Here is a 57,479-nt window from a genome sequence, read left to right on the forward strand (position 1 = left end):
TGAGATGCTGCTGGCGGCGCAGGCCTTGACCATGACGGAAGATTTGCTGCCGGGTTTTGTGCTGGGCCAGGGTACGCAGGCGGCGTATCAGGAAATCCGCCGGCAGATTCCGGCTTGCCTGGAAGGCGATCGCTGGTTCCATAACGATATCGCGGTGGCGCAATCGTTTGTGGTGAGCGGTTCGGTACGCGATGCGGTGGTCAAGCAGATCGGCGAATTTGTCTGATTGAAACATCTGTAAGTAAAAAAGGAGTCACGTTGCCGTGGCTCCTTTTTTTATGCGCTGGTGCGCAAGTGTTTCATAAACTCAGTCGGACCATAATTTGCCGGCAGTAGCCCAGTCTTCGCGTTTGACTTCCTGGATGATGATATCCACCGATTCCGGTCCGCATTCCAATGTCTTGCAAGTGACCTCGGTGATGGCTTTGACGAAAGCACGCTTTTGCTCGATGCTGCGGCCTTCAAACAGCTGTACGTTAAAAGTCGGCATGAAAATCCTTTCTTTCGGTTAAGGGGGAGATCAGTGTCGGTAGCTGGGATCGATGGCATCGAGTTTGCGCAGCAGGGCAGGCCATTCCAGCACACCTTCGGGACTGCCGTCGCCCAATAGCTGGTCGCGGGTTTTGCGGCAGATTTCCTGAGATGGCAAGGTCAGCCGGCCGCCGCCGGAACTCAGCTTGAGCTGTATTTCGCAAGCCTTGTCCAGGGTGTCCATCAGCACATAGGCTTCAGCGATGGTGCGGCCGCATATCAGGCTGCCGTGATTGCGCAACAGCATGGCGGGCAGTTTCCCGAGTTTTTCGACCATGCGGTTTTGCTCGCTGGCGCTGAGCGCCAGTCCCTCATAGTCGTGATAGGCAATCTGTTCGTAAAAACGCAGCGCGTGCTGCGAAATCGGCAGCAAGCCGTCGGCCTGAATGCCGATCGCCACCGCATGGGTATTGTGCAAATGCATGACGCAAACCGCATCTGCTCTTGCCGCATGGACCGCGCCATGGATGGCAAAACCGCTGACGTTCACTTGATAAGGAGAATTGCCGACGATACGTCCCTGGCCATCGATCTTGACCAGGTTGGATGCACAGACTTCATCGAAACGATAGCCAAACGGGTTCAGCAGAAAATGCCCGGGCTCGTCGGGTACCGAGGCGGAGATGTGGGTGTATATCAGGTCATCCCAGTGTTTCAGGGCACACAGGCGATAGCAGGCCGCCAGATCCTGGCGGATCTGCCATTCGGCCTCGCTGATTGCGGCCGGGCGGCCGCTAGAGGATAAGCTCATGATGTCGGCATAAAAGCCGCGGTTGCAAATATCAGATGATACAGGAGCGTCTTGACGATGCGCCCCTGTATTGCAGCGTTGCCTCGCAGCATTTGCTGCTGCTTAGAAGTGATATTCGGCGCGGATCATCGGCGTCTTGGCCAGGGAGCCTGGGACATTGTGCGGATTGCCGAACTTGTTTCTCCAGTACTGATATTCCAGGCCGACTTTGAAAGTATTTTTACCCATGCCCAGCTGCGTGCCTAGGTCGTACATGACCTGTCCGTCGAAATTGACTTCCGGCGAGGTGGGGCCGCCGAATTCGTTCTTGCCCTTGGCGCCGATCCAGTTCACATAGCCCTCGAATGAAAAAGCGGAAGAGCCGAGCGGGATGCCCCAGTTCATGTTCAACATCGGATGCGTATCGTAGCGGTAGCGGCTGGTGACGCCTATCGGCTGGTTGCTTTCAAACAGCGCAAACAGACTGATGTTGAGGAAGCCGGGTACATCCATCATCAGCGTCGGACCCACCACCAGCATGCGTTTTTTCGACGCATAGCTATTGTCGTTCTTGGTGTTCCAGTCGAAACCGCCAGTGAAGCCGATGCCTTTGACCGGGCCGAATTTAAAGTCCTTTCCCGAGATCTTGCCAATGTCGAGCGTGTGGCGATAGACGACATACGCTTCTTGCGCATTGTCGTCCTTGTGGTCCGACATCAGCAGGTCGACGTTCAAGTAGTTGCTGCCGTACTTGTAACCGCTGGCATGCGTGAAATTGATGATGTTTTTAGTGAGGTCCTGATCGTTGTACGGCTCGGCGAACTTGGTGCCATAGCGGTAGCCGATGGAGTTGTCGCTCCAGTCGGCGGCTTTTGCCGGCTGCATGACAATCAGGGCGGACAGTGCGAGCAGGCTGCCAGACATGCCTGCGACTAGCGCTTTGTTACGGATGCGGTTGGCTGTTGCGGCCGCGGATAATTTGCCGGATGTCTGGCGGGTTTGCTGCATGGTGTCGTCTCCGTTTTATGAGTAATTCCATCTTTTTCAAATGATGGATGGTGAATCCGTGGAACCGCCACGACGGTAAAAAAATCGTTTATGCCTGGAATGGATGCGTGGCGCGCCAGTGATCGGCGATATCGATGCGACGGGTTATCCACACTTGGCCGTGGCTCTGCACATAATCCAGGAAGCGCGCCAGGGCCGCGGCGCGTCCAGGACGGCCGACCAGACGGCAATGCAGGCCGATCGACAACATTTTCGGCTGGTTCAGGCCATGCGGATCGCCTTCGCGATACAGCACATCGAAAGCGTCTTTCAGGTAATCGAAGAACTGGGTGCCTGAATTGAAACCTTGCATAGCGGCGAAGCGCATGTCGTTGGTGTCCAGGGTGTAAGGCACGATCAGCTGTGGTTTGATCAGCGTTTCGCCGTTGTTTTCGCCATTCTTGCCGTTGACCTTGACCTGCTCCCAGAACGGAAGGTCATCGCCGTAATGATCGGCGTCGTAGCTGAAGCCGCCATGTTCCAGCACCAGCCTGCGCGTATTGGGCGAATCGCGGCCGGTATACCAGCCGAGTGGGGCGCTGCCGGTCAGCTGTTTGATGACGGCGACGGCTTCGGCGATATGGGCCCGTTCGGTGGCTTCGTCGATATTCTGGTAGCTGATCCAGCGCAAGCCGTGGCAGGCAATTTCATGTCCAAGTTCTTGAAACGCAGCGGTTGCTTCCGGGTTGCGCTGTAGCGCTCGCGCAACACCGAACACGGTCAGAGGCAGGCGGCGCTCTTCAAACATGCGCAGCAAACGCCAGACGCCGGCACGCGAACCGTATTCGTACAGCGATTCCATGCTCATGTGCCGCGCCGGGAAACTTTGCGCGCCGATGATCTCCGACAGGAAGGTCTCCGAGCCGGCGTCGCCGTCCAGCACGCAGTTTTCGCTGCCTTCTTCATAATTGAGGACGAACTGCAAGGCAATCCGAGCCCGGTTCGGCCATTGCGGGTGCGGCGGAGTGCGGCCGTAGCCGGTCATGTCGCGCGGATAGTTGGGATCGGTATTGTGTGTCATTGCTTGGCCTGGAGAGTTGATTTGGTTTTTTGGATTATGTGCGCTGCAGCCATGATTAATATATGCCGGATAGTATATTGAGCTAGACCCAGCGGTATATCATTTGATCGATACTGGTTTTCAACTAATCGATATAGGGAAATGTCATGGGAAAGTTAAGCACACACGTTCTGGATATCACCCAGGGTAAGCCGGGTGTTGATGTCAAAATAGCACTGTACGCGGTCAGCGCCAGTGGCCGCAAGCTGTTAAAGAACGCAACGACCAATCAGGATGGCCGGGTTGACGCGCCTTTGCTGCAGGGCGAAGAAATGCAGGTTGGACAATATGAGCTGGTGTTTTCGGCCGGCGACTATTTCGCTGCGCAAGGAATCGATCTGCCGAGCCCGCGCTTTGTTGATGATGTCACGCTGGCTTTTGGCATTGCCCATGCCGATCAAAATTATCACGTACCGCTGGTTGTTTCGCCCTGGTCGTACTCGACCTATCGCGGTAGTTAAGCAAATTCCTGGCCTGCCGACGGCTCGCCAGATTACTAGCCTCGACGATAGCGAATCGGCAAACTCCCCTTTTGCCGGCTATCGTCAAATAACCACATCCGCAAGATCGATACGCCTTCCCATCCGCTTTGTGCTAAACTAGCTCTCAACATTTTTTGATTAGTTGCAGGTTCGGCTCCAGTAGTGATTCAGCAGTTGCGGCGCCGGCCAGATCAAAATTGAAGGAACGAGCGGTGTGTTACCCGTCTTGTTCAAGTCTTATTGTCCCCGCCCTCATTAATCCTCCTCTAACGGGCGCTGGACAGCAGTATCAACAGCTTTTCCTTTGACCAGGCCCTGCCTGCCGTTGAACATAAGCTCTGCGAAATTTTTAATAAAATTTAAATAAACTACGTCGTACATGAATATTATTGAGGCCAAGAAAGTCCTCGAAACTGCATTGCTCTGTGCTCACGAGCCGCTGTCGCTTAACGACTTGAAAAAGCTGTATGCGGTGGCTGGCGAAGACGACGGCGAAATCAATGCGGATACGATCAAGTCTATGCTGGAGGAGTTGCGTAGCGACTGGGCTGACAAGGGCATTGAGGTAGTCGCTCTGTCGACCGGATGGCGGTTCCAAAGCCGTCCCGAGATGAAAATTTATCTGGAACGCCTGAATCCGGAAAAGCCGCCGAAATACTCGCGTGCGACGATGGAAACCCTGGCAATTATTGCCTATCGTCAACCTGTGACGCGTGGCGATATCGAGGAAATTCGTGGTGTAACAGTTAATTCGCAAACTGTAAAAATGCTCGAAGAGCGCGGCTGGATCGAGGCCATCGGGCATCGTGACGTGCCAGGACGCCCGGCATTGTTTGCCACCACCAAGCAGTTTCTGGATGATCTCGGCCTGACATCGCTGGATCAATTGCCACCGCTGCAGCAAGTTGCAAGAAATGACATGCAGGAAGGCAATTTGCTTGAATTGCAGGCATTGGAAGCCGATCTGGAGGCAAGTATCGAGGCCAGGGCAGTACTGGATGCTGCTGCGGCGCAGGAAGCAAACCTAGTGATCGCCGAGCAGGAATCAGAACTCGCCGGTCAGGATGAGCAAGATCGGCAAGATCACATAGCAGCCGATGCGAAGCAGATAGCAGACGCGGGGCCAGTTGCAGAAGATGTGCTTGATCATGCATCAGAACAAACAGAACAATCAGAAATCACGAAGGAAAATGCGATGGAAGCGGATGAGGAAGTAGTTGCTCACTCGCAAGTAGCATCAATTGCATCGAATGAAACCCACACCAACGACCACGCGCCCGAATCGGATGATGAAGCTACGCCAGGTCGGCATAACCAACACCTGAATAATGAACCCACCTAGTTCCAATGATGCACCGGTCGTCGACGTGACAGCCGCCACTGAACCGAAGCCGGCTAAAAAGCCAAGAGCGCGCAAGGCTGCGACGGTCGCGGCTGATGCCCCGGCTGCGGTAGAGACCTCTTCTGCAGATGTCGCAGAACCGGTCAAACGCGCGCCGCGCAAGAAAGTAGCTGTGACAGCCGACGAGAGTAGTGCTGCATCGGAAGTAGCGCATGTTGCCGTCGCCGCAGTAGAAGCTGTTGCGCCCGCCAAGCCTAAAGCTGCGCCGCGCAAGAAGGCGGCGGCTGTAGCGGTTGAGCCGGCTGTCAGTGTTGAGGTGGTTACCCAGGCAGCACCTGCTGCCGTGGATGTGGCGCCATTCGTGAGTGTGGTGAATACAGCGAATGCTGAAACCGCGCCGCGCGAGCGGCCGGCCAAGCGTGGCGTACGTGGTCCGCGCGCATTGCGTAGCAACCGCGCCGCCCAGCGTGCACAAGAGTCAGCGGCCGCTGCGGATTCCGTGGTCGAGACCGGTAATGTGGCTGTCGTCGAAGGTCAGCCGGCTGTGTCGCAAAATGCCGATACTCCTGCGGGCGAGCCGCGCCAGCCGCGTGGCGACCGTAACAACGGCCGTGGCGGCGAGCGTAATGGCGACCGTAGCGGGGATCGCAATTCACGCGATCGCCAGCAAAAGGGCAAGAAGCCGCAAGGGCAGAATGGCAAGCCAGGGCAACCCGGCCAGCGCAATGGCAAACCGGGAGCCCGTGGCGGCGACGCCGATGAAGTTTTCTCTTTCGTCACCTCCGAGTCCTTCGATACGCTGGTGACCACCGAGGACGCGAACGACCGTCGCCAGGCTGCGCAAAAGAATGTCCGGCGTGATCTGACCGCCGAAGATGATGCGCCTAAACTGCACAAGGTATTGGCAGAGGTCGGCCTGGGTTCACGGCGCGATATGGAAGAGCTGATTATCGCCGGCCGGGTTTCGGTCAACAGCGAGCCAGCACATATCGGCCAGCGCATCTTGCCAACCGATCAAATCCGCATCAACGGCAAGTTGTTGCAACGCAAAGTGAGCAAGAAGCCGCCACGGGTGCTGGTGTATCACAAGCCGGCTGGCGAAATCGTCAGCCACAACGACCCGGATGGCCGTCCATCGGTATTCGACCGTTTGCCTAATATGAAGGCCGCCAAATGGCTGGCCGTAGGACGCCTGGATTTCAACACCGAAGGTTTGCTGTTGTTTACAACCTCGGGTGACCTGGCAAACCGCCTGATGCATCCACGCTACGGTATCGACCGCGAATACGCGGTGCGTACCTTGGGTGAGCTGGAGCAGGGCATGCGCCAGAAATTGCTGGCCGGTGTCGAGCTGGAAGACGGAGTGGCCCAATTCACGAAAATTGCCGACGGCGGCGGCGAAGGCATCAACAAATGGTATCGCGTGGTGATCGGCGAAGGCCGTAACCGCGAAGTGCGCCGCATGTTTGAAGCTATTGGCCTGACCGTATCGCGTCTTATTCGTACCCGTTACGGCGCCATGACGCTGCCACGCGGTCTCAAGCGTGGCCGTTGGGAAGAGCTGGATGAAAATGCAGTACGTGACATGATGACTGCGCACGGCCTCGACAAACCAGCAGCCGGCCAGAATGCAGGTGGCGGCAAGGGCCGTCCCGATTTCAATAAAGACCGCGAGCCTAACGGCAATCGCGCCGACAGCGCGCCGCAAGGCCCGGGTGTTTACCGTGATCAAGGCTTTGGTGGTCAGCCGCGTGGTCGTGGCCCGGGCGGCGGCCAAGGTCGTCCGCAAGGTGGTGGCCAAGGCCGTCCCCAGGGTGGTGGTGGCGGTCAGCAGCGTAGCCGGCAGCCGGATCCTTTGCAAACTGCGTTGGGCTTTCCTGATGCTGGGCAGCAACGACGTAATGGCGGCGGTAATGGTTTTGCGCGTCCTGCACGTCCCAACAAGGCGGCTGGCGGACAAACAGGTGGCGGGCATTACGGCGCACAAGGCGGGCCGCGCCGTCGTCCACGCGGCTAAATAGATGTTAACCATGGCGCCATCGAGCGTCGTGGATTGCGGCTTGGCAGCAAAAGCCGCGAATAGATGTGGATGCATCGCCTGGAGAGTGTTGCAATATTGATCAATTCGCCGTCGCGAGACGACGAATTGTCAGGAAATGCAAATTTCCCGCATTGCGGTACATAGCCTAATCGTTTATAATTTACAAGTTAACAGAAGTCATTGACAGAATTAATTGAGAAATTAATTCGCAGCCGATCTCGTGAAACTGCTTGAAATGACAAACGATAAGAAGATGGGCAGATGCCCATTTTTTTTTTGCTTTTCGTTTTCAACCGGTTTTAAATTGCAGGAACATTGCGAGATGTGCGGATCTTTATTGGGGAGTTGCTTTGCAGTTGCTGGAGCTAATTGAAACAACCGTGGTTGGCATGGGCTACGAGCTGGTCGAATTCGAAAAGGCCGCGCGTGGTTTGTTGCGCGTATACATCGACTTCACACCTGAAAATGCCGGGCAAGGCCAGATCACGGTAGAAGATTGCGAAAAAGTGACGCATCAACTTCTGCACGTATTGACGGTGGAAAATGTCGTGTACGAGCGTCTGGAAGTGTCGTCGCCAGGCTTGGACCGGCCGCTGAAGAAACTGGCTGACTATGTGCGTTTTGCCGGCAAGGAGGCAATTGTCAAATTGCGTATCCCTATGCCTGGCGCCGCGCATCGCAAGACATTCCAGGGCGTGCTGGGCGAGCCGGACGGTGACAATCTGAAAATTGAATTTGAAACAAACGATGGGTCGGCGGTGTTGGATTTTACGCTCGCTGACGTAGACAAGGCACACTTGGTGCCGCAAGTGGATTTTAGGAGTCGCAAAGCATGAGTCGCGAAATTTTATTGTTGGTCGATGCGCTCGCGCATGAAAAAAACGTCGATCGAGATGTGGTGTTCGGTGCGCTCGAACACGCACTTGCACAGGCAACCAAGAAACGCTACGAGGGTGATGTCGACATCCGCGTCACGATCGATCGTGAAACCGGCGAGTTCGAATCCTTCCGTCGCTGGCACGTAGTGCCGGATGAGGCCGGCCTGCAATTGCCGGACCAGGAAATCCTGTTGTTCGAAGCCAAGGAACAGATTGACGACGTCGAAGTCGACGACCACATTGAAGAGCCGATCGAATCGGTTGATTTCGGTCGCCGCTTTGCCCAAGACACCAAACAAGTCGTGCTGCAACGTATCCGTGACGCTGAACGCGAACAGATCCTGGCGGACTTCCTGGAACGCGGCGATTCGCTGGTTACCGGCACCATCAAGCGGATGGAACGTGGTGATGCGATCGTTGAATCGGGCAAGATTGAAGCCCGTTTGCCGCGCGACCAGACGATCCCTAAGGAAAACCTGCGTATCGGCGACCGCGTCCGTGCATTCATCCTGCGTATCGACCGCAATGCACGCGGCCCGCAAGTGATTCTGTCGCGTACCGCGCCGGAATTCATCATGAAGCTGTTCGAACTTGAAGTGCCGGAAATCGAGCAAGGCTCGCTGGAAATCAAGTCGGCAGCGCGTGACCCTGGCGTGCGCGCCAAGATCGCTGTATTCACTGCCGACAAGCGCATCGATCCTATCGGCACCTGCGTTGGCATGCGTGGTTCACGCGTGCAAGCCGTGACCGGCGAACTGGGCGGCGAACGTGTCGATATCGTGTTGTGGTCGGAAGATCCAGCGCAATTCGTCATCGGCGCCCTGGCTCCTGCCAACGTTTCTTCGATCATGGTTGACGAAGAAAAACACGCAATGGACGTCGTGGTGGACGAAGAAAATCTGGCTATCGCAATTGGTCGCGGCGGTCAGAATGTGCGTCTGGCGGCAGAACTGACCGGCTGGCAGATCAACATCATGACAGCGGAAGAGTCAGCGGATAAATCGGCGGTGGAAACTGCTGCGATCCGTGCCCTGTTCATGGAAAAACTGGATGTCGACCAGGAAGTCGCCGACATTCTGGTGGAAGAAGGTTTTGCCAGCCTGGAAGAAATCGCCTACGTGCCGATTACCGAAATGCTGGAAATCGATTCGTTTGACGAAGATACCGTCAACGAACTGCGTAACCGGGCTCGTGACGCGCTGGTGACAGAAGCGATTGCTTCGGAAGAAGGACTGGAAGGCATGGAAGATGCCCTGGTCAATTTCGACGGCATGGACCGGATTACCGCCGGCAAGCTGGGTTTGGCGGGAGTCAAGACATTGACTGCATTCACCGGACTGGCTTATGACGAATTTGGCGCGATCCTGGCTCTGCCAGCCGACCGTGCCCGTCATTTGATTGAAGAAGAGTTTAAAGATGTGACCGACGATGAGATGAAACTCATCGATGCCAAGTACGATGATCATGCCAAAGCCCTGCAGGCCAAGGCATGGAATATAGCGGAAGCCAAGTGATCCAGTGATCCGAGAGGTTCCGATATCGTCTGCCGCGCCACATAGAAAAAGAGGACTGAATGGCGAGTAACAATGTAGCCCAATTTGCCACCGAGCTGAAAATGCCAGCGGATCTCCTGCTGACACAACTGCAATCGGCTGGCGTCCAGAAAAATTCGACTGACGACGCCTTGTCGAAAGAAGACAAGGATCGTCTGCTGGAACACCTGCGCCGTTCGCACGGTGCGGTTCCTGACAGCGAAAAGAAGAAAATCACGCTGACTCGCAAGGAAACTACCGAGATCAAGCAGGCTGACGCCACCGGCAAGTCGCGCACGATCCAGGTTGAGGTGCGCAAGAAACGTACTTTCGTCAAACGCGACGAGCCTGTTGCCGAAACACCGGCAGCGGCGGTTGCGCCTGTCGCACCGGTCATCGACGAAGCCGAACAGGCGCGTCGGGTTGAAGAAGCTCGTCGTCAAGCCGAATTGATCGCTCGCCAGGAAGCCGAATTGATCGAGAAGCAAGAGCGCCTGGCCAAGTTGGAAGCTGAGAAAGAAGCGCAAGCCAAGGCTGCGCAAAAAGCTGAAAGCGACGCCAAGAAAGCTGAACTCGAAGCTAAAAAAGCCGCTGCTGACGCGACGGCGCGGGTTGCTTCTGATTCCGCTGCTGATTCTGCTGCGGGTGCGCCTAAGAAGCAGGAAGATCCTGCCGCTGAAGAAAAGAAGCGTCTGGCGAACGAAGAAGCAAAGCAAAAAGTTGCGCAAGCTGCCAAGGAAGCCGCTGAGAAATCTGCAGCTACTGAACGTGCACGCAAGGCCGTGCAAGATGAAGTTGCGCAGATCAAGGCGATGATGAACGCGCCGCGCAGGGTCATCAAGGCGCCTGAGCCGGTAGCGCCGGTAGCAGCGCCGGCCAAGACGGCCGAAGGTACTTTGCACAAGCCAGCGGATAAAAAACCGGGCGAGAAGAAAGACGACAAAAAAGTGGTGGTCGACAAGAAATCGATCAAGTCTGCTAACGTCTCTTCCACCTGGCAAGACGATGCGGCCAAGAAGCGCGGCCTCGGCATCAAGACCCGCGGTAATACCGGCGGCGGTCGCGATGGCTGGCGTGGCGGTCCGAAGGGCCGTCGCAGTTCGCACAATGACGATCACGAAAGTAATTTCCAGGTGCCGACAGAAGCGGTGATCAAGGACATTTATGTTCCTGAAACCATTACTGTTGCCGAGCTGGCGCACAAGATGTCGGTCAAGGCTTCGGAAGTCATCAAGCATTTGATGAAACTGGGCCAGATGGTCACCATCAACCAGGTGCTGGATCAGGAAACTTCGATGATTCTGGTCGAAGAAATGGGTCACACCGCGCACGCTGCCAAACTGGACGATCCGGAAGCATTGCTGGTCGACGGTGAAGAACATACCGACGCCGAATTGCTGCCGCGGGCACCGGTGGTCACTGTCATGGGTCACGTTGACCATGGTAAGACCTCGCTGCTGGATTACATCCGTCGCGCCAAGGTTGCATCCGGCGAAGCTGGCGGCATTACCCAGCACATTGGTGCATATCACGTGGAAACCCCGCGTGGCATGATCACCTTCCTCGACACCCCGGGCCATGAAGCGTTTACCGCGATGCGCGCCCGTGGCGCCAAGGCGACCGATATCGTGATTCTGGTGGTAGCTGCCGACGATGGCGTGATGCCGCAAACCAAGGAAGCGATTGCCCATGCGAAAGCAGCCGGCGTACCGCTGGTGGTGGCTATCAACAAGATCGATAAGCCGGGCGGTAACCTGGATCGCGTCAAGCAAGAATTGATCGCTGAGCAAGTTGTGCCGGAAGAGTACGGTGGCGAATCGCCATTCGTGCCGGTATCGGCCAAGACTGGCGAAGGCATTGACAACTTGCTGGAACAAGTATTGCTGCAAGCAGAAGTGCTGGAGTTGAAGGCTGCAGTTGCCGCACCGGCCCGTGGCCTGGTAGTGGAAGCAAGGCTCGATAAGGGGCGTGGTCCGGTTGCAACGATTCTGGTGCAATCAGGTACCTTGAAACGCGGCGACGTGGTGCTGGCCGGTTCGGCTTATGGCCGTGTGCGTGCGATGCTGGATGAAAACGGCAAGGCGATCAGCGAAGCGGGTCCATCGATCCCGGTCGAAATCCAGGGTCTGACAGAAGTGCCGGTTGCCGGTGAAGAAGTCATGGTCATGGCAGATGAGCGCAAGGCGCGTGAAATCGGTCAGTTCCGTCAAGGTAAATACCGTGACGTCAAGCTGGCCAAGCAGCAAGCCGCGAAGCTGGAAAACATGTTCGACCAGATGGCCGAAGGCGAGGTCAAGAACCTGCCGATGATCATCAAGACCGATGTCCAGGGTTCGCAAGAAGCTTTGGTGCAATCGTTGCAGAAGCTGTCGACCAGCGAAGTCCGGGTACAAGTGGTGCACGCCGGCGTCGGCGGCATCAGCGAGTCGGACGTCAATCTGGCGGTAGCCTCGAAGGCCGTGATTATCGGCTTCAACGCCCGCGCCGATGCATCGGCACGCAAGCTGGCCGAAGCCAATGGCGTCGATATCCGTTACTACAACATCATTTATGATGCGGTCGATGAGATCAAGGCAGCGATGTCCGGCATGTTGTCACCAGAGAAGCGCGAGCAGAACCTGGGTCTGGTCGAGATTCGTCAGGTGCTGCTGGTCAGCAAAGTCGGCGCGATTGCCGGTTGCTACGTGCTCGAAGGCTTGGTCAAGCGTGGTGCTTCGGTCCGCCTGCTGCGCGACAACGTGGTCTTGTGGACTGGCGAGCTGGATTCGCTGAAACGCTTCAAGGACGACGTCAAGGAAGTCCGTTCCGGCTTTGAATGCGGTCTGACCCTGAAGAACTTTAACGATATCAAAGAAGGCGATCACCTCGAAATCTTTGAAGTCGAAGAAGTCGCACGGACTCTGTAATAACGCAGGCACGCGCACGGCAAGAATGTGCGCAGGCAGGAAAATCGGGCCTAACAGCCCGATTTTCATTTGGTAATATCATGTAGTGCTGGTTAGAACTCATTTCATAAATATCCGTGAGATGCGTTCTTGCCAGAAGAGGCGCTGGCAAGGCGTGCGACGCGTCCAATAGCGAGCTATTGGCAAGGAGCGCAACGCGGCCAGCGCCTCTTCTGGCAAGAACCCTTCGGGAACGGCTGCAGGCGTCGCATGCCGTTGTTGCGACTCCTTGCCGTAGCACCGCTACGTCGCGTCGTCGCGCCTAGGCCTACAACGCCTGCCGCGCGTTCGCACTTACGGATATTTATGAAATGAGTTCTAATTGTCGGTAGTTCATTTGTGAAAGATAGAGCGTGGAAACGCGCTGAATAAAAGTATGGCTAAACATAGTAAATCCATCCCTGGCCGTGGTTTGCGGGTTGCAGACCAGATTCAGAAGGACTTGTCGGAGATCATCGTATTCGAGCTGAAAGACCCGCGGGTCGGCATGATTACGATTACCGAAGTACAGGTGACGCCGGATTACGCCCATGCCAAGGTGTTTTTCACGATGCTGAACGACGACCTGGAAGCGATTGCGAATACCGTCAAAGGCTTGACCCAGGCTGCCGGTTTCTTGCGCAACCAGTTAGGCCGCCGTTTGTCTATCCACACCTTGCCGGCCTTGCATTTTATTCATGACAATTCGACTGCCCGTGGCGTCGAGATGTCGCGCCTGATCGATCTGGCGAATGCTACCCGGTCCAAGGACGATGGCCAGGATTAAACGATTGCTTAGTTGAGTTTACTAACAGTCATTGTCATAAATTTGATGCGGCTTGCTGGCGACGGCAGGCCGTTTCCGCTTTTCCCGCTTTTTCCATTTTTGTATCCGCTACCATGGCATCACGCCCACCCAAAAGAATCCGTATTCCGCTCAATGGCGTTTTGCTGTTGGATAAACCTGTCGGCTTTTCCAGCAATGATGCATTGATCAAGGCCAAGGGCCTGCTGAATGCGCAGAAGGCAGGTCACACCGGCACCCTCGATCCGTTTGCCACCGGTGTGCTGCCGCTGTGCTTCGGCGAGGCGACCAAGTTTGCCCAGGATTTGCTGGATGCCGACAAGACTTATGAGACCTTGATCCATCTGGGGGTGAGTACTACCACCGGCGATACCGAAGGCGAGGTGCTGGAGCGCAAGGATGTCGACATCAGCCGTGAGCAAATCGATGCAGCGCTGGCAAAGTTCCGCGGCCCGATCCAGCAGGTTCCGCCCATGTATTCCGCGCTCAAGCGCGACGGCAAGCCGCTGTACGAATATGCCCGCGCCGGCATCACCCTGGAACGCGAAGCGCGCGATGTGACTATCCACACATTGGAATTCCTGGATTACCAGGCGCCGTTTTTGCGCTTGCGGGTAGCTTGCAGCAAAGGCACCTACATTCGGGTGTTGGGCGAAGACATCGGCGCTGCGCTAGGTTGCGGCGCGCATTTGCAGGAGCTGCGAAGGATCCAGGTCGGTCATCTGACCTTGGCCGGCTGCGTCACGCTGGAGCAGTTGACGGCGACCGAGGAGGGCGGGCGGGCAGCTTTGCTGGCGCCTGTGGACAGCTTGCTATCCTCTTTCCCGGAAGTGTTGTTGTCTGAACCACTGGCAATACGTTTTTTGCAAGGCCAGCGTCTGACGCTGGCGAAAGAAGAGGTGGTACTGCCGGAACATTCCGGACGGGTGCGCGTCTATAGGCTAGGGCCGGAGCAGGGTGCAAGCGGTACGCCGTCTGGCCGCCAACTGCTGGGCACTGCACAATTGCATGAATACGGAGTGCTGGCGCCGGAACGCCTGATTGCCACAGCGCAACCCGCATAAAATCCGATTTAAAGCAAATTTGCAGACTGACTGAGACAGCAACTCTTTGAAAATACAAGGCTTTTCATAAAGTAGTGCAGCGCATCATGCTATAATGCGCGGCCTCCCAAATTCCGCTACATCTGCCGTACTTCTGTGCAGTGCCTTAGCGAGCATTTTTGGCCGCATTTGTAGCAATAAACATTCAGCAATAAATATTCAGTAATAAATATTCAGCAATAAATATCCTGCGCATTTATGTCTGCGCACTTACTAAGTTCTCCAATCTCCAAACTGACCATGTCAAACACACCTCGCGCCATCCGCAACATTGCCATCATTGCCCACGTTGACCACGGCAAGACCACTCTGGTTGACCAATTACTGCGTCAGTCCGGCACTTTCCGTGACAACCAGCACGTCGATGCACGCGTGATGGATTCGAACGATATTGAAAAAGAACGCGGCATCACGATTCTGTCGAAGAACTGCGCAGTCGAATACAAGGGCACGCACATCAACATCGTTGATACCCCAGGCCATGCCGACTTCGGTGGTGAAGTTGAGCGTGTATTGTCGATGGTTGATAGTGTTTTGCTGCTGGTCGATGCACAAGAAGGCCCGATGCCGCAAACGCGTTTCGTGACGCGTAAAGCATTGGCGCTGGGCTTGAAGCCTATCGTTGTCGTCAACAAGATCGACCGCGAAAATGCAGATCCGCAAAAGGCTGTGAACGCGACTTTCGAATTGTTCGACAAACTCGGCGCAACCGATGAGCAACTGGATTTCCCGATCATCTATGCATCGGGCTTCAAAGGTTACGCAGGTCTGGAAGACACCGTCCGCGACGGCAACATGGAACCATTGTTTGACGCCATCCTGAAGCACGTTCCAGCGCGTGAAGATGACCCTAACGGCCCGCTGCAACTGCAGATCACTTCGCTGGAATACTCTTCCTACGTTGGCAAGATCGGCGTTGGCCGTATCCTGCGCGGTAAAGTCAAAGCCTTGCAAGACGTGGTCTGGATGAATGGCCCGGACGACAAGCCAACCAAGGCCCGCATCAACCAGGTGCTGACTTTCCGCGGTCTGGACCGCGTGCTGGCAGACGAAGCGCTGGCTGGCGACATCGTGCTGATCAACGGCATCGAAGAAATCAGCATCGGTTCCACCATCTGCGCACCTGACTCCCCAGAAGGCTTGCCAATGTTGAAGGTCGACGAGCCGACCCTGACCATGAATTTCATGGTCAACAACTCGCCGCTGGCTGGCCGCGAAGGCAAATTTGTCACCACCCGTCAGATCAAGGACCGTCTGGACCGCGAACTGAAAGCCAACATGGCCTTGCGCGTGGTACAGGCTGAAGGCGATGATTCGACCTACGAAGTGTCGGGTCGCGGTGAATTGCACCTGACCATCCTGATCGAAAACATGCGCCGCGAAGGCTACGAGCTGGCCGTTTCGCGTCCGCGCGTGGTGTTCAAGATGGTCGATGGCGTGCGCCACGAGCCGTACGAAAACCTGACTGTCGACGTTGAGGAAGTCAACCAGGGCGGCGTCATGGAAGAACTGGGCCGTCGCCGCGGCGATCTGCAAAACATGGAACCGGATGGCAAGGGACGTGTACGTCTCGAGTACCGCATTCCAGCACGCGGCCTGATCGGCTTCCAGGGCGAATTCATGACCCTGACCCGCGGCACCGGCTTGATGAGCCACGTGTTTGACGAATACGCACCGGTCGACGCCTCCAAGGGCGAACTCGGTGGCCGTCGCAACGGCGTGCTGATCTCGCAAGACGACGGCGCCGCCGTTGCCTACGCTATCTGGAAACTGCAAGATCGCGGCCGCATGTTCGTCAGTCACAATGACCCGGTCTACGAAGGCATGATCATCGGTATTCACTCGCGTGACAACGACCTGGTGGTTAACCCGATCAAGGGCAAGCAACTGACCAACGTCCGTTCCTCGGGTACTGATGAAGCGGTGCGCCTGGTGCCGCCAATCGAAATGTCGCTGGAATATGCGGTCGAATTCATCGACGACGACGAACTGGTTGAAGTTACGCCGAAGAGCATCCGTCTGCGTAAGCGTTACCTGAAGGAACACGAGCGTAAAAAGGCATCGCGCGACGCGTAAGTTGCCTGGTGAACCGGAGCGTTTGCTGCGGACACTAAAAACCCGTCGATTTGTGAGGTACGCAAACTCACAGATCGACGGGTTTTTTACTTTTCGGGTTTGGCACGGGTTGCAGCAACAGAATGCCCCTACACGATGCAGCGCTCAGGCGAGCATCAGACGGCCGACCACGTAGGCCAGTTGCACATGATTTCGCACCCCGAATTTTTTCCGAAGCTGGAGAATGTGGTAGTCGATGTTTTGCGGCGATGTATCCAGACGATGGGCTATCTCGCGCCGACTCACGCCATTGATGACCAATTTCAGTGTCTGGCGCTGGAGCTCCGACAAGTCGATCTGGAAGTCCGTTCTTAAATTCTGTTGTGCGTGGCGGGTGAGTAGCTCATGGATCTTTAGCCCTACCGCATAAGTCTGCCCGACAACGCTGTCGACAATCCATTCCTTGGTGGGTTTCGCCGAATAGAAGCTGATGAAGGCGCGTTCCACGGTGTTGGGATTGGGGATGCCAAAGGCAATCCCGCTGCGCACGCCCGCATGCTCAGCCTCGGCCAGAAATTGTCCGGACCGCTTTGCCAGTCTATCTATGCTACCTAAATTGTTCAGGGACGATAAATCCCATACAAACGGCAATTCGTGCCGGAACGCGAAATGCACGCGTGGGTCGACCTCGTAATAACGCTGTTCGACGTAGCGTTTTGCCCAAGGAGGCAAGACGAAATGACCGAAGAAATCGACGATTTGAATGGTGTCGCCCAAACGAGAATAGCGCCCGTATCCGAATCCGTCCAAGCCAATCGCATTCATTGCCGCATGAGCAGTCTGCTCTATCTCGTCGGCGTTCCGTTTTGAATTGATCCCAATGATCGAGGCGACAGGACGGGCATGGGACGCCTTTTCCGGGAACGCACTTTCAAAATCTTTTTCGATTAAATCTCCTTCATCGGGCGGCGCTGGGCTGCCCGGCTGGCTGGCAAGGTGTAAGTACATGACGAGGCCTTTTCAGATCGAATGCGGAAACTGTGCACGAGAATTATCTGCACGATGTTGCTGTTCTGTTCATGCGAGGAAGACTTGACGATGACGTATCGATACTTTTTTCTGCATAAGCTTGAATGCAGGGACCAATGTCATCAGCATAGTTGTCTTTTTTTGCGTATGAGATCAGTTTCTCGTAGCCGTGCGACTTCTATCGGCGAGCCATGAACGAATTGACTACAGTTTTCCGGGCCTGGCCGAAATGGGTTCAGTTCCGTGCCAAATGGTGTTGATGTCATCTTGGATGGCCGAAAGCGGGTATCGATTACGGATATCCGTTGGACGGAACGGGAGCGGGCCGCGCCGCGCTTGCCAAATCAGAGATCTCTCAGGAGATTTCTGATTTTTTTTGCAATTAAGACCGGTTTCTCGTAGCGGACTACATCTATCGGCCAGTCATGAACAACTGCCTACGGTTTTCCGGCCCTGGCCGAAATGCGTTCGGTTTTATTCTAGATGGCGAGGCGTCTTTATTTTATTGACGCAAACAGATCCAGCGACATATTGAGAACTCAGGACGCGGTGGCTATTTAGACGGTTGTGCGTGCCTTCTGCTTTTAGTACATGACAGCATTACAAAAAAATCATGACGCAAAAAACGCTCAGAATTCTTAGCGGATTTAATCAGGGGGCAGAGGTCAGCCTGGAGCTAGGCGTGCCCTTCATTTTGGGCTGCCAGTCCGATTGTTCTCTGGTGCTTGTAGACGAGGGCGTTGAAGCCCAGCATTGCCAGTTGCTACTGACGGTCGCAGGTCTGATTTGTACAGCGCTCAATGGTTCGCTCACGATTCAGGACAAACAGCTGACGCCAAGTGAAACAGTAAAAATCGCCTATATGCAGTCGGTACGTTGCGGCAGCATTGATTTTATCGTGGGTGATAAAGGCACTGACTGGGCCAGTTTGCAAACTGATAATGCTGTAGCAGCGTTGATGGCAAAAAATAAGTCGGAGCGTTCTTGGCGATCAGGTGTTTCTGAATTGCTATCCATGCCACGCTGGAAGCGCAATGTCGTTCTGGGAGGTGGGGCAATCGGCTTTTTAGCCGTGATGGGGATTGCCTATGCGGCAATGCTGCCTTCATCTGCGTATATGTCGCAATCCTATCTCACCGAAGCCCGGCTCTGGCTGAAGTCGATTGCGCCGGCAGGCAGTGAGCTACGCATCGATCGTACCCAAGGTGGTGAGCTCGCCTTGAGCGGATACGTGGGAAGCAATTATCAAAATGAGTTGCTGACCATGGCAGTGCATAACTCAAGCTACCACCCAAAAATCGAAGTGCATTCCGTCGAGCAGATGGTGTCTTCATTGTCACGCCTGGCGAACCTTGAAAATTTGCCTTGCATTGTCAATTACCGGGGAGCAGGGCGCCTCGGTTGCAATAACGAAATAGACGAGCAAGCGCAGGCCGTACGCTTGCAAGTGCTGGCGCGGCAGGTTGTGGGCGTGAAGGCGCTGGAGGCGCGTGTGCGTCCGGAACAAGTGAGTGACGTCGCGGCGCCTCAAACTTCTCCTGTACCAGAGACGTCGCGCACGGCGCCTCCCGCATCTGCCGGGATTGGAACCATAGCAAACTTCCCTCGCAAGCTCTCGATTCTTATGAGCAAGCGCGGCCGTTACGTCATTGATTCGAGCGGCTTGAAATTTTCAGAGGGTGACGTGGTCGACGGCTTTGCGCTGGTTGCGATCGAAATCGATCAGGTCGAGCTGGAGCGCAATGGGCAACGGTTTCTGGTCCGGGTCGGAAACAACTAGATGATGAAGATCAACGACAGTACGCAAGAGTCAATGATGACCCCGCTGGCGCAAAGCCTGATGCAGGATCATCAAGGCATCCTTAAAGATCGCTATTGCCATGTTTTTGAGGCATTGCAAAATCAAGCAAGCGCAAATCTGCGGCAGCCGATGTCTGGTGAAGAGTGCGCGCTCAATCAATCCGCGCTTGAAATAGCGGAAATAGCGGCGCAAGTGATAACCCGTTTTTGGGACAGGTGCCACGTCAAATAGATTTTTATGCAGCAGTCATCCGACTGTTGTTTTTTATGAGTGATCCCGTCATGGGACTTTTTCTTTGTGGAGTTAACTATGTCAGTTTCAGGCGTAAATACCAGCGGTCTGACTAACCAGTCAAATGCATTGCAAAGTGCTATTACGGATTTGAATAGCAACACGGACCCAACAAAAATTCCTGCACTCGCAGCCAATGTATCGGTGATTTCTGCCGCACTGGAATCGCTCAAGAAAGCGCAAGACGATTCAAGTAAAGCGCAGGCAGGCCGAGCTTAATTTTCATCGAAAGCATGAGCATGGACGGATATCCCATGACACAAAGCATAGAAGTCTTGACCCTTTCAGCTATGCAGCATTTAGCGGAGGTGGGGTTTCTTGCCAGTGAAATGGGATTGTCCGACCAAGCGGTCGCGATTTTTTCGGGTCTGGCAAAAATCAGGCCCGAACAGCCTCATTCCGGAATTAATCTGGCGCTGGTCTATGCCCGTTATGACAAAGCGGAGGAAGCGATCGAATTGCTGCAGCTTCTGCAAAAAAAATTTCCAGATAATCAGATGGTCATGTCGGTACTGGGAGTCTGTCTGGTGCAGCAGGAAAAGCCGGGAGCCTTGGCTTTACTGGATCAGGTACTGAGTCGCCAAACCGATACAGATGCAATGAATGTCGCCCGTTCTTGTTATGACCTGGCCAAACAGCAACAAGCTGGCAGGGAACATAAGACTCCCACCGAGGGCCTGCAGTTTTTTCGGCATTACAACCATCAAGTCTGATGGCGTGCTGTTGCCTGGCACGTTGAATCAAAATGCGAGGATGAAAATGAGTGGAGCACAAATATACAATCAGGTCGATTTCAGCGCATTAAACAAAGCGACCGAGCAGCATGAGGCAAGTTGGGTTAATCAACCAGTCTCTGCCGGTACCATTGAGCGTTTCCAGGTTTTGTTGAATGGCCGCCCCGATCAAGCCGGTGCGGCGTCTGCCCAGGCCAACGCCACCAATAGTCCAGCAGCTGTCGACCATGGGAAAACCGGTTTGGACGATGTCTTTCATCGTGAAGAATTGATGCAGGCGGTTGCTGCCATGAGTAATTTGAAGCCGCATGAAATACCGGCTGCGGCAGCCAGGGTAACCATGATTTCCCTGGACATGCAGATGAAAGTCGACGCCGTCAGGCAGGGTTCGAAAAGCAGTGAAGATTCCGTGCAGAGCATGCTGCGCGCATGAAATATCCGTTTTCTTCATTTGATGTCAAAAGGTGGTTGCTGCTTACCGGTCTGCTTGCATCGTTGGTCTTTTTGTCTGGCTGCAAGGAGGCGGTTTATAACCAGCTGAGCGAACGCGAGGCCAATAATATTCTGCTAACCCTGCTCAAAGGCGGCGTTGAGGCAGACAAACGCGCGGATGGTGAAAAGGGATACAGCATTTGGGTCAGCGAGAGCAAGATGGCGCTCGCTATCGAGTTGCTTAAGATGAATGCGGAGCCGGAGGAACCTTATCGCAGCATGGGCGATCTGTTCGCGCGCAATCAGTTGATCGCGACTCCCGCCGAGGAACGGATACGTTTTATCTATGGCATCGAACAGGGACTCGCCGCGACCTTGTCCAAGATTGACGGCGTGCTGGTCGCGCGTGTGCATATCGTCATGCCAGACAATGATCCCTTAGCCAATCAGGTCAAGCCAACCTCAGCATCTGTTTTTCTGAAACATCGCGCCGATATGAACATGCAGGTGATTCTGCCTGCCGTCAAAGATATGGTGGTGCACAGTGTCGAAGGCTTGACGGTCGATCGTGTCGCGGTGACTTTGTTTCCCGCGACGGCAACCTCGACCACGCCTGCCGATGTTCCCATTACCCGCTTCTTTGGCGCATTGGTGGCTGCTTCCAGCGTCTCCACCTTGTGGCTGCTGCTGGGTTTGCCTTGGTTGCTGGCTGGCCTGCTGGCGCTCGCATTGTTTTATGCGACCCGCTTGCGCGAGCTGCTCTGGCGCTATATCAAGCCGGCGTCATCCAGTATGGATTCGAATGAGCCTGGCGAACGGCCGGTGGCAAGCGCGAAGACCAGATTCCGCTGAATAAGAGAACAAGATGGAGCTTAACGAGGCCAGGCATTTGGACTATGCGGAGCAACAGATGCGCCTGGCTGAAACAGGATACGAATTGCCGATCGTAGATGATCGATTCTTTGATTTGATTCTTAAATTCAATCTCTTCCCCGCGTTATATGTTCATCCTGAGCAGATCAGCGCACTCGATGCATTGCAAGATGACGTATTGCAAGATGACGGCCTGTTGAGCGCAAGCGGAAATGACTGGAATCCATACTGGTTGCGCTGCCTTTCAGACGCTTTATTGCGATCGAGCCGGCTGGAGCAGCACTACGATTTTGATTTTTCAGTGCGGGAAAAAAGACTGATGCTGCTCGACGCATCGGCTCTCATCCCGCTAGGGCAGCATGTCGCAGCAATTCTAGTACAGCCCTATTTGCGCAAGGTCGTACTGGGTGAGCGCGTGAGAGAAATCGAACAAGTCATGGGTGCGGCATGCCGTGAATTCGGCTTGCGTTGGGTAGCCAGGCAAGACGCCGCGCTAGCGCAGGTAGCGGCAGCTTTGCAAGGCTTGGGCGATGCGGGGATCGAAGCGCTTGGCACTGAAGAGGATTGGCGTCAGTTTGTGTTTAGATTGATTCTGTCGACATTGTCGGAAAGCGACATCGCGGTGCGCGGCAGATTGAAGCTCAAATTCCCGCCCGCATTGCAGCACGTAAAGTCATTCCGGCTGCAGGAAGGCAAGAGAAATTTACTGGTTACATTGTTCTTTGATGTGCTGAAAAATACCTTTCCCGCCTGGCACGATCAGGTTGCCATTGAATTACCAGGAGAGCCTCATGCAAGGACTGACTCTGATTGATAAGCGCGCGCTTGCCATCAGTGAAGGCAAAGTAGTCAAGGCGCAAGCGTACTCTGCCTCGATTGAGGCCGCTGCTGTGCTCGCAGAAGCGTGCGCCTACGCAAAGCAACGGCGCGCCAGCGCCGATGCTGAAATTGCGCAGGAGTGCGAGGCGGGCTACCAGGCAGGATTCGCCAAAGCCAGCCAAGACTTTGCGGCACGCATGACAGACAGCGTCATGCGGCTGGAATCGACCTACATAGGGTTGGAAGCACGCCTGGTCAATACGGTAATGAACGCCTTGAAGACAGTGCTGGGTTCGCTTGACGAAAGCCTGTTAATCGAAAAACTGGTGCGACAAGTAATTCATGCTGCAGGCCAGGAAAAAAAAATGTGCTTGAGGGTGGCGGCAGATCAGTTTGAAGAGGTCAATGAAATTCTACAAAAAATTCTTGGCGATTATCCATACGTAGAATTCATCGATGTCGCGAAAGATCCTCATATGCGATTCGGAGATTGTGTCCTCGAAACAGAATATGGCGCGGTGGATGGCGGTCTGGAACATCAGCTGAACGCCATTCGCCACAGCCTGATCAGTGTGTTTGCCGGCAGACGGGCAGAATCCAGTGGATCGCGAATTGCTCAGCCACTGCCCGTGGAGCCGTTGCGGGAGGGCAGCTGATGTTGAATCAAGAGGAATATTTTGCCGAGGTATTGGACACTGCATCGCATAGATTGCAACCCCTGGAAATCAAGGGAAGAGTGACTCAGGCCGTGGGCACCTTGATCAAGGCAGCTGGAATTTCCGCGCGGATTGGCGATGTCTGCCAGCTCTATAACCCTGGCAGCGATTGGCAGCTGTCGGCAGAAGTAGTCGGTGTTACACGGGATGGCCTGTTGTTGATGCCCTACGGTGAATTGACGGGACTATCGGTTCAGACGCATGTCCAGAATCTGGGGCACGTGCCGTCTATCCGTGTCGGCCCCGAATTGCTGGGACAAACCTTGGATGGCTTTGGGGCGCCGCTAAAAAAAGAGTTGATCACGACAGATATGGTGAGCTACCCGATACTCGCCGCTGCACCTAGTCCATTCGAACGCAGGCCGGTTAGCGAGGTTTTCCAAACCGGGGTGCGCGCCATTGATGCCTTGCTGACCTGCGGCAGAGGACAGCGCATCGGCATATTTTCGCCGGCTGGTTCGGGTAAGAGCACTTTATTGTCCATGATCGCGGAAGGCGCCGATAGCGATGTCAATGTCGTGGCGCTGGTAGGCGAGCGGGGTAGGGAAGTCAGCGAATTCATTCAGCATTTTACAAACACCGACAAGATCCGGAAAACCATATTTGTGGTGACAACCTCTGACCGTTCTGCCGCGGAACGTGCCAAGGCGCCATGTGTTGCGATGGCGATTGCAGAGTATTTTCGCGATCAGGGATGTGCAGTTCTGCTCTTGATGGATTCCGTGACGCGCTATGCGCGCGCATTGCGCGAGATCGGCCTTGCCGCCGGCGAGCCCCCCACCCGAAGGGGATTTCCGCCTTCCGCATTGACCGCCCTGCCAAAATTATTCGAACGCGCCGGACAAAATGAGCGGGGCTCGATCACCTCGTTTTTTACGGTCTTGCTGGAAGATGATATTGCCGGCGATCCGATTGGCGAAGAGATGCGCGCCACCCTGGACGGTCACATCATTCTTTCGCCGCTGCTTGCCAACGCCAACGCATTCCCTGCCATCGATATCCCATTGAGCCGCAGCCGCGTGATGCGTCAGGTGGTATCGGATACGCATTATGAAAATGCTGGAATGCTGCGTGAATTGATGCGGAAATATGAATCTGTCGAAATGCTGCTGCAAATGGGGGAAATCCAGCAGGGCAACGATAAATTCGCCGATAAAGCAATTCGCACTCACGAGTCGATGCGCCATTTTTTGCGGCAAAAGGTCGGGGAAATAGGCGAGTTCGGTGACAGCATCGAGCAGCTTTCCCGGCTGGTTGGAGATTGATATGCAGACAGAATGCATGGCATCCCGATTGCTCAATTTAATTCGCGTATATCGCTTGCGCATGGACAGAATCGAGATACTCAGGTCGGCAGGAATCAACGACAGGAACAACGTCGATAAGCTGCTGCTGCTGTTGCGCGAAGATATGAAACTGGTGTCCGATCAACGGCAGGAATGGCAATCTCAATGGCAAAAATGGTTGCAAGAAGGCGGCACTCTCGGCAACGGCCGCAACTATAACGCGCATCATATGCAACTGCAGGAAATCGAGAATCTGCTCAAGCAACACCAGGCAGGAATGGAAGCCCGGCGCGCCGACATACAGCTGCGGATCGCGGCATTAAACCGCGACCTGATGCGTTACCAGGAAAAGATTCGTTTTGTAGAAGAGCAACAGGCCGAGTTGCAAAACCAGGATGCAAAAATAATACGCCGCCATGACTCAGACCAGAATGAGGAAACGAGTTTGAGAAAGTGGCTTTCTGAACAGCTTACACCTGCAGAAATGGGATTTTGAAGATGCCAGCCAATCCAGCCACGCCAACCGCCATACCCATGCGCAGCGACGCGCCAGATATCCATTCTGCATCTCCACATGTGCCGCACATGCTGCCGCCTGGCAAACCAAGCGCCGCTGCGATTGAACTGTGGAAAGCTGCCGGACAGAGGCAGGGACAGGAGGACCCTGGTTTAGCCAATCAGGCAGCGCCCGACGCTATGCCGCAGGGTGACACGACACCTGGTACGAGCACAACAATAACCGGTTTGCCGGGCTTGGATTACCGTGCACTGGCGACGGCAACGAAGGATTTGACGATCCAGCAGTTCAGGGAAAGCTATCGGGATAGTTATCATCAAAGCCTGCCAACACGGCATGAACAACATGCTGCAAAACAAACTTCAATCGATGTGCTTGCCCCTGAATCGCCTATGGGGATGGGGGCGCCGGCGCCAGCCCTGCATGAGGAAGTTTTGAAAGGCTTGCCCGATGGTTTGGCGGCGGGCCAGGCGCCATTGCCGATGCTAAATCCATCCATGGCGCCGGCTGTGTCTTCTGCAAACAGCTCGGCCTCCACCGTCAATGAAGCCGAGTTGCATACCCTTTTAGAGAATTTCTGCCAGTCGCTGTATATGGGAAACCAATCCGGTTCGAACAGCTTCGGCAGCGTGGTGCTGGACGTGGGCGCAATCCTGCCGGGCGCGATGATTGAAATGTCACGGCAAGGGGCCTCGTTGCAGGTTCGCCTGTATGCATCAGATAAAGAAACATTGCTGGTGATGCAGCGGGAACGCGAAAAGCTCAATGCAAGTCTCGCAGCGTCAACTAATCTGGTGGTCAGGGTGGACGCGATTGCGCGTGGTTGACACTCTCATTTTTGAAATGGCAGAGCAAGAATATGCTTGTTGAACAGTGTCTCCCGGTGTTGTCCGATGTCTGGCTGGAAGAAAGCAATCGGTGGCTCTTATGGCGTTCGGATTTTCGCTTCCAGCTTGCCAGCAACCAGCTTGAGTTGAAATGGATTGAACCGCAATCTGAAGCGTCTCAAGTGCGAATTCTTTTCAAGCTGCGCGAGCATCGATGGGCAATCAGCCTCAATCGGCTTGGCGCATTGGATGCACGTCTGAATGGCGCGCCGTTTGACGGAATGCCGGAAGCATTACGCACGCTCACTTTGCAGAAAATATTGTCAGGTTTGCTGGCAAAATTTCCATCAAGCGTGACTAACGATCTGGATTCCGCCGAAGTGGCGTGGCATGCCCCGCACGGCATTGAGGGATGGCAGTCATTCCCATTCGAACTGACGAATACGACACAGGGCAGCAAGTCGACGGGTGCATTTGCAGTTTGCTCGCCGCAGACACTGGCTTGGTTCAGGCAGCAGCTGCCTGGCGCCCGGAAAGAACCATCTGTCCTCATCGGCCAATTGCAGGTACGCGCGAGGCTTCAAGTCGGTATCACCAGATTGCATGCCGGGCAGATCGCCGAACTCTCATTGGGCGACTTGATATGGATGGATGCGGCTAGCTTGGGCAAGCATGGTCTGCGGGTCGGCTTTGACATCGGTACAAAAGGCGGCAACACTTTTTTTTACGCAAATTGGAAGCAAAAATTATTGACCGTGATTTCCCCGCCCATGGATTCAACGCCAGGATTTCAGGATCTTGCCGCTAATTTTTCGGAGAATGCGCACATGCACATAGATATGAATCAACTTGAACTACCCGTTTCATTTGATCTCGGCGAATTGTCGTTACCGGTGTCTGAGATTGCGCATATCGTGCCGGACTACGTCTTCCAGCTGCCGGACGAAGCCGCCGATGCGCTTGTGAATGTCCGGGTTCACGGCAAGTTGATCGCCCAAGGCAATCTGGTTCTGGTGGGAAGGAGACTCGCGGTTCGGCTGACAAAGATTCGCCAGCCGGACAATCTCCCCGATGCAGATGGCGTTGCCTTGGACTGATAAAAAAATAAAGAAAAAAATGCTGAATCAAGATCCTCTCGTTCTCATTATCAGCCTTGCCTTACTTAGCCTCGCTCCTTTTATCGCGGTCATGGTGACTTCATTTGCCAAGCTGGTCGTGGTATTCAGTCTGGCCAGGAACGCAATAGGCTTGCAGCAAGTACCTCCGAACCTGGTTGTCAATGGCCTCGCGCTCATATTGTCGTTCTATATCATGGCGCCGGTTGTCAATCAGATGTCGGATGTTTCACAAGCACAGATAAGCAACGGCAGCTTGCGCATAAGCGGGCTGATTGAAATCATGAATCAAGGGCGTGAGCCGCTGAGAGCTTTCCTCGAAAAACATGCAGAACAGCGGGAGCGGGAATTTTTTGTGCGTTCAGCGCAAAAGATATGGCCGCCGGAGCAGGCTGCCAAGCTAAAAAATAATGACTTGCTGGTGCTGGTGCCGGCTTTTACCGTCACTGAACTGACAGCGGCTTTCAAAATCGGGTTTTTGATTTATCTCGCGTTTGTGATTATCGATCTGGTTGTGGCAAACATCCTGTTAGCGCTCGGCATGATGATGTTTTCTCCCACCGTGGTCTCGGTGCCGCTCAAATTACTGCTGTTTGTCATGCTGGATGGCTGGGCCAAGCTGATTCATAACCTGATTCTTACTTACCAGTAGGTTGTAGCGTAATCATGAATATTGCGACACTCGCGACAGATGTAAAGCAGGCGCTGATGCTTGTACTCTTGCTCTCAATGCCGGTGGTCCTGGCGGTTGGAGTGACAGGCTTGTTGCTGGCGTTCCTGCAGGCCGTCACTCAAATGCAAGATCAAACCATGGCGTTTGGCATCAAGCTGGTAGTCGCCGTGGTTGTGATTGCCTTGATGTCGGGTTGGCTGGGGGGCGAATTGTTCACCTTTGCAGATGGGCTGTTTGCCTCCATTGCATTGGTGAGGTAAGCGGAGCAGCCATGGCAGACCAATACCAGAATCTTGAATCCTCGCTGATAGGTCTTGGCCTGCTGATGGTACGCATGTTATTGGCATTTTCATTCATGCCGTTTTTTTCTGCGAAAGTAGTGCCGCTCACGGTGCGGCTGAGCTTCGTGGCGGGCCTGAGCTTATTCCTGTTTCCGCTATTGCAATCTCAACTGCCTCTATTCGAGGCGGATTGGCACATTCTTTTTCCATGCTTGCTCAAAGAGGCCGGTTTAGGCATGGTGCTCGGCGTGTTCGCCAGTCTTTCATTCTGGGCCTTCCATACGGCGGGAGTGATCATCGAATATCAGGCCGGTTTGACCATGAGCGTCGCTATCGACCCCTTGTCCGGAGAAGAAGATTCATTGATCGGCGGACTCTTCATGCAGCTGCTGACGGTTTTCTTTTTTATTTCCGGCGGTATGAGGCAGCTGGTGGACATGCTTTTTGAAAGCTATGTTATCTGGCCAATCAACAAGATGCTGCCCATCGTCGGCAATCTTAAATTGATCACCATGCTGATGGCGGCAATCATGCAAATGATAGTGCTGGTCGTCAAAATTGCCGCGCCCTTTGTCATCCTCATGTTGTTGGTTGAGCTGGCGCTGGGTTTGTTGTCTCGCTTTGCTCCGCAATTGAACGTGTTCTTCTTGTCGCTGCCTATCAAGGTAGGGATCCTTGCCGTGTTACTTCTTATTTATAGTTCTCTGTTGTCGGACGGAATGCAGTTATTACCCAATTTCCATGAGTTGAACAAAACCTTGGAAGGGGTGCTTCGATGAGTGATTCGAGCAGCAGTCAAAGCAAGACAGAACAGCCTACTCCCAAGAAGCTGCGCGATTTGCGTCTTAAGGGCGATATCCCGGTGAGTCAGGATCTGGTTTCAGCGTTGTCGATGCTGGTCGTCAGCGTGACACTGGCGATGGCTGGAAAATCGTTTATTCAAAACATGATGGGGCTTATCAATCAGGCGCTGAATATGGACTGGCGCGCGATGAGAGATCCGGATGCGGTCCTCCACGCCACCAAAATCATGTTTGTCGAAGGCATTGCTTTCAGTTTGCCATTGATTGCCCTCCTGATATTTACCTCGATAGCGATCGGCCTGCTGCAGAGCCGCGGCTTGCTGGTAATGACACGCGTCATGCCGGATTTGAAACGGCTCAATCCTATTGCCGGATTGCAGCGCATCTTTTCTCTGCGCACGATTTTCGAGTTGTTCAAGCTGTTATCCAAAGCAATCTTGCTAGGCCTGATTGTATTTTTGTTGACGCGTCAAATACTAGGCATCCTGTTTGACGCCCGTTTCCTGCCGATCGCCGGCGTTCTTTTGCTGGCCGGAAGAGTCATCGGCCAATTGTTCTGGATGGCGCTTGCGGCGTTCATTTTGTTTGCTATTGCGGATTTCAGTTTCCAGCGCTGGGATTTCACCCGTAAAAATCGCATGACAAAAGACGAGGTCAAGCGTGAATATAAAGAGATGGAGGGCGATCCCCATCTGCGTGCCAAGCGCAGGCAACTCCAGCAGGAATTAAGCATGCAGACCATGCTCGACAACGTCCGCAAAGCCAATGTCGTGGTGGTCAATCCAACCCACATTGCCGTCGCGCTGTACTACCGCCAGGACGAAACAGCGATCCCGGTTGTTCTGGCCAAGGGTGAAGGGTTCATAGCGGAAGAAATACGGCGGATAGCACAAGAGGAAGGCATTCCGATATTACGGGATATTCAGTTGGCAAGGCAGTTGCAGGCGCAGGTTCCGGTAAATCACTATATTCCTGATGACTTGATTGAGCCGGTTGCGGCGGTGCTGCGCTGGGTCCGGGACATCAAGTCCGAAGTATGAGCGTTTAAATTAATGAGCGTTTAAATTAATGAGCGTTTAAATTAATGAACGTTTAATTCAAGTTGAGGCAGACATGGCATTTTTAAAGTCAGCATTGAATAGTTTGGGCAGCCCTCGATCAGTTGCGTCGAGCACGCGGCTGTCCCGCTTGGGGCGCCATTATGACCTGATGCTGGTGGCGCTGATCGTAGCGGTCATCGCGTTGCTGGTATTGCCCTTGCCGCCGTATGTGCTCGATACATTGATTGCATTCAATCTTACCGTCTCCGTCACATTGCTGATTGTTTCTCTATACATTGCTTCCCCGCTCGGCCTGTCGACTTTTCCTTCACTGTTGCTGTTTACCACGCTGTTCCGGCTGTCGCTGAATATTGCATCGACCCGTCAGATACTGTTGCATGCTTACGCGGGCGACATCATCTCCACCTTTGGCAAATTGGTGGTTGGCGGCGACGTCATTATTGGCATGGTGGTATTTGCCATCATTGCAATTGTCCAGTTTATCGTCATTGCCAAAGGTTCCGAACGGGTTGCCGAAGTGGCTGCCCGTTTCAGCCTTGACGCCATGCCGGGCAAGCAAATGAGCATCGATGCCGATCTGCGCGCGGGCATCATCCACAAAGATGATGCGCGTCAGCGGCGGCGCACGCTGGAGAGCGAAAGTCAGTTATATGGCGCTATGGATGGCGCCATGAAGTTTGTCAAAGGAGATGCCATTGCCGGCATCATCATTGCGCTGGTGAATATCCTCGCGGGCATCATGGTGGGCATGTTACGCAAGGACATGAGCCTGGATACCGCCTTGCAAACCTATTCCGTTCTGGCAGTCGGCGACGCCCTGGTTTCGCAAATTCCTTCGCTCTTCGTTTCAATCGCAGCCGGCATCGTCATCACCCGTGTGGCACGTTCCGATAGCATCGAAGCGATTCCCCTCGGAAATGAGATCGCACAGCAAATCAAGGCGCATCCGAAAGCGCTGGTGGTGACCGGCATTGTGGTGTTTGCCATGCTGCTAGTGCCTGGTTTTCCGAAATGGCAGTTTCTTGCACTAGGCCTGACGGTAGCGCTGACCGGCTGGAACCTGGGAGCGGGCCGGCGCGGCAGGGCGCGCAACCCGTCAGAGGTGTTGATGCCGTCAATGTCGCGAGAAGGAAGTGATCGGGTTCCGGTTTTTATCGATGATGCCGATCACTTGATGACGATACCGATCGTGATGGAGGTATATCCGCAGATTGCACAGGATGTGAATCCACGCCAGCTGGATTCCGGATTGGAAAATGTACGGCGGCATGTCGCGCATGACCTGGGAATTCCTTTTCCCGGGATGGTGATTCGCCCCGCTGCTCGCCTTGGCACGGGACAATTTGTCTTGCATATCAACGAAATCCCGATGCTGCAGGGTTATCTCATGCCGGGACATGTGCTTTGTCTTGAGGAAGAAACGAATTTAAAAGCCGCGGCCATTCCCTATGTGACGGCGGAAGGCATGTTTGGCGGCAGCGGTCTGTGGGTGTCATTCAATCAGCAAGGCAGATTGACAGAAAATAAATTCCGGCTCTTGCATGCGGAGCAAATTCTGGCGCAGTATGTTCTGCGCGTGGTTAGCCGCCATGCGCATGAATTCATGGGAATTCAAGAAACCCAGTTACTGCTAAAACGTCTTGAAGATTCCTATCCGGATCTGGAAAAGGAATTGAAACAGCAAGTGCCCTTATCCCGCTTGGCGGATGTGTTGCGCCGATTGGTGCAAGAGCAGATACCGATACGCGACCTGCGTCTCATCGCTCAGGTGCTGATTGAAACTGCCGCACGTGAAAAGGATAATGTCATGCTGACCGAATACGTGCGTAACGCCATGGTTCGTTCAATCAGTTATCGCAACACTTTGCGCAATGGCAGGCTGGCTGCGATTGTCGTCGCGCCTGGTTTCGAAGATCAGATCAAGCAGTATCTGAAACAAAGCGGCAGCGGCAGCGTTTTACTATTGCCGGAAACCCTGCGCCTGTCTATCCACTCTCAGATACTGCAAATCACGAACGCCAGGCAAGCAGATGATTTTCATAAGCCTGTGTTATTGGTCAATGCAATTGAAATACGTGCTCATCTGCGCTCGATACTGGTGGTCGATTTTCCCGATTTGACAGTACTGGCCTCACCGCAGGTAGAAGGTTCGGTCAGGGTCGACATCCAGGGGCAGATTCAGTAATCGCGTTAATTCATTTTTCTGAAAAGGAGGGCGATCGGGCATTTATGCGTCGCCTGACAGCTCCGCTTTCTGCTTCAAACAATCGCCAGCCGGCCGATCGTATAGGCTAGTTGCGCGCGGTTCGCTGCACCATATTTTTTCCGCAGGTAACGCAGGTGATAATCGACATTGTGAGAAGTGGTTTTCAGGTTTCGCGCAATTTCTTTATCACTTAATCCGTTTGCCAGACATTCGAGTATTTGCTTCTGGATATCCGAGACGGCGTCCAGGCCAGGGTGGTGCATCAATTTCTCAACGCAGCCGGAGATGAACTCGTGGACCGACAGGCCAAGAATCAGCGCTTGCCCGATAACACTCGTGGTAATCCAGTTCTTGGACGGATTGGCAGAGTTGAATCCTACGACAACTTGCCGATGGGTTGCCGGATTAATGAAGCCAAAGGCGATGCCGCTGCACATCCCCGCATGCGCCATGTCTTCCAGGAATCCACGCGCTCGCGCATCGTGCGCCGGAACCAGGCGGGCCTTCGAAAAATACTGTAGATCCCAGACGAAAGGAAAGGGCGAGTTGAGACATGCGCTTACTCTTGGATCCAGATCGCAATAATGTTTGCGTGCATATTGATGCGCCCATTCGCCGGGGACATAAGTCTTGAGAAAGTAGTGTTCGCGATTGCCGTCGCTGGTGTTTTGCACGGCCTCGTATTGCAGGTAATTGAATCCAAGGACCGACAGCATACTTCTGATATTGGCCATTCGCGCTTCTGGCGTCGATGCTGCTATAAGCTCACTGGCGATACGCGAAGGGACATGATCTTCTTTCTTTCGCATGTCAAAGACCAATTGCTGCTCTTCAAAAAAACTTATTGTGTGACGTTGTCCGTCGCTTCTGGCCTGGCGCCAGTTGTGCGGTGCAAACTCATCTTCGAAAGGGACGAGAATTTCAGCGGCATTTATCATTTTGGTCTTTGTCTACGTTGACTGCCAGACGTAATTAATTTTCCTTCACCAAGCGAATTTTCATTGCGCATGAAAGTATGTTGACGTTCTCAGATCATCGCAAACGACGGCTGGTGAATTCGTGTGGAATTTCAATGTTAAATATTGCCATCAGGCATGGTTTGAGCCTGCCAAATCACTTTAGTTCGTTTGTTTGCGCAATTAGTGTCGACGCTGCGATCATGTCGGTTTGGCATCGACGCTGATGGAGCTCACGCCCGGTAAGGCCGGCTCCAGCCGTGTGGTTGTTCGCCACTGGTCAAATAGGCGCAGATCGATAGTGTCGCATTCAAGATAAGTTATTGCCTTTGGGCAACATGATTATCATAGCACGGGCCTCATTTTCGGGTTCGACGAATCGTTCGGTAGCCGCCAGCTTTATCTCCTGACAATTTTTGCCGGCCGATGATCTCAACCGGGATTCGGCTCAAACCGGCTCAAAGGGAATCGACTCAAATATCGGCCCGCGAATGTTTGTCACACATCAATGCGCGCGATCCTGCTACAGCCGGGATTTCATACGGAGGTAATAAACAATTGGTGTAATGGGATCTGAATCTTCTATGGCGATTTGCTGATGCTGGCGCGGACGCTGGGAGTATCGGAAAGGTCCCAGACACCTCTTTGCAGAATCTGCCGTTACTCACTTCCCCACTTCCCGAGATTGCGTCTATCCGATGTCACTCTACATATATCCAAAATCGCTCGCAAGTTCAGATAATTTCGCCGCTCTTGACACGTCACTGGATACGCCGCCACCGGCCCCGCCTTTGCCAGACCCGGCACAAGACACGGCAATCTTGCATATTGTCGGGCAGGGCGAAACCCTCAATGAGTTGGCGGCGCGCTATCGCGTGCCGGTGCAGGACATCATCGACGCCAATCCCGCACTGACAGATAGCGGCCAAATCAATCCAGGTGACACGCTCACGATTCCGTTGCAGCAGGGGGGGCAGGCGCTGCCTGCGCTGTATGCCGTGCAGAGCGGCGAGAGCTTGCATCAAATCGCCGCGACTCACGGCGCCGGCGTTGGAGAAATCGCGCTAGCCAACAACATGCTTAACCAAGACCTTATCTATCCGGGCGAGAAAATCTGGATTCCGGGCATGGGCGGCAAGGGCCTGCCTGGCGCTAGCAGCGCGAACAACGATGCTGACACGGCGATCACCTTTACTCCCGATACGCAAAAGGTGAACCACGCGCTGCAGCAGGTGGACGCCACACAGCGGGTATTGACAGCACTTAAGGACGATGCGGCCAAAGGCAGCGCCGCCGCACACGCCGAGCTGCGCGACGGCTTCGCGCAAAAAAATGCGGACGATGCGCTGAGCAATCTCAAAGATGCTGTCAACGGCGCGATCGGTGCGAAGGTCGGCGTCAAGACCGACGATGCAACGCTTAACAAGGCCGGACAAGAGCTGGCGGCGCCCTACATGCGGGATCCTGCTGCCTACAAGGCGGTTAACGACGCCATCGCCCAGGTACGCATCGAGCGCCAGGTGCAGGCTATCCTCAGCGGCGCCCAGGCGCAGAGCGATCCGCTGCAAATGCTGCGCACGCTCAACGCCGGCTACACCAATGCGCCGCAGAATGTAAAGGACGCGCTGCTGGCCGACCCGCATGCGCAGCAAATGCTGGGCGTTGTCGCCGCGTGGGCCAACCAGCCGCTGACGCAGAAGCCTGAGAACGGGACCATGCCGCAGGCACAGACTGCAGCGGCGATCAGGCGGCTCGACCAGGCGACGCAAGGCTTGGATAAAATATTGGCCGGCGCGGTGGTTGACCGCGCGCTACCCGCTTACGAAGCTTTCTACAAGGATCCGCAGCACGACGGCACTTCGCTACTCGGCAACCAGGGCATGACCGTCTTAATGAACTTGTCCGGGCGCATCGCAGGCTGTACGCAAGGCGACGATGCGATAGCGCGTTTTGCCGCTACCGATGCCTGGAACAGCGACGCCGTGCAAAACGCTATTGGCGCCGGCGCAGACCCGGCTTACGCAATCGCGTTGGCGAGCAGCATCAAGGCGGCGGGGCAAGAGCCGGATATCGTGGTCAAGGTTATCAATGACGGCATCGCATTGCGGGACCGGAAAAATATCGCTGGCGGCGGCGATCCGCAGCCGACCCTCGATGTAGTCAAGCGCATGCAGGCGGCGGGGCTGGATGGCAATGGCGTCATGAAAGTCGTGACAGACGGCATGCAGCAATTCAAGGGCATTGTCACGGCTGACGTTACGAAACTGGCGCAGCACGATGCCGAGATATCCTGGCTGGTGCAGAACCTCGGCCCCGGCATGACGCCGCAACAGCTCAATCAGGCTGTCGCCGACTACCGCGCCAAGAAAGGACCCGCCTGGCAAGCTGACGAAGACAAGCTGCGTCTGCAGATCGTCGTCGACGGCAACCGGCTGACGGCGCAAATGATCGCAGTCAACCAAACGCCGCAGACATCGCCGTCGCGGGCATTGATCGATCCGGCGCTGCAGACGATAGTCAACGATCCGTCCGCAGGCTTGGCGATTTCCACCGCGATCCAGGCCGATCCGAATTTGACGGATGCGTCGCACGCCAAGGATATGGCGGACTTGTTCGCCTTGTCGAAGATCGGCGACATCGGGCGCAAGTACTCCAGCGAGATCGCCTCTGCCTACTTGCGCCGCAATGTACTCAGCCAACTGCAAGGAATCGACTTGCACGATCCTGCGAGTGTCGAACAAGCCAAGCGGGCCATCAACAGCTTGCATGGCGAGCCTTTTGCACGGTTGTTGGGCGTGACGCAGAGCGACCTCAACAAAGCCATCAAAGCGGTGCAGGGAGCTGCCGACAATATCGCTGCGGCCAACACGCCGGACGGCGCGGACGCGGCGCTGCAAAACCTTAACAAGACGCTCAGCACCGACGCCACGCTATCCAAGACTTTCAATAAAGTCACGCTGCCGGGCCAGTTGCTGCGGGGCGTGGCCGTGGTCTTCGCCGGCGCCAGTCTGATCAACTCGGACAACAAATTCAACGCCGACCCGTCGGACCCGCAGAACGGCCTCAAGCTGCTGGTCGACTCGTCGGGCTTCGCTCAAAAGAATGTCGAGGTGCTGGTCGGTTTGGGGCGCATCAACAAGAACTCGCTAATGGGGCAATTCGGCGGTGAATGGAAGATGGCCGGCCGTGCGTCTGCGGGTGATCTGATTGGCGGCGTGTCGACAGTGCTCGACGGTGTCAGCGCGGTACGCTCGACATTCGGCATCGGCACTCAGCAAGACGACGCCAATGCGGCGCTTTCAGCGACCACCGCAGTTGGCGGTGCGTTGACGGTGGCGCCGGCGTTTGGCGCCGCCGCATGGCTCGGACCGGTCGGCCTGGGCGTGACTGCAGTCGGCGTGGTCGGCAAGGCAATCTATGAAGCGGAAAAAGATGCGCACAAGTATGAAGCTGCATCCAAGCGTTTTTTGAAGTCGGCCGGCTATGATGAGGTTGCCGCAGAGGCGTTGAGCAAACAAGGAGGTTTGATCTCGGACGCCCCGGGAGCTAGTCAGATACCATTCCTGGTGAAATATGGACAGCTCAAGAATATGACGTCTGACCAGCTCCAGAAGTGGGTCAACAGTCTGTCCGCCGATCAGATCAACGCCGTCTCCAATCGTCTGCAGCAAACGGCTAGCGATAGCGACGGAAATCCGGGGAACTTCACCGATGGCCCTCGGCAAACCGTATTTATCGCCGGCGGCGACGGCTATGCGGTGCAAGTGACGCGAGCCGATACGCTGAGCGTATTCGAGGAATATCTGAAGTACGATCATGTACCGCTTGGGTAATCAGGGCATGTATCTGAAATGGCCATCCAAAAAATGTGACTGACAGGTGTGACTAAAAGCGTGGCTAAAAACGTGACTGAAAAGCGAAAAAGCGAGTAATGAACATTTGTCCGCATTGCAAATCCGAATCCTGTCTGCCCTTGTGGCGCAAGCTCTGTCTTGGCCCGGCAGGTACTGCATGCTGCCAAATCTGTGGCTGCAAGGTGGGTGTCGATGTTGCCCGCGCCTGCCTGGCGATGTTGCCGACCTTGTTGCTGGTGATCGTAGCCGGCTTCGGCCTGGTGCGCGATCCGATTGCATTAGCGATCTCGCTGCTGTTGTGTCTGGCTTGCATGTTGGCGCTGTATGCGCTCTGGGTGCCGCTGCGGCCAGAAGAGTTGAGCAACCCGAACATCGTGGCAAGCGGCCGGGCGCGTATAAGCGCCTCTAAACAAGCGGCCAGGCAGGTCAAGGAAAGTAGAGATAAATAAGGCGGGGACAACCCGAATAAACACTTAAGCGCTGCTTTTTTCCGGGCGTCGCCCGCGTCACCTATCGATAGCGATATCGGCATATCAAACTTCCTGAGCGGCCGCGACCTGTTCTTGGCGTCATGCCAGCTTTGCATTGTCATCATAAAACTACGGATTTTTGAAATGGCGGGCAAGTAATTCGAACCTACAATGGATCGATTGGCAGGCCGAAAGTCAAGAGCCAAGGAGTGCCTGCATAAGCTTCAATCCAAGAAAATGCTATAAAAATATCAAGGAGATTGTTTATGGGTTTGTATATCGATGGCGATTCTTCGGCGAGATACCGGCCGGCGATAGTTCCTGCCGCTGCGCCAGCCACTGCGCCGTCACAGCCGGCAACCGCACCCGCTAATTCACCTGCTAGCGTAACCATCGGCCAAAACGGCGATAACAATCTGTTTGCGGTTTTCGTCAACCATCTTGATCAATTGCTGTCACCGGATGAGCGGAGCAAGCTCACCTATGACGAGCAGTTTCTGCTGGTATTCAAACGGCTGAGCGAGTACAACAAGAATCAGAATTTCGACATGAGGCTGGTGGATAGCCGTCTGCCCGGCCCGCCCAATCCGAATGCGCCTGCACGTGATCCCAACCAGCTGGAGCAAGGCGAGGTAATCAATCTGGCCCCCGCGGCTGACGCCGCCAGCGTGCCCGGGTCGGCGGTGACGGCAGCGTCCGGCCCGGTGGTCCCGCCGCTTACTCCGGCACAGAGCGCAGACGTCAATGCGGTCGCGCCGCCAGTACCTCCGACCTTGCCTACGCTGGCCGATATCAACTCGCACAAAATCGACGGCCAAACGCTGCCCGAAGCCGCCATGACCGCATTGGTCGCGCAATACAGCAACGCCGACCACAATTCAGATCAGTATAAATGGGCGATGGCTGTCAGGGCGCAATCAATGGCGCAAACCGGTGTGCCGGTGGATCAGAAGGCTTACAAAACTGACGCCATGCCGGCCTTTACTGTTACCAACGGGATTATTGACTTGCCAAAAGTTCAAGCAAGTCTACTCGCTTACAGCAAAAATACGGCGTTTACAGATCAGATGGGTAAGGACTATCAAGCCATCACCGATGGCTTGACCGTGAAATATTTTCCGACGCCGATCAGCACCACGCAAAAGCCCTTGTTATGGGCCGCTGTGAACGGTGATCCGGTTCCTAAGGCGCCAGCTATCATTCCGACCCCGGCGCAGACAGGCCCGGTGCCTACGCCGTCAGGCAGTTCACCTGCTGCTCCTGCGCCAACAGCGAGTCCAACTGTCCCTCCCGTGACATTGACCCCTGTCTCGCCAGACACGCAAAACCGCGGCAATATTGATCTGAAATCTTTGACCATTAGCGGGCTCATCAATGGCATGATCAATCCGCAAGCACTGGCCGCTGCGCCGCAAAAATATTTATCGGGCGGGCTGTTCAACCCAGGTTTGTTACAAGGTGTGCCCGCAGCAAAAGCGATAATTGACCACCCCGATCTGGCCAACGTTAGTCTCGATGTGGTGGCCAATATCCAGACCACGGCGAACGCTCACGCCATGGCAATTTCGCTCAGCGTTAAGCCTTACGGCGTGAATGCGCAATTAGCGTATCTGGCGAAGACGCATCCAGAATTGACTCCGCAACAGCGCTCCGATGCTGTCAACCAGGCGTTCGAGTTGATGGGCATATCGAACCGGCAAGCCATTGAATATGCCAAAGCAGTAGCGCCTTATCTGACAGCGCCGGCCAGCCCTGCAGTGTCCAACGGATTGCCAACGGCAGCTCCTGGCCCGGCGCCTGTTGTGCCTGGGACATTACCTCAGGGCGTCGCCCTCAGTGCCGATGCGCCAGCTTCGGCGAAGGCCGCTTGGGATGCTTTGCACAAAGTTGCAGAGATGCGCGCCGCGCTGGACGATACCAGTGGTGCCCAGCCGGCCGACCTGGCGCTCACCAAAAACCTGGACCGGGCATCGCTGGAGACTGCCATCAATCAGGGCGCCAGTACGCAATTTAACTCCACCAATGTTGCGCAGGGCTGGTCCGACTACATTACTTCGCCTGCGTATACAAAATGGCTTATGACGCTGCCAGATGATCAGCAAAAACAGCAGATAAATGACGCTTTGGCGACCATACGCACATTCAATCCTAAGATTGCCGATACGGCAGCCGAAAAGCTGGGACTGAACCTGTATCACGAAACTTATGACGTCAAGCTTGGCACCATTGATCCCAAAGCAGGCGCCACGGCCGCTTATTTGGTATTGAATATAGAGCGCTGGAGCGCACGCAGTGCCGGCTTCTTCGCCGGGACGTCGGACAGCGACATGAAGCAATTTGCCAAATACATGTTCACGATGATGCAACGCATTCAAGCCAGAGGCGGTGATCCCTCCACCTATACCGAATTTTTAGACGAGGCTCGAAAAGATGGATCTGCACCCACTGCACTACTGCCTCTGGCTGAGAAATTAAACAAGGCTGGCGCGTGGGGCAGTATTTCCGGCGCCATCGATTTGGTGGCCGGGGACAAGCGCTGGGGTGATTCGACGTTCCAGGCAGCGTTGAACAACGGCACCAACCCACTGGATTTATCCGACAATTCCAAGGCAGCATGGGATAAACGGGATGCCATCGTCACCGGCTTGAACTATATCGACATTGCAGGTTCCTATGCGGAGCATTACGTTCGTCTCGGTATGGTCTTTAATTCACCGGAAACGAAAAACAAGATAGCGCTGTACGAAACTGTCGGAAATATATTACCGGAACTTAAGCAAAACCTGCGCCCCGATGTGAAAACGTTGACCGCAGCCTTGGATAAGGTGGATCCGACAGACAAGGATGCGGTTAAGGCCGCGCTTGACAATGTACTTAGCAAAAATGGTCAATTGCAGAAATATTTTCCAGGCATTAAATATGACACGAAATCCTTTGCTGAGCGCTATAGCAAGGCGGCGCAGTCGCTGAGCGCCGATGAGCGGGTAGCGGTCCAGACCAAATACACGGCCAGGCTGGGATTTTTGCTCGATAGCCCGGCTACCGGTGCTGCCGGGGGGGCCGAAACCCCGCTTACCCAGGAAATCAGCAAACAGGCGAAAGCGCTGACCGGCGTTAATTTATCGGATAAAGCCGCCGTCAAGGCTGCCTTGATCGATAATGGCAAATACACGGTGAATGACGCTGATTTACTGGCCGACCGGATTGCAAGCACCGTGACCAAGGGCGGTGCACGTACGACGACGACCTTGGAAACCTATGGCCGCTTGACGATCAATACCTATTCAAGCGCAGCGGTCTATTCAGATCCGGCGATCGAGAAGGCGGCAGTGCAAGCCAGCAAAGCTGGCGGCAATGTGGCGCTGACGGGAGCGATCGATGTCTCCACTGAAAAAATAGCGTCGGGATTAACCAGAGGATTAGGCTACACGGGCTTGGTGCTCAAGGCCGGCGTAGCAGGATTGGATATATTGTCCGGACCGCTTTCGATCTATTCGGGTGCCAGGGATATATATAGAGGTTTCAACGAGAAAGATGCGTATGGCAATTCCTTGGGGAACAATTATGGCGTAGTTGGCTTTGGCGCGGTAGAAACCGTAGGAGGAGCGTTCTGGGGTGCTGCAGGTTTTGTGGAAGCCGCCACCTTTGTCGATATGGCTTCAGGTCCGTTCTTTCTGGTCGCACTGGGGTTGACCGTAGTAGGCGCCGTGGGCGTGTTTGTTTCGGAGAAGATTTTTGAACCCAGTAAATCCGATCAGAATAAGCAAGCAATGGAAGAATTTTTCAAACCTTACAATGAAATCGGATTGACCAGCCAGGATTGGAAAAACAATGCCGATAACTGGGTAATGTCGGAGCAGAAAGGCTACGCTATTATGGCTCCGGGGCTGGTCCCGGCAAAGAGTCTTTCTGGGGTAGCATGAAGACGCCATCGCTAACGCTAACGATACGCCCGGCACTTGCAGCTTTAGATGCGCATGGCGCAAACCGGCGCGTGCAATCCGGCAGTCAGCGATCCGCCATCGACAATACCGATAATCACGCATATTTTTTTGAAATACACCGGCACGGTAGTAGCTAGAGTAATCAGCTGACCAGGTATGCGGATGGCAGAGCGCGCATCCTGGTCGAGCAAATCCCGGCGCACGGAAAATGCTTCAAGCGCCAACCAGGCCCTGGCCGCAAACACGAATTTCCATTCTTGCCAGCGTATCCATGTCCTCTGCATCACTGAAGCCGAACATGCCCTTGCTTTCTGCCGGGCTGAAAAAGCGGGCGCGCGGTGCGTGCAGTGGACGAGCAACGGCTGGCATACTACAACCGGGGGGCAGGAAATGGGCTTCGGCACAGCCGAGGCAAGCAACCGTGCTTTTTGAGAGTTCTTAAAAAGAGCCGCCCAAGAATATTAAATTGACATATTCCTCAGCATTTTAGATGCCTCTCTGTTTGCAACAAGTCGCGTGCCATCTCGCATCTGCAATTGCAGCTGAGATTGCTCATCCGCCTTCATCGATTCGACAAAATCGAGATTGACCAGCGTCGAGCGGTGAATCCTGATGAATTTGCAAGGATCGAGCCGCGCGCTCAGTTCCGAGAGCCCGATGCGGACCAGGAAGGTTTTTTTTCTGGCGGCGATGACCGTGTATTTTTCCTCCGATTTCAGGTATTCAATCTCATCCATTGCCAGCGGGAAAATATGCCCGCGGTCGCGTACCAGGATGCGCTTGAGCACCGACGTGTCGGGTTCCAGCGCCTGTTTCAGCGTGAGTTGCAAGGCCTCTGCGGATGGTGTCGACACTTCCTGCAAGCGATTAGCCGCTGCATCAAAGCGCTCTCGTGAAAACGGTTTAAGCAGATAATCGACTGCGTTTAACTCGAATGCCGTAACCGCAAACTGATCATAGGCAGTGGTAAAGATGAATTCAGGCAAATGAGCCAGACGCTTCACTACTTCCAGGCCGTTCATCTCCGGCATTTGTATGTCCATGAAAACCGCGTCGGGCATCATAAGATCGATATTTTTCAAGGCGGACGCGCCATCGGCAGCTTCACCTATCAAGCGTAACTGTGGATGGTCGTGAATCCAGTCACGCAAGGTTTCCCGGGCGAGTGGCTCGTCTTCCGCAATAAAGACCGTTTTTATTTTCATGATTTTTATGTTTTTTTGTTAGCGACAATTGCGTCAGCAACCGTCAACTGTCATGCGAGTTCAAGCGGGATTGACAGGTGTACAGCGAAGCCGGCGCCGGGCTCGGTTCGAATATCTACATTGCTGCGCTGGCCGTATTCCAGCTTCAAGCGTCTCTCGACCGTCTTTACGCCGAATCCACTCGACTCTTGTATCGCCTGCACTTCACATCCCGGGCCGTCGTCGCTGACTGTGATGTCAATGCCGTCGGTTGCCGCGTTGGTGCGAGCGCTGATGACAAGTTTGCCCGGATGACTGCGGGGATTGAAGGCGTGTTTGATGCTGTTCTCCACCAGCGGTTGCACGGTGAGCGCCGGTACACAATGGTATATGGCGGTTTCATCAATATGCCATTCAACTTGCAAGCGCGTCCCGAGTCGAAGCGATTCGAGATCCAGGTAGTCGCGTACAAACTGGAGCTCCTGATCCAGCGTAACCATCGAATCTCCGCTTTTTTCAGTGTCGAGAATGTAGCGCAGCATGTCGGAAAATTTGAGCAATGCCGCCTCCGCAGCGCTCGAGTCTTTACGAGTGAGCGCAATGATGGAATGCAGTGTATTGAAAAGGAAATGCGGATTCAATTTATTGCGAAGCGCGGTCAGTTCGGATTTTGCAAGCAAGGTTTCAGCTTGGGAAATCGTCAGTGACTGCAAGCGCATCGCTTCGACTGCGCGTAGCGTGTGGAAAATGCCGGTAACTACCGCATACATCATGAGATAAAACAGAGATTGCCAAATGAACCATTCTTCTACACATGATTGGGCTGCACGTCGGCTGACGAAATAACAAATGCAGGCGTATGTCAGGGTCAGACAAAACACGGAGAAAAGTATTGCCGATGCAAAGTGGACGCCGACTAATGCGGCCGGACTGCGGCCAACGCGCTCAAGATATCCGGTTAAGGGCCATAGCAGAGAAAGAAGGAGGATTGCCGGGCCTAGAACACACGCGGCATTAAACAGGCCTTGCCCGAGGTTGAATTGCCCGTGAAACAGGGCGTCGCCTTGGGTGCCAATCGAATAAAACAAAAAAACCGGTATCCACGCGGCGAGGTACAACGGCCAGATGCGACGACTCATGACCTTTCCTTGTTAAATTGTCCTGTGCCAGATTGTCGCTCAGAAAGCAAGCGTTGCGTGGTGTCTTGGCATGAACTGAGGGAACGGGTAGCTGAAATGATGGCATTGCGTTCTGCTAGTCGTCTGGCCCATTCCGTCCATGCATTTGTCTATCAGGATAGACAAGCTCATGTCAGATAGAATACGGTCATCCTGATACCCCCATGATGGACTGGCCAGTCAAAGGCATATGAGCCATTTAAATATTGGGTCACTTTGGTTGCTGATGCAAATTTGATGCATAAGAATTGGCGGCGACTGTCGCGAGCGGGGTTATTTCCCCTCATGATTGCATTGCAAAATAACTTATGACATGAATTTTGATTTAACACATTAGATGCTCATCGCATCTACGCAGAAATCGATAAACGCGTGGACTTTCGCCGGTTGATGAAGCCTCGACGGATACATTAGAAAAAGTGGGAAGCGTTCTCCTGACCACTCCGGAAATAAGTCGATCAGTTGGCCGGTGCGCATCAACTCCTCTGTACCTAGCGCCATCACTTGAGCAATGCCTGCACCAGCCAAACACGCAGTCAGCATCGTACCTACGTCAGAAACCATCAAGCGGCCTGCGGGCTTTATCTCGATCACCTCTAGGTCGCGTCTGAACTCCCACTCGAACGGTCGCCCGGCAACGGCGTTGTAGAAAAGGATGCGTTCATGATTAACGACGTCCCCAGGTGTCTCCGGTTTTCCGTGTTTTTTGATGTATGCCGGAGACGCGACCGTAAGAATGCGTGTTTGAAGCAACTGACGGCCAACAAACGAGCCAGCAGGCGGTTGCCCAAATCGAACTGCCAGATCAAAGCCGTCGGCAACCAGATCGCCAGCGTCGTCGCGCATGATCAACTCTAAAGACAATTCAGGGTAGCGTGCAAGAAATCCGGCGACCGGCGACGCCAAGGCAATGCGGGAAAAAAACGGATCCACGTTCACACGCAATCGTCCTTGTACTGCATTCGCTGCACCCGACGCCAAAGCAGCCGCCTCGGTGATGCCATTCAAATGTGGACTGACCAATTCATAAAAGCGCAGTCCCTCATCGGTAAGCCTAAGAGAACGCGTCGTTCGCTCGATAAGCCGAACCCCAACCCGTTTTTCCAACCTGCTGAGCGCACGACTCACGCCAGATGGTGAAAGCCCCAACGCTTCTGCGGCCCTCACAAAACTCCCGCTTTCAACCACGGCAGCCAACAGCGTGACACCAGAAAAAAGCTGTCCGTCGAATGTCATAACCGCTCCACTTCCAACTTTGATTAAGTGATTTTAATCACGATTGATTTGCATAATACATACTTTTTTCCCTTAATTAATAGCGTCATGATGACCTCGCACCAACTTTAATGGAATTGAAATGGAAGCTAAGCAAGTAAGCAAGAACCGAAAAGCAGTCGCATGTGCAATTGGCATTGCTCTGACGTTCGCTGTCGGATCTGCCTGCAGCGAGTCGTTCAAGAAGCAAAATTCTCAAGCTGAAAGGAGGCAAATCATGACGATGAAAGAGGATTTGAAAAACCGTTCGATGGAAATTCACTGGCCCGAAGGGTTTTCGCCGGCAGAGGCAGATCTGTTTTCACATAATGAGCTCTACATGAACGCATCATGTGAGCGGGTGTGGTCACATATCATCGACGCTTCAAAATGGCCCGAATGGTATCCAAATTCCAAGGACGTCCGCATCCTCAACGGTGATGCTGCTTTGAAAGAAAGCGCTACGTTTAGATGGGAAACCTTTGGTTTGCCGCTCGAAAGCAAAGTGAACGAATTCGTAGCTTTCGAGCGCATCGGATGGTATGGCTATGCTCCAGGTACGGCGCCGGCTTTTTATCACACGTGGTATCTGAAGCCGTCGGGTAATGGCTGCCTTGTAATTACCGATGAAGTCGGTCAGGGCGCTGGCGCAGCGAAATTTCGTGAAGCGGACGAAGGGGCCGTTCATAGGGGGCACGATCTGTGGCTTGCGACATTGAAATGGGTGTCAGAAAGCAAGTAGACAGCTAGCGCTATAACTTCATCGCATTATCCGACCGCCACCCATGTTGTCACGGCAGTACCTGCGTCGAACTGGGCCGCTTAGTGCGGCCCTTTTATCGTCCTGACATTGATCGGCAAACTGTCAGGACCTTGTTGTGTGAAATGATGCGCTTTTGTAGTGAATATCGGTCTCCGCACGAGGAGCACTGCAAGCACCTTCCTCGGAAAGTGAGTTAACTACGAAGTCAATAAACGCTCTGACTTTAGCGGAAACATGATTCCGGGATGGATAGTAGACGAATAGCGGAAATCGCTCATCGGGCCAATCGGGAAAGAGATTTATCAATTGGCCGGATTTGATGTAGTCATCTAAACCGATATCAATAATTTGGGCGATCCCATACCCGGCGAGGCATGCTCCCAGTTTCGTTCCCGCATCTGCGACCGTCAAATTACCTTGAACATTGACGGTAAGTTTTTCGCTTCCTCTCCAGAACTCCCAATCGAATGCTTTTCCCGTTGAAGGGTCAATGGCAAGTATACATTCGTGTTTGTTGCGGATGAGATCCTCAGGATGTCTTGGTTTGGAATATCTATCCAGATAACTAGGGGACACAACAGTAAGAACGCGGGCGCTGAGAATTCGACGGCACACAAGCGTCGAAGAGGGTGCATCGCCGAAGCGAACGGCGAGATCAAATCCTTCGCTTGCAAATTCTGAGAGCTGATTTCTGGTTTCTATTTTCAGTTCTAACAAAGGGTTCGCGAGAAGGAATTTAGTGAGATGCGGGGCTAACATTAAACGCGCAAACAAGGCATCCGAAGCTATGCGCATTGTTCCACGAACGGCTCCATTCACTCCAACGATCTCCGCGGCGGCATTTTTTAGTCCGTCGAGGTGAGGAATCGAACGCGCCAAAAGCAATGCTCCTGCTTCCGTAAGCTCTACATAGCGGCTCGTGCGTTGAACCAGTCGCGCGTTTAACTTTTCTTCAAGTCGTGCAATGGCTCTGCTAACCCCCGATTGAGTTTTTCCGAGGCGATCTGCTGCCCGTCCAAAGCTTTGGGTGTCTGCAACGGCCGATAAAGCCAATAGGCCCGTCACAAGCCCGCTATCAATTTCGTCCATGATTCATGCCTTCCAGTCATCGCAGGAATGACGCAGCAATACTGGCGTCTTGTTTCGCTAAAGGTGAATATACGAAGGACCTACTTTACAACTTTGAAAGACCCTCATGAATCAAACAACAGCCACTATGACCACGATAGGCGATTATTTTAGTCTGGCCTATGATCCATCGAGCCGTGAGTTCGATAATGTATTTCATCAGGATTGCACAATTCAATGGTTGCGCGATGGACAATTTGAGTCTTTCACAACGGAAGAATATCGTTCTTTGATTTACGGACGTCCGAGTCCATCCTCCTTAAATGCGCCAAGAGATGAAGCGATTCTAAGTATTTCGAATATCTCCGAAAATCTATCTGCAGCGACGGTCCGAGTGCGGATCGGAAAGACCGCCTTCATCGATCATCTGGTATTGCGTGCCGTAGACGGGAAGTGGTTAATCACATCTAAAGCATCTTACGTAGCGCATGTATTTCAATAATTTTTAAAGGAAAAAATTGCACATGTCTGGTCAGTCAGGGTGACCAGAAACAAGAGCAACTTGCTCAATTCGGTAACTCCAACAGGCCCTAGCGTGTCGATCTCGCGCTCGATTTTGCGAGTCCATTCCTCGGCCATTCCTTTGGTCGGGAATGACTTGCTGATAGACTTATGGCCTTTTCGCCGGGTTTGCGCGAACCAAGATGCGCCTCGTTTTGTAATAGTTGCCATATTCCTTGATGTAAATTTGATGCAATGAGTTAGCAAAATACGACAAAACTGAGCAAAATGGCGCATCATTAAATAGCCGTAAAAATAGTGTTTTATCTCAATGAAATCAAGTAATTACACGAAGAGGCGCATATCTGTGGCGCCCATGATGGATTGGACCGATCGCCACTGCCGCGTATTCCACCGTCAAATCACCCGTCACACTTGGCTTTACACTGAAATGGTGACAACCGGCGCCCTGTTGCACGGCGACGTGCCGCGCCATCTGGATTTCAACGACATAGAACATCCGGTCGCCTTGCAGCTAGGCGGCAGCGAACCGGCCGATCTGGCCAAGAGCGCCAAGCTAGGCCAGGAGTGGGGTTACGACGAGATCAACCTGAATTGCGGTTGCCCGTCCGAGCGGGTGCAGAAGGGGGCTTTCGGCGCTTGCCTGATGGCGGAATCGGCCTTGGTCGCCGATTGCGTCAAGGCGATGCGCGATGCGGTGACGATTGACGTTACCGTCAAGCATCGGATTGGCATCGACAAGACCGAATCCTATGAATTTGTCCGCGATTTTGTCGGCACCGTGGCGCAAGCCGGTTGCCAGACCTTCATCGTGCATGCGCGCAATGCGATTCTGAAGGGCTTGAGCCCGAAGGAAAACCGTGAAATCCCGCCGCTGAAGTATGAATATGCCTACCGGCTGGCGCAAGATTTTCCGGAGCTGGAAATCATCATCAACGGCGCCATCAAGACCACCGACGAAATCGATTTCCACCTGCAATATGTCGATGGCGTGATGCTGGGGCGCGAGGCTTATCACAATCCCTATCTGATGGCCGATTTCGACGCGCGCTATTACGGCGATGCCGCGGCAACGCCAAAAACACGGGCCGAGGTGATCGACGCCATGCTGCCTTATATCCGCCAGCAACTGGCGCTGTATGGGCGCGATGGCAACGGCCTGCGCCTGAATAGTATTACCCGCCACATGCTGGGTTTGATGGCCGGTGTGCCGGGCGCGAAATCGTTCCGGCAAGCGCTCTCGGATTCCAAGCGGCTGGCGCTGGGCGATCCTATGTTGCTGGTAGATGCGTTGTCAGGAATGCAAGCATTGGCAGCCTGAGTTGGCCTGCGTCGTTGCTGTATCGCCCGGCTGAGGCAAAAGTACCGCAAACTGGTGTCGGTAAAACATTTTCAGTCTGCTAAATCCTTTAAAATAGCCACCTCTGGTTTATGTTTGATTTATCAGGGCCGCCCAGCAGCGGCCCATAGTCCATAAACCGCAACTTTCACAGCACGATTTATAGCAAATACCAGCTGGCCGCAGGCTGCCCATAAGGCGCTTTCCGGACCCGCTTATCTTCAAGGCGAAACATGTCAATTGCAACTACAGAGGAAATCATTGCCGAACTCCGCGCCGGGCGCATGGTGATTTTGGTGGATGAAGAAGATCGTGAAAACGAGGGCGACCTGGTGCTGGCCGCCGATTTTGTGACGCCAGAGGCGATCAATTTCATGGTGAAATATGCGCGTGGCCTGGTATGCCTGACCTTGACCGAGGAACGCTGCGACCAGCTCAACCTGGGCATGATGACCAGCCGTAACGGCACCGCCTACGGCACCAATTTCACGGTATCGATCGAAGCCGCCGAAGGCGTCACGACCGGTATCTCGGCAGCTGACCGCGCCCGCACCATCCAGGTGGCGGTGGCGGCGGACGCCAAGGCTGGCGACATTGTGCAGCCGGGCCATATTTTCCCGATCAAGGCGCGCAAGGGCGGCGTGCTGATGCGCGCCGGCCATACCGAAGCGGGCTGCGATCTGACAGAAATGGCGGGTTTGACGCCGGCTGCAGTGATTTGCGAAATCCTGAAAGAAGACGGCACCATGGCGCGCCTGCCGGACTTGCTCGAATTTTCCAAGGAACACGGCTTGAAGGTCGGCACCATCGCCGATCTGATCCACTATCGCGGCCAGCACGAAAGTATCGTCGAACGGCTGGCCGAACGCACCACCCATACTGCACAGGGCACCTTCAAGACCATCGCCTATCGCGATACGCCAAGCGGCGGCGCTCATCTGGCCTTGCTGCATGGCGAACCGTCACCGGATGTGGAGACGCTGGTGCGGGTGCATCAACCGGTCTCTATCCTGGATCTGCTGGAAACCCAGGCCACCAATCATTCCTGGAATATGGCGTCGGCCCTGGCGGCAATCGCCGCTTCGCCCTGCGGCGTGGTGGTATTGCTCAATTGCGAAGAATCGGCTGACCAGATATTTGCCAAGTTTGCCGCGCTGGAAGCAGCGTGCAGCGGTGTCAAACCGCCGCCGCCACGGGTCGATTTGCGGACTTACGGCATCGGCGCACAGATTCTGAAAGATCTCGGCGTCGGCAAAATGAAATTGCTGGCCAGCCCGCGCAAGATGCCTTCGATGACCGGTTATGACCTTGAAATCACCGGCTATCAAAACAAACCGAATGCTTGAAGAGTTGGATGCTGTAGCAGTGTTTGTTGTAATGAATTTTTGTAACGAATTTTTGTAACGAATTTTTGTAACCCAATTAGTAGATAAGCGCCCAGTGCGTATAAGAGGAAAGCCATGACAGTCGGAATTTACGAAACCAATCTGGATGGTGCAGATTTGCGCATCGGTATTGTGCAAGCCCGCTTCAATGAAGATGTCTGCCACGGGTTGATCTCGGCCTGCCTGGCTGAACTGAAGCATCTGGGCGTCGCGGATGAAGACATCTTGCACGTCACCGTGCCGGGTGCGTTGGAAATCCCGCTGGCGCTGCAGAAGATGGCAGAGACCATGCAGTTCGACGCGCTGATCGCGATCGGCGCCGTGATTCGCGGCGAGACCTACCATTTCGAACTGGTCTCCAACGAATCCGGTGCTGGCATCAGCCGCGTCGCCCTGGACTCCGGCATCCCGATTGCGAACGCCGTATTGACCACCGAGAACGACGAGCAGGCTGAAGTGCGGATGGAAGAGAAGGGTACCGACGCCGCGCGGGTAGCGGTGGAGATGGCCAATCTGTCCATCGCGCTGGAAGAATTGGCGGAAGCCACCAGCGAAGAATAAGATGTTGTGACAGGCAAGGCGTCGCCGATGCCTTGCCTGGTATTTTATGTTTGAACGATCTACAGGCTGGCGCTCAGCTTGACTCAGGCCGAGCGCTAAGCAGATAAACCAGCTGGAAAAACTATGACTAATAAAACTTTGCACGCCAATCCGAGCAAGAGCCGCACGCCACGTCACCGCGCGCGCGAATTCGCGTTGCAGGGCCTGTATCAATGGCTGTTGAACAACGAAGACGTGACCGCCATCAGCGAAAACATCCGCCAGGCGCACGGCTTCGACAAGGCTGACGCCGAGCATTTCAACTCGCTGCTGTACGGTGCGATCAAGGATGTGAGCACTTTACGCGCCGGCCTCGAACCCTTGATCGACCGCAAGATCAGCGAGCTGTCGCCGGTGGAACACGCGGCCTTGCTGATCGGTGCTTTCGAGCTGCAAAACCACGTCGAGATTCCTTATCGCGTGGTCATCAACGAAGCGGTCGAACTGACCAAGTCATTCGGCGGCATCGATGGCCACAAATATGTGAACGGCGTACTGGATAAATTTGCCGCCAAAGCGCGCGCGACCGAAATCGGCGCCGGTAAGAAATCCTGAGTCGGCAATCAATGTAGACGGGACACGGATGCTGTGCGCGTATTTATGTTGTGATTGCGCATCGATGCCGGTTCCGTGTTTCAGGTGAGGCGTGCATCCGGTAACCGGGAGCGCCCCGCCATTCGGAAAAGTATTCATGACATTCTCGCATCTGGCTTCACGCCTCGACAACATCGCACCCTTTCATGTGATGGAGCTGGCAAAAATGGCGGCAGCGCTGGAACAGCAAGGCCGCCACATTATCCACATGGGTATCGGCGAGCCCGATTTCACCGCAGCGCCGCTGGTGATCGAAGCTGCCGCCAAGGCCATGGCCGACGGCAAGATGCAATACACCTCGGCCACCGGCTTGCCCGCTTTGCGTGCGGCGATCTCGGCGCATTATCGGCAGGTATTCGGCCTGGATATTGATCCTCAACGGATAGTCGTCACCGCCGGCGCTTCCGCCGCTTTGCTGCTGGCTTGCGCTGCACTGGTGGAAAAGGGCAGCGAAGTACTGATGCCTGATCCATCCTATCCTTGCAATCGCCACTTCGTCGCCGCCTTCGACGGCCAGGCAAAAATGATTGCCAGCGGCCCGGACCAGCGGTTTCAGTTATCCGACCAGATGGTGCAGCAACACTGGAGTGAAAATACCCGTGGCGTGCTACTGGCGTCGCCGTCCAACCCGACCGGCACCTCGATTCTGCACAGCGAACTGGCCAAGATCATTGCCACTGTGCGCAGCAAAGGCGGCTTCACCATCGTCGACGAAATTTATCAAGGCCTGAGTTATGACAGCGAACCGTTTTCAGCGCTGTCGCTGGGCGACGACATTATCGTCATCAACAGTTTCTCCAAATATTTCAATATGACCGGCTGGCGTCTCGGCTGGCTGGTGTTGCCGGAATCACTGGTGACGCCGATTGAAAAGCTTGCGCAGAATTTGTTCATCTGCCCCTCGGCGATTGCCCAGCACGCGGCGCTGGCCTGTTTCGAACCGGATTCGCTGGCCTTGTATGAGGCGCGCAAGAGCGAATTCAAGCGGCGTCGCGATTACCTGGTGCCAGCCTTGATCGAACTGGGTTTCAACGTGCCGGCAATGCCGGATGGCGCGTTTTATGTGTATGCGGATTGCAGCCCTCTGCTCAAGGATGACGGCGACGCCGACAAACTGGTCAAGGATATCCTGAATCAGGTCGGCGTCAGCATGGTATCCGGCCTGGATTTCGGTCCGTACACCGCGCAGCACTATATTCGCCTGTCGTATGCGACTTCGATGGAAAACCTGCAAGAAGCGGTGCGTCGCCTGGGTCAGTTTCTTGGCAAGAATTAAGTTTGGACATTGTTCGCTGCTGGAATCTCGGTAGCAATTCCGGCGGTACTTCCGGCAGCACTTTCGACGCTATTGAAAAAGGAGCTTACATGCACTTCGTTTTTCCCCCTCAACCGGCAGCAGCAGTGCCCATAGCTGGCAGTGATCAATTGTTTCCAGTGCATCGGATTTATTGCGTCGGCCGCAATTACGCCGAGCACGCCAAGGAGATGGGCAGCAGCGGCCGCGAGGCGCCATTTTTCTTCATGAAGCCGGCCGACGCGGTGCTGCCGGTTGCGCACGGCAGCATAGGCGAGATGCCTTACCCATCCATGACTCAGGATCTGCATCACGAAATCGAACTGGTGGTGGCCTTGTCTAGCGGCGGCAAGAACATTCCGGCAGCGCAAGCTGTCAAGCATATCTGGGGTTATGCAGTCGGGCTCGACATGACCCGCCGCGATTTGCAAGGCGAGGCCAAGAAACTGGGGCGGCCATGGTGTACCGCCAAAGGATTTGATTATTCCGCGCCGATTTCTGCTATCCATCCAGTGGGCGCGACGGGCATCATCGAGCAAGGCGATATCCACCTGAATGTGAACGGCACATCACGCCAGCACGGCGATATCAATCAAATGATCTGGAACATCGCCGAAACCATCGAGCAGTTGTCCGCCTATTTTGAATTGCAGGCCGGCGATCTGATTTTTACCGGCACCCCGGCTGGCGTTGCCGCTGTTGGCAAAGGCGATCTGCTGGAAGGATCGGTTGCCGGTGTCGGCGATCTGCGTGTACGTCTGGTTTAAGTCTGGGTAAACATCGATGAAACTATATAGTTATTTCCGCAGCTCAGCTGCCTATCGGGTACGGATTGCACTGAATCTGAAGGGCATGTCTTACGACATCGTGCCGGTGCATTTGCTGAAACACGGCGGCGAGCAATTGAGCCAGATGTACCGGAGCTTGAATAGCGACGGCCTGGTGCCGACCCTGGTCGATGAAGACGCTGTCGGCGGCCAGGCAGTGCTGACGCAGTCATTGGCGATCCTGGAGTATCTGGAAGAAATCCAGCCTGCGCCTGCCTTGCTGCCATCGGCTGCGCTGGACCGGGCTTTTGTGCGCAGCATCGGCCTGTCGATTGCCTGCGACATCCATCCAGTAAATAACCTGCGCGTGTTGCGCTATCTGGTGCATGAACTGAAGGTCGATGAAAGCGCCAAGAACGCCTGGTATCGCCATTGGTGCGAAAGCGGCCTGGCAGCGTTGGAGATCACGCTGGCACGGGATAACCGGAGCGGCAAGTTCTGTTTTGGCGATACGCCGACCTTGGCCGATTGTTGCCTGGTGCCGCAGATTTTCAATGCGCAGCGCCTGAAATGCGATCTGTCAGCGATGCCGACCTTGATGCGCATTTACCAGAATTGCCAGGAGTTGGATGCATTTATCAACGCAGCGCCGCAAAATCAGCCGGACGCCGAGGCCTGAAACAAAGCCCCAAAAAAAGCCAGGGTACGCAACCGCCCTGGCTTTTTTTCCTGTTTTTCCTATTTTTCCTATTAGACGCCTGATCCGATCGGCGCTGCCGGGTGAAAGCTTTCCGCGCGCGCGATCGGCCAGTATTTCTCAAATACCGGATAGCGATAATTCTGCTTCAGCAAATCCCCTGGCTGCAGATAAGACAGTAAGTCAGACATCAGTTTCACCTCATGGTCCGAAGTCCGGCGCACAATGTGATGCGCGCGCAGCGCCGAGGCGTGCGGCAAGCCCGCGGCTTGCACCAGCTCTTGCAGCGCGTGCAAAGTGCTTTCGTGGAAGCGATACACACGTTCGGCCTTGTCGGGCACCACCAGCGCTTTCTGACGGCCCAGATCCTGGGTCGCAACGCCGGTCGGGCAACGGTCGGTATGGCAGCTCTGCGACTGGATGCAGCCCAGCGAAAACATGAAACCGCGCGCCGAGTTGCACCAGTCGGCGCCGATCGCCAGCGTGCGCGCCAGGTCGAAAGCGGTAATCACTTTGCCGCTGGCGCCGATCTTGATGCGGTCGCGTAATCCGGCGCCGAGCAAGGTGTTATGCACCAGCAGTAAACCTTCCTGCAAGGGCATGCCGACATGATCGACAAACTCCAACGGCGCGGCGCCGGTACCGCCTTCGGAGCCATCCACCACGATGAAGTCAGGCAGGATGCCGGTTTGCAGCATGGCTTTGACTATGCCGAAAAATTCCCAGGGATGGCCGACGCACAGCTTGAAACCCACCGGTTTATCGCCCGACAGCGTGCGCAATTTATGGATGAATTCCAGCAAGCCGACAGGATTCGAAAACGAGGAATGGGTGGCGGGTGAGATGCAGTCGACGCCCATCGGCACACCACGCGTTGCCGCTATTTCCGGCGTGATCTTGGCCGCCGGCAGCACGCCGCCGTGGCCAGGTTTGGCGCCTTGCGAAAGCTTGACGGTGATCATCTTGACTTGCGGCGAAGTGGCTTGCGCCACGAATTTCTCTTCGTTGAAGCTGCCGTCCCCATTCCGGCAACCGAAGTAGCCGGAGGCGATTTGCCACAGCAGGTCACCGCCGAATTCGCGATGATAAGGCGAGATCGAACCTTCGCCGGTGTCGTGCGCGAAACCGCCTTTCTTGGCGCCGCGATTCAATGCGCGAATCGCGTTGGCCGACAGCGCGCCGAAGCTCATTGCAGAAACATTGAAGACCGACATCGAATACGGCTGCGCGCGTTCAGCGCCGACCGTGACGCGGAAATCGTGGCTGGCGATGATGGTGGGTGACAGCGAGTGGCCGACCCATTCGTAGCCACGCAGTTTGACATCGAGCTCGGTGCCGAACGGCCGGCTGTCGACTTCGCCTTTGGCGCGTTGGTAGACCAGGCTGCGCTCCTTGCGCGTAAACGGCGCGCCGTCATTATCGCTCTCGAAAAAATACTGCCGCATTTCGGGGCGGATCATTTCAAACAGAAAACGGAAATGCCCCATCAGCGGATAATTGCGCAGGATTGCGTGGCTGCGTTGGTTCATATCCCAGATGCCCAGTAGCGTCAGCAGGCCGGGGATCAAGGCCCACCACCAGCCCATTTTTCCGGCCGCAGCGCCGGCGGCAAGCAGCAAAGTCAGCAACAGCACCGCCCAGAAGCTTAGGTAACGACTGACTCTCATGATTTCTTCCTTTTAAGACATGTGATTGCCGATGCACTGCCGATTTACTTATCGAAAACCGCATCTGACAGTAGCAAGCCGACAATTTTACACATTGATGGGGAGCTCCGTGCTGGCAACCGTTTCCGCTTGTCCTACAAGGCAATCGGTTGCTGTCCTATAGCGTCCGATGGCCGCATCTGGTTAGTATGAAATCACACCCGTTACCGTCAAGGAGTACGAAATGAACTGGGACACTATTCAAGGTAATTGGAAACAGTTTAAAGGCAACGTGAAAGTACAGTGGGGCAAGCTGACCGACGACAAACTGGACCAGATTGCCGGCAAGCGCGATCAGCTGGTCGGCAGCATTCAGGAAGCCTATGGCGTCAGCAAGGATGATGCTGAAAAGCAGATTCGCGAATTTGAAGAGCGTCACAAAGATCATCAATTCTGAGTCTCTGATTGCGCCATGCTCTGGCAGCAATTCCCATATATCGGATAAAGGACATTGATATGACTATTAAAAAAATCACCGCCGCCATGCTGTTCTGTATTGCCGGTTTTAGCGGCGCCTCTCTGGCGCTGGCGGCAGACGGCGCCAAGGCTAGCTATAAGGCGGCAGAAGATGTGGCCGATGCAACCTACAAGGCAGATACGGCAAAATGCGAAGACCTCAGCGGGAATGGCAAGGAGGTGTGCATCAAGCAAGCCAAGGCCACCCGCGAACACACCCGGCAAGACGCCAAAGCCGAGTATAAAAATACGCCCAAAGCCTTGTCTGATGCGCGTAAATCCGAAGCCGACGCTGACTATGCGGTAGCTAAGGAAAAATGCGATGCGCTGGCAGGCAATGCCAAGGACGTCTGTGTCAAGCAAGCCAAGGCAGACGAAACCAATGCTGTAGCCAATGCCAACGTTCAGAAGGATGTTTCCAAGGTGAAGGCCGACGCCAGGGAAGAACGGGCCGATGCGCGCTATAAGGTGGCGTTGGCCAAGTGCGATGGGTTGGCAGGTACTGCGAAAGAAGACTGCGTAACCGTAGCCAAGGCTGAACTCAACAAATGAACGGGATACGCCTGAGCCGCCTATCTGTCAACCAGGGTTGAAGCTTGGAGTCGAAGCGGCGCCGGTTGGCAGATAAAATATCGTACAGAGTTGGGGGGGAGTAGGTTTCACACTGAATTTGTTTACATTGAAGGCAGTCGGCCGCACACTAAACATCACACGCTGGCTACAGTCTGAGCAGGACGATGACAGCGCCTGATAACTTATCCGATTGCGACAGTTGAATAGATGATAAAAATTCTGGTGGTTGACGATCATGCTGTAGTCCGCGCTGGCGTCCAGTACTTCGTAGCCGATATTCCGGAAATGGAGATCAGCGGCGAAGCCGCCAATGCGCAGGAGGCGATCCGGCTGATTCGCTCGCAGGAATATGACATCGTGCTGCTTGATATCGCGATGCCTGACAAGAGCGGAGTTGAGGTGTTGAAACAGATCAAGCGCGAAAAGCCGAAGCTGCCCGTGCTTATCTTGAGCATGCACCCGGAGAGTCGTTATGCAGTGCAGGTATTGCGTAGCGGCGCCGACGGCTATGTGCAAAAGGAGGCGCTGGCAACGGAATTGGTGAAGGCCATCGATACCATATTGCAAGGGCACAAATATATCAGCTATGCGGTCGCCGAATTGTTGACGGCTGATCCCGCCAGCAATGCAAACGCGCCCTTGCATGAATCCCTATCGGCGCGCGAGTATGAAATTTTCTACAAGCTGAGTCAGGGTGAAGCAGTGACGAAGATTGCAGAGGAACTGTGCCTGAGCGTAAAAACCGTCAGCACTTATCGCACACGGGTGCTGCAAAAAATGAGCATGACAAGCAATGCAGATATTATTTATTACGCGATCAAGAATAATTTGATCGATTAGATGACGATTAGACGAAGTGATCACATCGTGTATAAAATCTG

General features: G+C 54.5%; 54 protein-coding genes and 1 pseudogene. 42 read left to right on the plus strand and 13 right to left on the minus strand.

Features of this window, described 5'->3' with window-relative positions:
- Window positions 1–226: pseudogene (locus VNZ60_RS01565) on the plus strand (aromatic amino acid lyase); the annotation flags it as partial.
- 81 nt (window positions 227–307) lie between these two features.
- Here VNZ60_RS01565 and VNZ60_RS01570 read toward each other — a convergent pair.
- From VNZ60_RS01570 to puuE, 4 genes are all read right to left on the minus strand, one after another.
- Window positions 308–490, minus strand: a complete 183-nt coding sequence (locus VNZ60_RS01570; RefSeq protein ID WP_325656504.1) for a 4-oxalocrotonate tautomerase — start codon at window positions 488–490, stop codon at window positions 308–310.
- Between the two features lie 30 nt (window positions 491–520).
- Window positions 521–1,282, minus strand: a complete 762-nt coding sequence (locus VNZ60_RS01575; protein ID WP_325656507.1) for a class II aldolase/adducin family protein — start codon at window positions 1,280–1,282, stop codon at window positions 521–523.
- A 102-nt stretch (window positions 1,283–1,384) separates the two neighbouring features.
- Window positions 1,385–2,185 carry an outer envelope protein gene (locus VNZ60_RS01580; RefSeq protein ID WP_325656696.1) on the minus strand — a complete coding sequence of 267 codons (801 nt, stop codon included), beginning with the start codon at window positions 2,183–2,185 and terminating at the stop codon, window positions 1,385–1,387.
- Window positions 2,186–2,357: 172 nt separating this feature from the next.
- A complete protein-coding gene (puuE, locus tag VNZ60_RS01585; RefSeq protein WP_325656509.1) occupies window positions 2,358–3,329 on the minus strand; it encodes an allantoinase PuuE in 972 nt (323 codons plus the stop codon).
- A gap of 146 nt (window positions 3,330–3,475) precedes the next feature.
- Between puuE and uraH the strand changes: the two genes are divergently transcribed.
- The 9 genes from uraH (at window position 3,476) to typA (ending at window position 16,551) form a co-directional block, all read left to right on the plus strand.
- On the plus strand, window positions 3,476–3,829 hold the full coding sequence (uraH, locus tag VNZ60_RS01590) for a hydroxyisourate hydrolase (RefSeq protein WP_325656511.1): 354 nt from the start codon (window positions 3,476–3,478) through the stop codon (window positions 3,827–3,829).
- Between the two features lie 400 nt (window positions 3,830–4,229).
- A complete protein-coding gene (scpB, locus tag VNZ60_RS01595) occupies window positions 4,230–5,192 on the plus strand; it encodes an SMC-Scp complex subunit ScpB (RefSeq protein ID WP_325656512.1) in 963 nt (320 codons plus the stop codon).
- Window positions 5,179–7,209, plus strand: coding sequence for a 23S rRNA pseudouridine(2605) synthase RluB (gene rluB / locus VNZ60_RS01600; protein ID WP_325656514.1), 2,031 nt, complete (start codon window positions 5,179–5,181; stop codon window positions 7,207–7,209). The genes scpB and rluB overlap by 14 nt, the downstream gene beginning before the upstream one ends.
- Window positions 7,210–7,583: 374 nt before the next feature.
- Window positions 7,584–8,069 carry a ribosome maturation factor RimP gene (rimP, locus tag VNZ60_RS01605; protein WP_325656516.1) on the plus strand — a complete coding sequence of 162 codons (486 nt, stop codon included), beginning with the start codon at window positions 7,584–7,586 and terminating at the stop codon, window positions 8,067–8,069.
- Entirely contained in the window at window positions 8,066–9,625 is a 1,560-nt protein-coding gene (gene nusA / locus VNZ60_RS01610) for a transcription termination factor NusA (protein WP_325656518.1), read from the plus strand. Before rimP ends, nusA begins: the two co-directional genes overlap by 4 nt.
- A gap of 59 nt (window positions 9,626–9,684) precedes the next feature.
- Window positions 9,685–12,549 carry a translation initiation factor IF-2 gene (gene infB, locus VNZ60_RS01615; RefSeq protein WP_325656520.1) on the plus strand — a complete coding sequence of 955 codons (2,865 nt, stop codon included), beginning with the start codon at window positions 9,685–9,687 and terminating at the stop codon, window positions 12,547–12,549.
- Window positions 12,550–12,964: 415 nt separating this feature from the next.
- Complete coding sequence (rbfA, locus tag VNZ60_RS01620; protein ID WP_014007418.1) at window positions 12,965–13,354, plus strand: 30S ribosome-binding factor RbfA; 390 nt, start codon at window positions 12,965–12,967, stop codon at window positions 13,352–13,354.
- Window positions 13,355–13,467: 113 nt separating this feature from the next.
- Window positions 13,468–14,436, plus strand: a complete 969-nt coding sequence (gene truB, locus VNZ60_RS01625) for a tRNA pseudouridine(55) synthase TruB (protein WP_325656525.1) — start codon at window positions 13,468–13,470, stop codon at window positions 14,434–14,436.
- 279 nt (window positions 14,437–14,715) lie between these two features.
- Window positions 14,716–16,551 (plus strand): translational GTPase TypA, encoded by a 1,836-nt coding sequence (gene typA / locus VNZ60_RS01630; protein WP_325656527.1) that lies wholly within the window; start codon window positions 14,716–14,718, stop codon window positions 16,549–16,551.
- A gap of 144 nt (window positions 16,552–16,695) precedes the next feature.
- Here typA and VNZ60_RS01635 read toward each other — a convergent pair whose 3' ends face one another.
- Window positions 16,696–17,538, minus strand: coding sequence for a helix-turn-helix transcriptional regulator (locus VNZ60_RS01635; protein ID WP_325656529.1), 843 nt, complete (start codon window positions 17,536–17,538; stop codon window positions 16,696–16,698).
- A 634-nt stretch (window positions 17,539–18,172) separates the two neighbouring features.
- On the opposite strand from VNZ60_RS01635, the gene VNZ60_RS01640 reads away from it, so the two are divergent.
- The 17 genes from VNZ60_RS01640 to sctV all read left to right on the plus strand — a co-directional run bounded on the left by VNZ60_RS01640 (window position 18,173) and on the right by sctV (window position 31,973).
- A complete protein-coding gene (locus VNZ60_RS01640; protein WP_325656531.1) occupies window positions 18,173–19,339 on the plus strand; it encodes an FHA domain-containing protein in 1,167 nt (388 codons plus the stop codon).
- Window positions 19,340–19,591, plus strand: a complete 252-nt coding sequence (locus VNZ60_RS01645; RefSeq protein ID WP_325656533.1) for a hypothetical protein — start codon at window positions 19,340–19,342, stop codon at window positions 19,589–19,591. It abuts the gene before it with no gap.
- A 78-nt stretch (window positions 19,592–19,669) separates the two neighbouring features.
- Window positions 19,670–19,870 (plus strand): hypothetical protein, encoded by a 201-nt coding sequence (locus tag VNZ60_RS01650; protein ID WP_325656535.1) that lies wholly within the window; start codon window positions 19,670–19,672, stop codon window positions 19,868–19,870.
- Window positions 19,871–19,905: 35 nt separating this feature from the next.
- Entirely contained in the window at window positions 19,906–20,364 is a 459-nt protein-coding gene (locus VNZ60_RS01655; RefSeq protein WP_325656537.1) for a tetratricopeptide repeat protein, read from the plus strand.
- 46 nt (window positions 20,365–20,410) lie between these two features.
- Window positions 20,411–20,818: a hypothetical protein gene (locus VNZ60_RS01660; RefSeq protein WP_325656539.1), complete on the plus strand. Its 408-nt coding sequence runs from the start codon at window positions 20,411–20,413 to the stop codon at window positions 20,816–20,818.
- On the plus strand, window positions 20,815–21,669 hold the full coding sequence (gene sctJ / locus VNZ60_RS01665; RefSeq protein WP_325656541.1) for a type III secretion system inner membrane ring lipoprotein SctJ: 855 nt from the start codon (window positions 20,815–20,817) through the stop codon (window positions 21,667–21,669). Before VNZ60_RS01660 ends, sctJ begins: the two co-directional genes overlap by 4 nt.
- Before the next feature lie 13 nt (window positions 21,670–21,682).
- Entirely contained in the window at window positions 21,683–22,504 is an 822-nt protein-coding gene (locus VNZ60_RS01670) for a SctK family type III secretion system sorting platform protein (RefSeq protein ID WP_325656543.1), read from the plus strand.
- Window positions 22,482–23,165 carry a type III secretion system stator protein SctL gene (gene sctL, locus VNZ60_RS01675; RefSeq protein ID WP_325656546.1) on the plus strand — a complete coding sequence of 228 codons (684 nt, stop codon included), beginning with the start codon at window positions 22,482–22,484 and terminating at the stop codon, window positions 23,163–23,165. The genes VNZ60_RS01670 and sctL overlap by 23 nt, the downstream gene beginning before the upstream one ends.
- Window positions 23,165–24,490, plus strand: a complete 1,326-nt coding sequence (locus VNZ60_RS01680) for a FliI/YscN family ATPase (RefSeq protein WP_325656548.1) — start codon at window positions 23,165–23,167, stop codon at window positions 24,488–24,490. The genes sctL and VNZ60_RS01680 overlap by 1 nt, the downstream gene beginning before the upstream one ends.
- A 16-nt stretch (window positions 24,491–24,506) precedes the next feature.
- A complete protein-coding gene (locus VNZ60_RS01685; RefSeq protein ID WP_325656550.1) occupies window positions 24,507–25,007 on the plus strand; it encodes a hypothetical protein in 501 nt (166 codons plus the stop codon).
- Window positions 25,008–25,045: 38 nt separating this feature from the next.
- Window positions 25,046–25,855 carry a hypothetical protein gene (locus VNZ60_RS01690; protein WP_325656551.1) on the plus strand — a complete coding sequence of 270 codons (810 nt, stop codon included), beginning with the start codon at window positions 25,046–25,048 and terminating at the stop codon, window positions 25,853–25,855.
- A 32-nt stretch (window positions 25,856–25,887) separates the two neighbouring features.
- Window positions 25,888–26,952: a FliM/FliN family flagellar motor switch protein gene (locus VNZ60_RS01695; RefSeq protein WP_325656553.1), complete on the plus strand. Its 1,065-nt coding sequence runs from the start codon at window positions 25,888–25,890 to the stop codon at window positions 26,950–26,952.
- 19 nt (window positions 26,953–26,971) lie between these two features.
- Complete coding sequence (gene sctR, locus VNZ60_RS01700) at window positions 26,972–27,622, plus strand: type III secretion system export apparatus subunit SctR (RefSeq protein ID WP_098493778.1); 651 nt, start codon at window positions 26,972–26,974, stop codon at window positions 27,620–27,622.
- 14 nt (window positions 27,623–27,636) lie between these two features.
- Window positions 27,637–27,903, plus strand: a complete 267-nt coding sequence (gene sctS, locus VNZ60_RS01705) for a type III secretion system export apparatus subunit SctS (protein ID WP_325656557.1) — start codon at window positions 27,637–27,639, stop codon at window positions 27,901–27,903.
- Window positions 27,904–27,914: 11 nt separating this feature from the next.
- Window positions 27,915–28,703: a type III secretion system export apparatus subunit SctT gene (gene sctT / locus VNZ60_RS01710; RefSeq protein ID WP_325656559.1), complete on the plus strand. Its 789-nt coding sequence runs from the start codon at window positions 27,915–27,917 to the stop codon at window positions 28,701–28,703.
- Window positions 28,700–29,767, plus strand: coding sequence for a type III secretion system export apparatus subunit SctU (gene sctU, locus VNZ60_RS01715; protein ID WP_325656561.1), 1,068 nt, complete (start codon window positions 28,700–28,702; stop codon window positions 29,765–29,767). Before sctT ends, sctU begins: the two co-directional genes overlap by 4 nt.
- 148 nt (window positions 29,768–29,915) lie before the next feature.
- The gene (sctV, locus tag VNZ60_RS01720; RefSeq protein WP_325656563.1) at window positions 29,916–31,973 is read left to right on the plus strand and encodes a type III secretion system export apparatus subunit SctV; all 2,058 of its coding nucleotides are present in this window, start codon (window positions 29,916–29,918) and stop codon (window positions 31,971–31,973) included.
- 74 nt (window positions 31,974–32,047) lie between these two features.
- Here sctV and VNZ60_RS01725 read toward each other — a convergent pair whose 3' ends face one another.
- A complete protein-coding gene (locus tag VNZ60_RS01725; protein ID WP_325656565.1) occupies window positions 32,048–32,932 on the minus strand; it encodes a helix-turn-helix transcriptional regulator in 885 nt (294 codons plus the stop codon).
- 716 nt (window positions 32,933–33,648) lie between these two features.
- Here VNZ60_RS01725 and VNZ60_RS01730 point away from each other — a divergent pair.
- From VNZ60_RS01730 to VNZ60_RS01740, 3 genes are all read left to right on the plus strand, one after another.
- Complete coding sequence (locus VNZ60_RS01730) at window positions 33,649–36,783, plus strand: LysM peptidoglycan-binding domain-containing protein (RefSeq protein ID WP_325656567.1); 3,135 nt, start codon at window positions 33,649–33,651, stop codon at window positions 36,781–36,783.
- 203 nt (window positions 36,784–36,986) lie between these two features.
- The gene (locus VNZ60_RS01735; RefSeq protein WP_325656569.1) at window positions 36,987–37,253 is read left to right on the plus strand and encodes a hypothetical protein; all 267 of its coding nucleotides are present in this window, start codon (window positions 36,987–36,989) and stop codon (window positions 37,251–37,253) included.
- Between the two features lie 704 nt (window positions 37,254–37,957).
- Window positions 37,958–41,197 carry a hypothetical protein gene (locus VNZ60_RS01740; RefSeq protein ID WP_325656571.1) on the plus strand — a complete coding sequence of 1,080 codons (3,240 nt, stop codon included), beginning with the start codon at window positions 37,958–37,960 and terminating at the stop codon, window positions 41,195–41,197.
- Between the two features lie 44 nt (window positions 41,198–41,241).
- On the opposite strand, the gene VNZ60_RS01745 is transcribed toward VNZ60_RS01740, so the two are convergent.
- From VNZ60_RS01745 to VNZ60_RS01760, 5 genes are all read right to left on the minus strand, one after another.
- Window positions 41,242–41,502, minus strand: a complete 261-nt coding sequence (locus VNZ60_RS01745) for a hypothetical protein (protein ID WP_325656573.1) — start codon at window positions 41,500–41,502, stop codon at window positions 41,242–41,244.
- Complete coding sequence (locus VNZ60_RS25200) at window positions 41,432–41,587, minus strand: lipase secretion chaperone (protein ID WP_349255789.1); 156 nt, start codon at window positions 41,585–41,587, stop codon at window positions 41,432–41,434. Before VNZ60_RS25200 ends, VNZ60_RS01745 begins: the two co-directional genes overlap by 71 nt.
- Before the next feature lie 92 nt (window positions 41,588–41,679).
- A complete protein-coding gene (locus VNZ60_RS01750; protein ID WP_325656575.1) occupies window positions 41,680–42,423 on the minus strand; it encodes a LytR/AlgR family response regulator transcription factor in 744 nt (247 codons plus the stop codon).
- A 50-nt stretch (window positions 42,424–42,473) separates the two neighbouring features.
- Window positions 42,474–43,541 (minus strand): sensor histidine kinase, encoded by a 1,068-nt coding sequence (locus tag VNZ60_RS01755; protein WP_325656577.1) that lies wholly within the window; start codon window positions 43,539–43,541, stop codon window positions 42,474–42,476.
- A 372-nt stretch (window positions 43,542–43,913) separates the two neighbouring features.
- Window positions 43,914–44,816, minus strand: coding sequence for a LysR family transcriptional regulator (locus VNZ60_RS01760; RefSeq protein WP_325656579.1), 903 nt, complete (start codon window positions 44,814–44,816; stop codon window positions 43,914–43,916).
- A gap of 121 nt (window positions 44,817–44,937) precedes the next feature.
- Here VNZ60_RS01760 and VNZ60_RS01765 point away from each other — a divergent pair, with 121 nt between their 5' ends.
- Complete coding sequence (locus VNZ60_RS01765) at window positions 44,938–45,576, plus strand: SRPBCC family protein (RefSeq protein ID WP_325656583.1); 639 nt, start codon at window positions 44,938–44,940, stop codon at window positions 45,574–45,576.
- Window positions 45,577–45,699: 123 nt separating this feature from the next.
- Here VNZ60_RS01765 and VNZ60_RS01770 read toward each other — a convergent pair whose 3' ends face one another.
- The gene (locus VNZ60_RS01770; protein ID WP_325656585.1) at window positions 45,700–46,686 is read right to left on the minus strand and encodes a LysR family transcriptional regulator; all 987 of its coding nucleotides are present in this window, start codon (window positions 46,684–46,686) and stop codon (window positions 45,700–45,702) included.
- Window positions 46,687–46,792: 106 nt separating this feature from the next.
- On the opposite strand from VNZ60_RS01770, the gene VNZ60_RS01775 reads away from it, so the two are divergent.
- The 8 genes from VNZ60_RS01775 to maiA all read left to right on the plus strand — a co-directional run bounded on the left by VNZ60_RS01775 (window position 46,793) and on the right by maiA (window position 53,845).
- Window positions 46,793–47,167 (plus strand): nuclear transport factor 2 family protein, encoded by a 375-nt coding sequence (locus VNZ60_RS01775; protein WP_325656586.1) that lies wholly within the window; start codon window positions 46,793–46,795, stop codon window positions 47,165–47,167.
- 330 nt (window positions 47,168–47,497) lie between these two features.
- On the plus strand, window positions 47,498–48,508 hold the full coding sequence (gene dusA, locus VNZ60_RS01780) for a tRNA dihydrouridine(20/20a) synthase DusA (RefSeq protein ID WP_325656589.1): 1,011 nt from the start codon (window positions 47,498–47,500) through the stop codon (window positions 48,506–48,508).
- Between the two features lie 251 nt (window positions 48,509–48,759).
- Window positions 48,760–49,872, plus strand: a complete 1,113-nt coding sequence (gene ribBA, locus VNZ60_RS01785; RefSeq protein ID WP_325656590.1) for a bifunctional 3,4-dihydroxy-2-butanone-4-phosphate synthase/GTP cyclohydrolase II — start codon at window positions 48,760–48,762, stop codon at window positions 49,870–49,872.
- Between the two features lie 114 nt (window positions 49,873–49,986).
- Complete coding sequence (ribH, locus tag VNZ60_RS01790; protein ID WP_325656592.1) at window positions 49,987–50,472, plus strand: 6,7-dimethyl-8-ribityllumazine synthase; 486 nt, start codon at window positions 49,987–49,989, stop codon at window positions 50,470–50,472.
- Window positions 50,473–50,595: 123 nt separating this feature from the next.
- Window positions 50,596–51,066: a transcription antitermination factor NusB gene (gene nusB, locus VNZ60_RS01795; RefSeq protein ID WP_325656594.1), complete on the plus strand. Its 471-nt coding sequence runs from the start codon at window positions 50,596–50,598 to the stop codon at window positions 51,064–51,066.
- A 136-nt stretch (window positions 51,067–51,202) separates the two neighbouring features.
- Window positions 51,203–52,381: a pyridoxal phosphate-dependent aminotransferase gene (locus VNZ60_RS01800; protein WP_325656596.1), complete on the plus strand. Its 1,179-nt coding sequence runs from the start codon at window positions 51,203–51,205 to the stop codon at window positions 52,379–52,381.
- 89 nt (window positions 52,382–52,470) lie between these two features.
- On the plus strand, window positions 52,471–53,166 hold the full coding sequence (locus tag VNZ60_RS01805) for a fumarylacetoacetate hydrolase family protein (RefSeq protein WP_325656597.1): 696 nt from the start codon (window positions 52,471–52,473) through the stop codon (window positions 53,164–53,166).
- 16 nt (window positions 53,167–53,182) lie between these two features.
- Window positions 53,183–53,845: a maleylacetoacetate isomerase gene (gene maiA, locus VNZ60_RS01810; RefSeq protein ID WP_325656599.1), complete on the plus strand. Its 663-nt coding sequence runs from the start codon at window positions 53,183–53,185 to the stop codon at window positions 53,843–53,845.
- A 71-nt stretch (window positions 53,846–53,916) separates the two neighbouring features.
- Here the strand turns inward: maiA and VNZ60_RS01815 are convergent, their stop codons facing one another.
- Window positions 53,917–55,530, minus strand: coding sequence for an FMN-binding glutamate synthase family protein (locus tag VNZ60_RS01815; protein WP_325656600.1), 1,614 nt, complete (start codon window positions 55,528–55,530; stop codon window positions 53,917–53,919).
- A 223-nt stretch (window positions 55,531–55,753) separates the two neighbouring features.
- On the opposite strand from VNZ60_RS01815, the gene VNZ60_RS01820 reads away from it, so the two are divergent.
- The 3 genes from VNZ60_RS01820 to VNZ60_RS01830 all read left to right on the plus strand — a co-directional run bounded on the left by VNZ60_RS01820 (window position 55,754) and on the right by VNZ60_RS01830 (window position 57,438).
- Window positions 55,754–55,966 (plus strand): CsbD family protein, encoded by a 213-nt coding sequence (locus tag VNZ60_RS01820; RefSeq protein ID WP_325656602.1) that lies wholly within the window; start codon window positions 55,754–55,756, stop codon window positions 55,964–55,966.
- Window positions 55,967–56,025: 59 nt separating this feature from the next.
- Entirely contained in the window at window positions 56,026–56,577 is a 552-nt protein-coding gene (locus VNZ60_RS01825; protein ID WP_325656604.1) for a hypothetical protein, read from the plus strand.
- Between the two features lie 228 nt (window positions 56,578–56,805).
- Entirely contained in the window at window positions 56,806–57,438 is a 633-nt protein-coding gene (locus VNZ60_RS01830) for a response regulator transcription factor (RefSeq protein WP_325656606.1), read from the plus strand.
- Window positions 57,439–57,479: the final 41 nt, after the last annotated feature.

The organism is Collimonas sp., from assembly GCF_035566375.1.
Taxonomy (GTDB): domain Bacteria; phylum Pseudomonadota; class Gammaproteobacteria; order Burkholderiales; family Burkholderiaceae_D; genus Collimonas.

Coding starts and splice junctions, on each gene's coding strand:
- VNZ60_RS01570 (WP_325656504.1), bottom strand. CDS start 490: ATGCCGACTTTTAACGTACAGCTGTTTGAAGGCCGCAGCATCGAGCAA.
- VNZ60_RS01575 (WP_325656507.1), bottom strand. CDS start 1,282: ATGAGCTTATCCTCTAGCGGCCGCCCGGCCGCAATCAGCGAGGCCGAA.
- VNZ60_RS01580 (WP_325656696.1), bottom strand. CDS start 2,185: ATGTCTGGCAGCCTGCTCGCACTGTCCGCCCTGATTGTCATGCAGCCG.
- puuE (WP_325656509.1), bottom strand. CDS start 3,329: ATGACACACAATACCGATCCCAACTATCCGCGCGACATGACCGGCTAC.
- uraH (WP_325656511.1), top strand. CDS start 3,476: ATGGGAAAGTTAAGCACACACGTTCTGGATATCACCCAGGGTAAGCCG.
- scpB (WP_325656512.1), top strand. CDS start 4,230: ATGAATATTATTGAGGCCAAGAAAGTCCTCGAAACTGCATTGCTCTGT.
- rluB (WP_325656514.1), top strand. CDS start 5,179: ATGAACCCACCTAGTTCCAATGATGCACCGGTCGTCGACGTGACAGCC.
- nusA (WP_325656518.1), top strand. CDS start 8,066: ATGAGTCGCGAAATTTTATTGTTGGTCGATGCGCTCGCGCATGAAAAA.
- infB (WP_325656520.1), top strand. CDS start 9,685: ATGGCGAGTAACAATGTAGCCCAATTTGCCACCGAGCTGAAAATGCCA.
- rbfA (WP_014007418.1), top strand. CDS start 12,965: ATGGCTAAACATAGTAAATCCATCCCTGGCCGTGGTTTGCGGGTTGCA.
- truB (WP_325656525.1), top strand. CDS start 13,468: ATGGCATCACGCCCACCCAAAAGAATCCGTATTCCGCTCAATGGCGTT.
- typA (WP_325656527.1), top strand. CDS start 14,716: ATGTCAAACACACCTCGCGCCATCCGCAACATTGCCATCATTGCCCAC.
- VNZ60_RS01635 (WP_325656529.1), bottom strand. CDS start 17,538: ATGTACTTACACCTTGCCAGCCAGCCGGGCAGCCCAGCGCCGCCCGAT.
- VNZ60_RS01640 (WP_325656531.1), top strand. CDS start 18,173: ATGACGCAAAAAACGCTCAGAATTCTTAGCGGATTTAATCAGGGGGCA.
- VNZ60_RS01645 (WP_325656533.1), top strand. CDS start 19,340: ATGATGAAGATCAACGACAGTACGCAAGAGTCAATGATGACCCCGCTG.
- VNZ60_RS01650 (WP_325656535.1), top strand. CDS start 19,670: ATGTCAGTTTCAGGCGTAAATACCAGCGGTCTGACTAACCAGTCAAAT.
- VNZ60_RS01655 (WP_325656537.1), top strand. CDS start 19,906: ATGACACAAAGCATAGAAGTCTTGACCCTTTCAGCTATGCAGCATTTA.
- VNZ60_RS01660 (WP_325656539.1), top strand. CDS start 20,411: ATGAGTGGAGCACAAATATACAATCAGGTCGATTTCAGCGCATTAAAC.
- sctJ (WP_325656541.1), top strand. CDS start 20,815: ATGAAATATCCGTTTTCTTCATTTGATGTCAAAAGGTGGTTGCTGCTT.
- VNZ60_RS01670 (WP_325656543.1), top strand. CDS start 21,683: ATGGAGCTTAACGAGGCCAGGCATTTGGACTATGCGGAGCAACAGATG.
- sctL (WP_325656546.1), top strand. CDS start 22,482: ATGCAAGGACTGACTCTGATTGATAAGCGCGCGCTTGCCATCAGTGAA.
- VNZ60_RS01680 (WP_325656548.1), top strand. CDS start 23,165: ATGTTGAATCAAGAGGAATATTTTGCCGAGGTATTGGACACTGCATCG.
- VNZ60_RS01685 (WP_325656550.1), top strand. CDS start 24,507: ATGGCATCCCGATTGCTCAATTTAATTCGCGTATATCGCTTGCGCATG.
- VNZ60_RS01690 (WP_325656551.1), top strand. CDS start 25,046: ATGCGCAGCGACGCGCCAGATATCCATTCTGCATCTCCACATGTGCCG.
- VNZ60_RS01695 (WP_325656553.1), top strand. CDS start 25,888: ATGCTTGTTGAACAGTGTCTCCCGGTGTTGTCCGATGTCTGGCTGGAA.
- sctR (WP_098493778.1), top strand. CDS start 26,972: ATGCTGAATCAAGATCCTCTCGTTCTCATTATCAGCCTTGCCTTACTT.
- sctS (WP_325656557.1), top strand. CDS start 27,637: ATGAATATTGCGACACTCGCGACAGATGTAAAGCAGGCGCTGATGCTT.
- sctT (WP_325656559.1), top strand. CDS start 27,915: ATGGCAGACCAATACCAGAATCTTGAATCCTCGCTGATAGGTCTTGGC.
- sctU (WP_325656561.1), top strand. CDS start 28,700: ATGAGTGATTCGAGCAGCAGTCAAAGCAAGACAGAACAGCCTACTCCC.
- VNZ60_RS01725 (WP_325656565.1), bottom strand. CDS start 32,932: ATGATAAATGCCGCTGAAATTCTCGTCCCTTTCGAAGATGAGTTTGCA.
- VNZ60_RS01730 (WP_325656567.1), top strand. CDS start 33,649: ATGTCACTCTACATATATCCAAAATCGCTCGCAAGTTCAGATAATTTC.
- VNZ60_RS01745 (WP_325656573.1), bottom strand. CDS start 41,502: ATGCAGAGGACATGGATACGCTGGCAAGAATGGAAATTCGTGTTTGCG.
- VNZ60_RS25200 (WP_349255789.1), bottom strand. CDS start 41,587: ATGCCAGCCGTTGCTCGTCCACTGCACGCACCGCGCGCCCGCTTTTTC.
- VNZ60_RS01750 (WP_325656575.1), bottom strand. CDS start 42,423: ATGAAAATAAAAACGGTCTTTATTGCGGAAGACGAGCCACTCGCCCGG.
- VNZ60_RS01755 (WP_325656577.1), bottom strand. CDS start 43,541: ATGAGTCGTCGCATCTGGCCGTTGTACCTCGCCGCGTGGATACCGGTT.
- VNZ60_RS01760 (WP_325656579.1), bottom strand. CDS start 44,816: ATGACATTCGACGGACAGCTTTTTTCTGGTGTCACGCTGTTGGCTGCC.
- VNZ60_RS01765 (WP_325656583.1), top strand. CDS start 44,938: ATGGAAGCTAAGCAAGTAAGCAAGAACCGAAAAGCAGTCGCATGTGCA.
- VNZ60_RS01770 (WP_325656585.1), bottom strand. CDS start 46,686: ATGGACGAAATTGATAGCGGGCTTGTGACGGGCCTATTGGCTTTATCG.
- VNZ60_RS01775 (WP_325656586.1), top strand. CDS start 46,793: ATGAATCAAACAACAGCCACTATGACCACGATAGGCGATTATTTTAGT.
- dusA (WP_325656589.1), top strand. CDS start 47,498: ATGAAATCAAGTAATTACACGAAGAGGCGCATATCTGTGGCGCCCATG.
- ribBA (WP_325656590.1), top strand. CDS start 48,760: ATGTCAATTGCAACTACAGAGGAAATCATTGCCGAACTCCGCGCCGGG.
- ribH (WP_325656592.1), top strand. CDS start 49,987: ATGACAGTCGGAATTTACGAAACCAATCTGGATGGTGCAGATTTGCGC.
- nusB (WP_325656594.1), top strand. CDS start 50,596: ATGACTAATAAAACTTTGCACGCCAATCCGAGCAAGAGCCGCACGCCA.
- VNZ60_RS01800 (WP_325656596.1), top strand. CDS start 51,203: ATGACATTCTCGCATCTGGCTTCACGCCTCGACAACATCGCACCCTTT.
- VNZ60_RS01805 (WP_325656597.1), top strand. CDS start 52,471: ATGCACTTCGTTTTTCCCCCTCAACCGGCAGCAGCAGTGCCCATAGCT.
- maiA (WP_325656599.1), top strand. CDS start 53,183: ATGAAACTATATAGTTATTTCCGCAGCTCAGCTGCCTATCGGGTACGG.
- VNZ60_RS01815 (WP_325656600.1), bottom strand. CDS start 55,530: ATGAGAGTCAGTCGTTACCTAAGCTTCTGGGCGGTGCTGTTGCTGACT.
- VNZ60_RS01820 (WP_325656602.1), top strand. CDS start 55,754: ATGAACTGGGACACTATTCAAGGTAATTGGAAACAGTTTAAAGGCAAC.
- VNZ60_RS01825 (WP_325656604.1), top strand. CDS start 56,026: ATGACTATTAAAAAAATCACCGCCGCCATGCTGTTCTGTATTGCCGGT.
- VNZ60_RS01830 (WP_325656606.1), top strand. CDS start 56,806: ATGATAAAAATTCTGGTGGTTGACGATCATGCTGTAGTCCGCGCTGGC.